The 52527-nt window shown below is 72.4% G+C and carries 38 protein-coding genes and 1 pseudogene; 16 read left to right on the forward strand and 23 right to left on the reverse strand.

Annotated features, from left to right (window positions below; translation table 11 throughout):
- Positions 1-39 precede the first annotated feature (39 nt).
- Both ACZ6RC_RS29140 and ACZ6RC_RS29145 read right to left on the reverse strand, forming a co-directional pair.
- Positions 40-423 carry a hypothetical protein gene (locus tag ACZ6RC_RS29140; RefSeq protein WP_469588752.1) on the reverse strand — a complete coding sequence of 128 codons (384 nt, stop codon included), beginning with the start codon at positions 421-423 and terminating at the stop codon, positions 40-42.
- A 303-nt stretch (positions 424-726) separates the two neighbouring features.
- Positions 727-989 (reverse strand): annotated as a pseudogene (locus ACZ6RC_RS29145) (transposase); the annotation flags it as partial.
- Between the two features lie 439 nt (positions 990-1428).
- Between ACZ6RC_RS29145 and ACZ6RC_RS29150 the strand changes: the two are divergent.
- Positions 1429-3186, forward strand: coding sequence for a serine/threonine-protein kinase (locus ACZ6RC_RS29150; RefSeq protein ID WP_469588755.1), 1758 nt, complete (start codon positions 1429-1431; stop codon positions 3184-3186).
- A gap of 53 nt (positions 3187-3239) precedes the next feature.
- Here the strand turns inward: ACZ6RC_RS29150 and ACZ6RC_RS29155 are convergent, their stop codons facing one another.
- Entirely contained in the window at positions 3240-4388 is a 1149-nt protein-coding gene (locus ACZ6RC_RS29155; protein ID WP_469588758.1) for a PI-PLC domain-containing protein, read from the reverse strand.
- A 290-nt stretch (positions 4389-4678) separates the two neighbouring features.
- Between ACZ6RC_RS29155 and ACZ6RC_RS29160 the strand changes: the two genes are divergently transcribed.
- Positions 4679-5317, forward strand: coding sequence for an HAD family acid phosphatase (locus ACZ6RC_RS29160; protein WP_469588762.1), 639 nt, complete (start codon positions 4679-4681; stop codon positions 5315-5317).
- A gap of 69 nt (positions 5318-5386) precedes the next feature.
- Here the strand turns inward: ACZ6RC_RS29160 and ACZ6RC_RS29165 are convergent, their stop codons facing one another.
- Positions 5387-5749 (reverse strand): HGxxPAAW family protein, encoded by a 363-nt coding sequence (locus ACZ6RC_RS29165; RefSeq protein WP_469588765.1) that lies wholly within the window; start codon positions 5747-5749, stop codon positions 5387-5389.
- A gap of 95 nt (positions 5750-5844) precedes the next feature.
- Here ACZ6RC_RS29165 and ACZ6RC_RS29170 point away from each other — a divergent pair, with 95 nt between their 5' ends.
- The 3 genes from ACZ6RC_RS29170 to ACZ6RC_RS29180 all read left to right on the forward strand — a co-directional run bounded on the left by ACZ6RC_RS29170 (position 5845) and on the right by ACZ6RC_RS29180 (position 9654).
- Entirely contained in the window at positions 5845-6318 is a 474-nt protein-coding gene (locus tag ACZ6RC_RS29170; RefSeq protein WP_469588768.1) for a MarR family transcriptional regulator, read from the forward strand.
- A gap of 129 nt (positions 6319-6447) precedes the next feature.
- The gene (locus ACZ6RC_RS29175; protein ID WP_469588771.1) at positions 6448-7242 is read left to right on the forward strand and encodes an SDR family NAD(P)-dependent oxidoreductase; all 795 of its coding nucleotides are present in this window, start codon (positions 6448-6450) and stop codon (positions 7240-7242) included.
- 222 nt (positions 7243-7464) lie between these two features.
- On the forward strand, positions 7465-9654 hold the full coding sequence (locus ACZ6RC_RS29180; protein ID WP_469588774.1) for a CASTOR/POLLUX-related putative ion channel: 2190 nt from the start codon (positions 7465-7467) through the stop codon (positions 9652-9654).
- A gap of 110 nt (positions 9655-9764) precedes the next feature.
- On the opposite strand, the gene ACZ6RC_RS29185 is transcribed toward ACZ6RC_RS29180, so the two are convergent.
- Entirely contained in the window at positions 9765-11141 is a 1377-nt protein-coding gene (locus ACZ6RC_RS29185) for an SH3 domain-containing protein (protein WP_469588777.1), read from the reverse strand.
- 223 nt (positions 11142-11364) lie between these two features.
- Here ACZ6RC_RS29185 and ACZ6RC_RS29190 point away from each other — a divergent pair, with 223 nt between their 5' ends.
- Positions 11365-12153: a peptidoglycan DD-metalloendopeptidase family protein gene (locus ACZ6RC_RS29190; RefSeq protein WP_469588780.1), complete on the forward strand. Its 789-nt coding sequence runs from the start codon at positions 11365-11367 to the stop codon at positions 12151-12153.
- A gap of 145 nt (positions 12154-12298) precedes the next feature.
- Here ACZ6RC_RS29190 and ACZ6RC_RS29195 read toward each other — a convergent pair whose 3' ends face one another.
- The 3 genes from ACZ6RC_RS29195 to ACZ6RC_RS29205 form a co-directional block, all read right to left on the reverse strand.
- Positions 12299-13786, reverse strand: a complete 1488-nt coding sequence (locus tag ACZ6RC_RS29195) for a serine/threonine-protein kinase (RefSeq protein ID WP_469588784.1) — start codon at positions 13784-13786, stop codon at positions 12299-12301.
- Entirely contained in the window at positions 13783-14580 is a 798-nt protein-coding gene (locus tag ACZ6RC_RS29200) for a serine/threonine protein kinase (protein WP_453616484.1), read from the reverse strand. Before ACZ6RC_RS29200 ends, ACZ6RC_RS29195 begins: the two co-directional genes overlap by 4 nt.
- 197 nt (positions 14581-14777) lie before the next feature.
- Complete coding sequence (locus ACZ6RC_RS29205; RefSeq protein WP_453616486.1) at positions 14778-16031, reverse strand: serine hydrolase; 1254 nt, start codon at positions 16029-16031, stop codon at positions 14778-14780.
- A 422-nt stretch (positions 16032-16453) separates the two neighbouring features.
- On the opposite strand from ACZ6RC_RS29205, the gene ACZ6RC_RS29210 reads away from it, so the two are divergent.
- Positions 16454-16912, forward strand: coding sequence for an RICIN domain-containing protein (locus ACZ6RC_RS29210; protein WP_391136588.1), 459 nt, complete (start codon positions 16454-16456; stop codon positions 16910-16912).
- 67 nt (positions 16913-16979) lie between these two features.
- Here ACZ6RC_RS29210 and ACZ6RC_RS29215 read toward each other — a convergent pair whose 3' ends face one another.
- Positions 16980-17573: a GNAT family N-acetyltransferase gene (locus ACZ6RC_RS29215; RefSeq protein WP_469588789.1), complete on the reverse strand. Its 594-nt coding sequence runs from the start codon at positions 17571-17573 to the stop codon at positions 16980-16982.
- Between the two features lie 363 nt (positions 17574-17936).
- Here ACZ6RC_RS29215 and ACZ6RC_RS29220 point away from each other — a divergent pair, with 363 nt between their 5' ends.
- The 3 genes from ACZ6RC_RS29220 to ACZ6RC_RS29230 all read left to right on the forward strand — a co-directional run bounded on the left by ACZ6RC_RS29220 (position 17937) and on the right by ACZ6RC_RS29230 (position 21630).
- Entirely contained in the window at positions 17937-19364 is a 1428-nt protein-coding gene (locus tag ACZ6RC_RS29220) for a family 2B encapsulin nanocompartment shell protein (RefSeq protein WP_391136594.1), read from the forward strand.
- Positions 19365-19450: 86 nt separating this feature from the next.
- Positions 19451-20731, forward strand: coding sequence for a family 2 encapsulin nanocompartment cargo protein terpene cyclase (locus tag ACZ6RC_RS29225; protein ID WP_469588795.1), 1281 nt, complete (start codon positions 19451-19453; stop codon positions 20729-20731).
- Positions 20732-20745: 14 nt separating this feature from the next.
- Positions 20746-21630: a geranyl diphosphate 2-C-methyltransferase gene (locus ACZ6RC_RS29230; protein WP_391136601.1), complete on the forward strand. Its 885-nt coding sequence runs from the start codon at positions 20746-20748 to the stop codon at positions 21628-21630.
- A 45-nt stretch (positions 21631-21675) separates the two neighbouring features.
- Here the strand turns inward: ACZ6RC_RS29230 and ACZ6RC_RS29235 are convergent, their stop codons facing one another.
- The 7 genes from ACZ6RC_RS29235 to ACZ6RC_RS29265 form a co-directional block, all read right to left on the reverse strand.
- Entirely contained in the window at positions 21676-23280 is a 1605-nt protein-coding gene (locus ACZ6RC_RS29235; protein WP_469588798.1) for a glycoside hydrolase family 13 protein, read from the reverse strand.
- Positions 23281-23452: 172 nt separating this feature from the next.
- The gene (locus tag ACZ6RC_RS29240) at positions 23453-24328 is read right to left on the reverse strand and encodes a carbohydrate ABC transporter permease (protein ID WP_469588801.1); all 876 of its coding nucleotides are present in this window, start codon (positions 24326-24328) and stop codon (positions 23453-23455) included.
- A gap of 15 nt (positions 24329-24343) precedes the next feature.
- Entirely contained in the window at positions 24344-25303 is a 960-nt protein-coding gene (locus ACZ6RC_RS29245; protein WP_453616499.1) for a carbohydrate ABC transporter permease, read from the reverse strand.
- 138 nt (positions 25304-25441) lie between these two features.
- Positions 25442-26860: an ABC transporter substrate-binding protein gene (locus ACZ6RC_RS29250; RefSeq protein WP_469588806.1), complete on the reverse strand. Its 1419-nt coding sequence runs from the start codon at positions 26858-26860 to the stop codon at positions 25442-25444.
- A gap of 383 nt (positions 26861-27243) precedes the next feature.
- Entirely contained in the window at positions 27244-31530 is a 4287-nt protein-coding gene (locus ACZ6RC_RS29255) for a discoidin domain-containing protein (protein WP_469588809.1), read from the reverse strand.
- A gap of 106 nt (positions 31531-31636) precedes the next feature.
- Positions 31637-35047, reverse strand: coding sequence for a CARDB domain-containing protein (locus tag ACZ6RC_RS29260; protein WP_469588812.1), 3411 nt, complete (start codon positions 35045-35047; stop codon positions 31637-31639).
- Positions 35048-35538: 491 nt separating this feature from the next.
- Positions 35539-36549, reverse strand: coding sequence for a LacI family DNA-binding transcriptional regulator (locus tag ACZ6RC_RS29265; protein ID WP_391136621.1), 1011 nt, complete (start codon positions 36547-36549; stop codon positions 35539-35541).
- A 152-nt stretch (positions 36550-36701) separates the two neighbouring features.
- Here ACZ6RC_RS29265 and ACZ6RC_RS29270 point away from each other — a divergent pair, with 152 nt between their 5' ends.
- Positions 36702-37118, forward strand: a complete 417-nt coding sequence (locus tag ACZ6RC_RS29270; protein WP_469588815.1) for a hypothetical protein — start codon at positions 36702-36704, stop codon at positions 37116-37118.
- A gap of 151 nt (positions 37119-37269) precedes the next feature.
- Positions 37270-37896: an RNA 2',3'-cyclic phosphodiesterase gene (gene thpR, locus ACZ6RC_RS29275; protein ID WP_469588818.1), complete on the forward strand. Its 627-nt coding sequence runs from the start codon at positions 37270-37272 to the stop codon at positions 37894-37896.
- A 267-nt stretch (positions 37897-38163) separates the two neighbouring features.
- Here thpR and ACZ6RC_RS29280 read toward each other — a convergent pair whose 3' ends face one another.
- Both ACZ6RC_RS29280 and ACZ6RC_RS29285 read right to left on the reverse strand, forming a co-directional pair.
- Positions 38164-39126, reverse strand: coding sequence for a hypothetical protein (locus ACZ6RC_RS29280; RefSeq protein ID WP_469588820.1), 963 nt, complete (start codon positions 39124-39126; stop codon positions 38164-38166).
- The gene (locus ACZ6RC_RS29285) at positions 39126-39752 is read right to left on the reverse strand and encodes a hypothetical protein (RefSeq protein ID WP_391136636.1); all 627 of its coding nucleotides are present in this window, start codon (positions 39750-39752) and stop codon (positions 39126-39128) included. The genes ACZ6RC_RS29280 and ACZ6RC_RS29285 overlap by 1 nt, the downstream gene beginning before the upstream one ends.
- 275 nt (positions 39753-40027) lie before the next feature.
- Between ACZ6RC_RS29285 and ACZ6RC_RS29290 the strand changes: the two genes are divergently transcribed.
- Positions 40028-41563 carry a hypothetical protein gene (locus ACZ6RC_RS29290; RefSeq protein WP_469588825.1) on the forward strand — a complete coding sequence of 512 codons (1536 nt, stop codon included), beginning with the start codon at positions 40028-40030 and terminating at the stop codon, positions 41561-41563.
- 44 nt (positions 41564-41607) lie between these two features.
- On the opposite strand, the gene ACZ6RC_RS29295 is transcribed toward ACZ6RC_RS29290, so the two are convergent.
- The 5 genes from ACZ6RC_RS29295 to ACZ6RC_RS29315 all read right to left on the reverse strand — a co-directional run bounded on the left by ACZ6RC_RS29295 (position 41608) and on the right by ACZ6RC_RS29315 (position 48441).
- Entirely contained in the window at positions 41608-42540 is a 933-nt protein-coding gene (locus tag ACZ6RC_RS29295) for a carbohydrate ABC transporter permease (protein ID WP_469588828.1), read from the reverse strand.
- Complete coding sequence (locus ACZ6RC_RS29300; RefSeq protein WP_469588831.1) at positions 42537-43871, reverse strand: carbohydrate ABC transporter permease; 1335 nt, start codon at positions 43869-43871, stop codon at positions 42537-42539. Before ACZ6RC_RS29300 ends, ACZ6RC_RS29295 begins: the two co-directional genes overlap by 4 nt.
- Positions 43872-43876: 5 nt before the next feature.
- Positions 43877-45202: an ABC transporter substrate-binding protein gene (locus tag ACZ6RC_RS29305; protein WP_469588835.1), complete on the reverse strand. Its 1326-nt coding sequence runs from the start codon at positions 45200-45202 to the stop codon at positions 43877-43879.
- A 2-nt stretch (positions 45203-45204) separates the two neighbouring features.
- Positions 45205-46890 carry a glycoside hydrolase family 13 protein gene (locus ACZ6RC_RS29310; RefSeq protein WP_469588838.1) on the reverse strand — a complete coding sequence of 562 codons (1686 nt, stop codon included), beginning with the start codon at positions 46888-46890 and terminating at the stop codon, positions 45205-45207.
- A gap of 276 nt (positions 46891-47166) precedes the next feature.
- Entirely contained in the window at positions 47167-48441 is a 1275-nt protein-coding gene (locus tag ACZ6RC_RS29315; RefSeq protein WP_391136654.1) for an ABC transporter substrate-binding protein, read from the reverse strand.
- A gap of 131 nt (positions 48442-48572) precedes the next feature.
- On the opposite strand from ACZ6RC_RS29315, the gene ACZ6RC_RS29320 reads away from it, so the two are divergent.
- The 3 genes from ACZ6RC_RS29320 (at position 48573) to ACZ6RC_RS29330 (ending at position 52350) form a co-directional block, all read left to right on the forward strand.
- A complete protein-coding gene (locus ACZ6RC_RS29320; protein WP_391136657.1) occupies positions 48573-49088 on the forward strand; it encodes a PadR family transcriptional regulator in 516 nt (171 codons plus the stop codon).
- Between the two features lie 65 nt (positions 49089-49153).
- A complete protein-coding gene (locus tag ACZ6RC_RS29325; protein ID WP_391138501.1) occupies positions 49154-49897 on the forward strand; it encodes an ABC transporter ATP-binding protein in 744 nt (247 codons plus the stop codon).
- Between the two features lie 2 nt (positions 49898-49899).
- The gene (locus tag ACZ6RC_RS29330) at positions 49900-52350 is read left to right on the forward strand and encodes an ABC transporter permease (RefSeq protein ID WP_469588843.1); all 2451 of its coding nucleotides are present in this window, start codon (positions 49900-49902) and stop codon (positions 52348-52350) included.
- The last annotated feature ends 177 nt before the right edge of the window (positions 52351-52527 follow it).

A 52527-nucleotide genomic window follows, 5' to 3' on the forward strand; every position in this document is an offset into this window, starting at 1 on the left:
GCAGCGGCGCGGGCGACGGGCGACGGGCGACGGGCGACGTCACCACAAGTGAAGGAAGCTCCGGACATCGTCATAGCCGTCGAGGGCCCGACCATCCACATCCGACGGATCCGCCTCGGCCCGCGCCGCCAGCGACTCCGCCAGGGCACAGGCCTCATCGCTGAGATGCCCAAAGCGTCGAGCGGCATGGCCCAGGCACAGCCCAGCCAGCCCGAGCAGCGGACTACCCGACACAGCCCGCGTCCCGACCTGCACGCACCAGTGCTCAACGAACCCCGCGTCGTCGTCGTTCAACGCGGTGCCGACCAGGACTCCCGCCGCCTCGCCCTCTGCTGAGCGGTCACGCAGAGCCCGCTCCAACGTCTCGACCACTACCCCGTGAGGCAGCGCGGGAGGGTTCTCGAAGCTCAGATGAGAATGCATCCCGCGAGACTACGCGGACCGTATCCAACGGCTCCATGCCGCGGGCCCGTCCGGCAGGACGGGGCGAACGTTGCTTGATGCGGCACTAGGTCATGTCTGGCAAATGCTTATTCGGTGGGTTCGCGAAGCCAGAGGACAAGGGAGGCCAGGACGACGGTAGACGGTCTTGTCTAAGGCAGGTGTTCTGCCGTCCAGGGCTCCGCGGCGTCGGCGGTTGGCCGCCTGGTCGGGGCGTTCGGAGATCGTGGCGGTGATGCCCCGGCTCCGCAGCATGTGGCGGTTCGCCCGGCTCGGACAGTCCTTGTCGTCACTGACCCGCACATGCTCCAGCAGCGTCGCCCCGGTCCTGTCCGCTCCCAGCGGGCAAACCGCTCGTAGACCGTCTGCCACGGCCCGTACCGCTCCGGCAGATCACCGCACGGCGCCCCGGTCCGCCGCCGCCACAGCGCACCGTTGGTGCCCCTGGGCGATGGTCACGCCACGGACGACCACGCCCGTCCATCCGCTGCAGCAGAGGCTCGATCCGTTCCCCCCGCCTCGGCCGTCAACTCGCCTCGGCCCGCCACGGGGTCAATGATCCGACGCCTCGCGATCCGACCTGCGAGCGGTGGTTTCCACGAACCGGCTTAGCCGATAGGCGCTCTGCTCCACTGGACGTCGGCACAGCGTGTCAATCCGGATGAGCGATTCGTCGATCCCCTCCTCCCGAAGGCGCCGCAGGTGCGCACGCAACTCTGCCTGGTCCTTCGTCTCAAGAACTACTTCCCACTGTCCGGCGTCCGGCGCAGTACGAGTAGCCGGCCGCTGCCTCCCCGCCTCTTGCCGCCTCTTCCTCTTCCCCTGTCCTGGCATCGACCCAGAATCGCTGGCCGACGCCGCCACAGCAAGAACATTGCGCCGAGCACCACGTCTACGTTCGGTGATCATTTGTCGGACACGACCTCGGGGGCGTTTCGTCCCGCCCGGGACTTCGGGTGTCACCGGTACCGCCTACGATGACCGCCCATGAGTACGAGTGAGGACGGAAGACCACTGGTCGACGGGCGGTTCCAGTTGATCTCCCGGCTGGGCAGCGGCGGCATGGGGACCGTCTGGCGAGCGCGCGACGTCGCCCTGCACCGCGATGTCGCCCTGAAGGAAGTCCGTCCGCCCGATCCGGCGGTCGAGGAGGCCAACCCGGGACTCGCCGCGCAGATGCGCGAGCGTGCCGTCCGTGAGGCCCGTGCGCTGGCGCGTCTCTCCAATCCGCACGTGGTGACGATCCACCACATCGTCGAGCCGTCCGACGGCGCGCATCCGTGGATCGTGATGGAGCTCGTCGAGGGCCGGTCGGTGTACGAGCGGCTGGCCGAGGGGCCGATGCCCGTCCCCGAGGTCGTCACGCTCGGCCGGCAGGTCCTCTCCGCCCTGCGCTCCGCGCACTCCGCCGGGATCCAGCACCGCGACGTGAAACCGGCCAACGTCCTCCTCCGTACCGACGGCAGCGCCGTCCTCACGGACTTCGGCATCGCGGTCCTCAGCGAGTCGACGTCGCGGCTCACCTCCACCGGCGACCTGATCGGCTCGCCCGAGTTCATCGCTCCCGAGCGGGTGCGGGGCGAGGAGGGGAACCCGGCCTCCGACCTGTGGTCGCTGGGCATGCTGCTGTACGTCGCGGCCGAGGGCCATCACCCGCTGCGCCGCTCCACCAGTCTGGCGACGGTGGTCGCCGTTTTGGACGACCCGATCCCCCCGCCGGTGCGGTCCGGCGCCCTGGGGCCCGTACTCGATCGTCTGCTGGTCCGCGATCCCGCCCAGCGCCCGGACGCCGCGGAGTTGGACCGGCTCCTGGCAGAGGCCGAGTCCGGGACCGGTAGCGGAGGACGGCAGTCCGCGAGTGTGCCCCCGGCCGAGACTCCCCCGGGGCCTCCGGGCACGCCCGCCCCCGCCGGCCCCTTCGGCGCCCCGTACGCCCACCCCGCCTACGCCGCCTCCGCGCCCCAGTCCTGGGGCACACCGACCGCCCCCTCCTCCGTCGCCGCGCCCGCCGACGGCTTCGGCCACCCCCTGCCTTTCCCCACCCCCTCGCCCTCCACCCCACCGGCGCGGTCCGGCCGACGCGGCGCCGTGATCGCCGTCTCCCTCGCGCTGGCGACCGCCGCCGTGATCATCGGCGCCGTGAAGCTGATCCCGGACGGCGGCGCCGGCTCCGGCGCGAAGGGCGGCGCGACGCCCAGCCGGTCGAGCACGGAGACGAGCCGGGCGGCGACTGCCGGGAGCGGGTCCGGAGGCGGCAGCGGCGCCGACGCGGACTCCGACACCGCGGCGCCCCGGGGCAGCCTCCTCACCCCGGCCAACACGCGTGCCGTCATCGAGGCGTTCCGCGAGGCCGGCGGCAGCACCACGATGAAGGAGCTGACGATCTACGAGGAGTACGCCCTCGCGGGCATCATGACCAAGCCCGGAGCGAAGACGTACGACGCGTACGAGTACCGCAACGGCGTCGCCCGCAAGACCGGCCCCGGCGGCACGATCGGCGCGACGGACGAGCAGCCCTTCGACGTCTCCACCCTGCCGTGGGACACGCTTCCGACGCTGATCAAGCGGGGAGAGCGCGATCTGAAGGTCGAGAACCCGACCATGCGCTACGTCATCGCCGACCGTTGGACCTTCAACGACGACCGCCCGACGCTGCGCTTCTACCTCATCAACGAGTACAACGCGGTCGGTTACCTGGCCGCCGACACCGCCGGCAAGGTCGTGTCGAGCCACCCGGCCTCCTGATCACCGGAGCGTTCCGGCCCCGGGTCGCCCGGGGCCGGGACGCGCCGGGTCGCTCAGGGCCTGTCGTTCAGTTCGGCGACGATCGACGCCGGGGTGTGGCCACTGGTGTCCGACACCTTGTGGAAGTCCAGGGAGACGAAGTTCGGGTCACGGCCTCCGGCCGCCGGACGGCACTGTTGCGCGATGCGGTCCCGCAGCTTGGAGCCGTTGTCCAGGGCCGCGTTGATCAGGGTCGGGACGTTGCGCTGGTGGCTCATCGTGAACAGGCGCCGGAAGCCGGGCTCCTGGCGGTTCAGCGGCACGTCGGGCCAGCGGGTGACGCAGGAGACGTCGTTGCCCAGGTCGCCGAGGCTCCAGAAATTGCTCACGGTCCATGAGCGGTCGTACATCACGCCGAGGTGCTCGCGGTCGCCCTCGCTGGAGAAGATCAGCAGGCGCTTTCCGCTCGCGACGAGATCGGTCATCTTGGGCCAGCCCTGCTGCCTGACGTTCCACTCGTCCGGCTTGAAGAGCAGCGGTGACAGGCCCCGCACCTTTTCGAGGGAACGGCCGAGCCGGTCGGCGCTGACGTAGTCCTCGAGGAAGAGGGAGACGACTTCCTGGGGGTGGGCGTTCAGGAAGTCGACGACGGTCTGCACCGTGCCGTGGAAGGACTGGCGGGGCAGGGCGTACGTGACGCCGGCGAAGGTCTTGCACTCGCCGTGGCAGAGGTAGACGTCGCTGGGGTAGCAGTCGCTGCCGAAGCTGATGACGCACAGCCAGGTGCTGCGCTCGTACCAGTGCGTGTCCAGGCTCAGCCCGCGCACGCCGTTGTCCAGCTGGTGGCGCACCGACTCGGACTGGGCCACCGACGTCCAGCGGGAGTCCTCGTAGTTGGCGAAGGCGTTGTGCGTGGCCAGGAAGGACACCTCGTCGAGGCGCTGGTCGCCCCAGCGTGCCCGGGCCCCCTCCACCGTGCCCGCCGGGACGGCGGCGCCGGTGACGGTTCCGGCGTTGGCGCCCGCCGGGACGGCGGCGCCGGTGACGGTTCCGGCGTTCCCGGTGCCGGGACCGGGCGGGGCCGCGGAGGCCACACCACCCACCGTACCGAGGAGCGCCACCAGCAGGAGGACCACGAGGGAGCGCCGGCCGGAGCGGCGCAGACGGGCGGCGCGGGCGTTCCCCGGGCCGGGGCGAGGCGCGCGGGAACGACGGCCGCTCACGCTTGATCGAAGCGTGCTCATGTCAATCATGTCGCGGAGAGTAGCGCGTCGATCGGCGACTCGTCCCCCTCCGCGCACTTTCCACCGGAACCGGCAGTCGCCCAGGAGGATTTCGGGTACGCCCCGTCAACACGGCAGCCCTTGACCTTCCCTCGCCCCCGCGCCACGCCGGGCCGACGGTCTCCGCTCAGAAAGTGGCTACCGACTGGTAGCCCTTTCGTCGCCTACCGTCCAGTATTAGCCGCGAGCATGTCAACCACCCACACCGGTCGACTACTTGGGAGACCCCCATGCCCGCCACCCCCCTCCGCAGACGCGTCACCGCCGGCGCCACCGCGTCCGTCGCCGTGACCGCCCTCCTCGTCCTCGGCCCGGCGCCCACCGCCTCCGCCGCCGAGACGCACACGACCGTTTCGTCGGCCGCCCTCGGCGGCGTGGACTACGACACCTGGCGCCGTGACGTGGCGGCCGTCGTCGCCGAGGCCCGGCCGTACATCCAGGCGCGCTCCGAGGACGCCGACGAGGAGAAGCAGGCGATCGTCCTCGACATCGACAACTCCTCGCTGGAGACGGACTTCCACCCCTTCTGGGAGCTGCCCACCCCGGCCATCCCGGACGTCCGCACCCTGGTCCGCGACGCCCACGACCGTGGGGTGGCGGTCTTCTTCGTCACCGCTCGTCCGGGGATCATCTACTCCCTCACGGACTGGAACCTGAAGCAGGCCGGTTACCCGGTGAACGGGCTGTACGTGCGCTCCCTGCCCGACCTCTTCGGGCAGGTCAGCACGTACAAGACGGCGAAGCGCGCGGAGATCGAGGCCAAGGGCTACACGATCATCGCCAACATCGGGAACAACACGTCCGACCTCGTCGGCGGCCACGCCGAGCGCACCTTCAAGCTGCCGGACTACGGCGGCAAGCTCTCCTGACGCCCACGGCTCAGGGTGCGGGGCGCCGAGGCCATCGGCGCCCCGCACCGGGCGGCGGAGCCGCACGGCTCAGGCCGCTTCGGTGACCGGCACCCCCTGCGGCTCGGTCGCGCGCCCGGGACGGCGGAGTCCGCGTCCCGCCATACGACAGCCCACACAGTCCGCGTGGCCCTGCGCGGCCGTCCGGTCCTTCACGCGCCACGCCTGTCCGGCGGGCGGACGCGGGCCGCTCGCCTTGCCCCAGCCGCTCAGGTGGAGCGCCCAGGTGACGAGGGCGGCGAGGGCGACCACGCCGAGCCCGAGCCAGACGCCCGGCACCCACGCGGCCGTCATCGCGACGCCGGAGACGGTGAACCCGACGACGGCGAGGCAGGTCCCCGTCCATCCGGCGACGGTATGACCGAGGTCGTGGTCGCCGTGCATGCCGCTCATAGATCTCCTCAAGCCGACTCTGTCTGTATCTTCACCACGGAAGCAGGATCTTTTATCTCACGAGCTAAGTAACTTAGATGCTAAGGAGAATCTCCGTGAAGGGCAAGCCGCGCCCCGAGGCGACACCGCAGGAGGCGCTGGACGCCATGGACCGGATGGTCTCGCTCGCTCTCGTCTCCCAGCACGACATCGCGCAGCGGCTGGGCCTCAACGTGACCGACCTGACCTGTCTCGGGCACATCATCGGCGCCGGGGACCAACACCTGAACGCGGGCGATCTGGCCGAGCGGGCCAACATCACGACCGGCGCCGTCACGGGCGTGCTCAACCGCCTCGAACGCGCGGGGTACGTGCACCGGCAGCCCCACCCGGACGACCGCCGCCGCGTCCGCGTCGTACTCGACGCCTCGGCGGCCGAGCGGGTCTTCCGCGTGTACGGCCCGCACTACGAGCGGCTGGGCGCCCTCTTCGCCGACTACACCCCCGCCGAGACCGCGGTCCTGACCGACTGGTTCGTCCGCGCACGGGCCGCGATGCAGCTCTCCCTCGACGAGATCAGAGGGCAGTGACCGAGGGCCGACCGTGTCGAATCCAGGGCCGTCCGAAGGGCCGGAGAGGCGCCTTCCGTTGTGCCGGGGACGGAGCGGGTAAGGGCAAGTGATCACACCCGCGGGAGAAGAAGAGGGGCCGTTCCGCTCATGCGCATCGATCTGACAGGACGTACCGCGCTGGTCACCGGATCCACCCAGGGCATCGGCGCCGCCATCGCCACCGGCCTCGCCCGGGCCGGGGCCCGGGTCGGGGTCAACGGGCGGACGCGGGAGCGCGTGGAAGAGGCGGTGGAGGCCATCCATCGCACCGCCCAGGGGCCCAAGCCGGTCGCGGTGGTCGCCGACGTGACGACCGAGGACGGCGCGCGCCTGGCCGCCGAGGCCCTGCCGCAGGTGGACATCCTGGTGAACAGCCTCGGCATCTTCGGACCGGCCGACCCCCTCGACATCAGCGACGACGAGTGGCGCCGCTACTTCGAGGTCAACGTCCTGGCCGCGGTGCGGCTGATCCGCCGCTACCTCCCCGGCATGAGCGAGCGCGGATGGGGCCGGATCCAGAACATCGCCAGCGACTCGGCGGTGGTCATCCCGGCCGAGATGATCCACTACGGGATGTCGAAGACCGCGCTCCTGGCCGTCACGCGCGGCTTCGCCAAGCAGGCGGCCGGCACGGGCGTCACCGTCAACTCGGTCATCGCGGGCCCGACGCACACCGGCGGGGTCGAGGACTTCGTGTACGAACTGGTCGACCGGAATCTGCCGTGGGACGAGGCGCAGCGCGCCTTCATGCGCGAGCACCGGCCGCAGTCGTTGCTCCAGCGGCTGATCGAGCCCGAGGAGATCGCCCACATGGTCGTCTACCTCGCCTCCGACCAGGCGTCCGCCACGACCGGCGGCGCGCTGCGGGTGGACGGCGGGTACGTGGACTCGATCCTGCCCTGAGCGGGACACGGCCGTCCGGACGGGGATGTGTGCCACCTGCGGGTGAAGCCCGCGCCGAAGATCGGCGCGGGCGCGGTGCGTGCGGCGACACTGGACCGCAGCACCCGATGAGCGCATCGTCAGGGAAGGCGGACGTCATGCCGAACGGCACTGTTCTCCTGCCGCAGGTCTGACACGCGTGCGGAGGAGGCGTGTTCGTCCAGCAGTCGTTCAGGGGGGCTCATGGCAGCACCGCGCGCGTCCCGTACCCGGTCGCGTCTCCGGTACGGGTTCGACAATCTCATGGCCTACGGCACTCCCGCGCTCATCGGCTGGCTCTCGCTGGTGTGCCTGGCGATCGTCGTCCCGACGAGTGTGGTCCTCGTCTGGGCGGACCGCGCCGCGCCGCCCACCTTCTCCGGCCGCCTGGCGGCCGTGTGGCAGAACGTCGGCCGCACGCTGCGGCTGGGCGGCGAAGTCGGGCCTCCTCTCTACGTCCTGACGTCCGTACTGCTGGCGCTCGTGACCCTGCTGTTCGTGTCGGCGCTGGTCGGTCTGATCACCACGGGCCTCAGCGAGCGCCTCCTCGCCCTGCGGCTGGGCCGGTCGGTGGTGCTGGAGGAGCGGCACACGGTGCTGCTCGGCTGGTCCGACCAGGTGTTCCCGGTGGTCACGGAGCTGGTGGCGGCCAACGCCAACCGACGTCGGGCGGCGGTCGCCGTCCTCGCCGACAAGGACAAGGCCGAGATGGACGCCGAGATCGCCGGCCATGTCCCGGACAGCGGGACCACGCGTGTCATCTGTCGCAGCGGCCCCACCACCGACCCGACGGTCGTCGCGCTGGTGAGCCCGGACACGGCGAGGGCGGTCCTGGTGCTGCCGCCCGGCGGACGGAACGGCGACGCCCACGTCGTCAAGACGCTCCTCGCCCTCGACGCGATCGGCCCGGGCTCCGCGGACCGCGTCGTCGTCGCGGCGGTACGCGATCCCCGGCACCACCCGGCCGCCACCCTCGCGGCAGGCCGGCACGGGCACGTCCTCAGCATCGACGACATCGTCGCCCGGCTGCTCGTCCAGACCTCCCGCCAGCCCGGGCTCTCCCTCGTCTACCAGGAGCTGCTCGACTTCGCGGGCGCCGAGTTCTACGTCGTACCGGCGGGCGCGCTCGCAGGTCGCCCCTTCGGCGAGGCGCTCGCCGCCTTCGCCACCTCCTCGGTGGTGGGCCTCGTCCACGCCGACCGGGGCATCGGCCTCAACCCGCATCCGGACACCCGGATCGGCGAGGGTGACCGCCTCATCGTCATCACCGAGGACGACGACACCGCTCGGCTCCCCGACGGCGCCGTCCCGTCCCAGGCCGTGCCGGCCTCCCGCACCACCCCGGGCGCCGCCGTCATCCCCGAGGCCCGAGCCGGGGCGGAAGGCGACATGCGGGCCGGAAGTGACGTGGGGGCCGGAGGCGACATGCGGGCCGGAAGTGACGTGGGGGCCGGAGGCGACGTGCAGGCGGGGGGCGCAGCCGAGGACGGTGCCCTGAGGTCGGTCGGCGTCGCCGCGCCCACCAGGGCCCCCGCCCCGACCGCGCCCGTCGCCCACCAGGCCCCTGCGGCTCCCGTCCCACAGGTCGCACCCGCCGCATCCTTCGACGAGGCCGCCGTCGTCACGGTACGGGCCCGTGCCCGGGCGGCCGAGCGGTTGCTGCTCCTCGGCTGGAACCGCCGGGCCCCGCTGATCATCGAGCAGCTCGACCAGTACGTACGTCCCGGATCCACCCTCGACGTCGTGGCCCTCGGCGACGAGGCCACGCTCCGGGGGGTGGGCGCCGCCGGCGGACAGCTCACGCGTCTGCTGGTGCGTCACCACGGCGGCGACATCACCGAGCAGGCGACGCTGGCCGGGCTGGACGTCCCGTCGTACGACAGCGTCATGGTCATCGGGGACGAGAGCGGGCCCGCGACGGAGGAGGCGGAGACGGACGACCGGACGCTGGTGACGCTGCTGCACCTGCGGGCGATCGAGGAGTCCGCCCGGCGGGAGCTGCCCGTCATCACGGAGATGACCGACGACCGCAATCGCGTGCTCGCACCGGTGCGGGAAGGTGCCGACTTCATCGTCAGCGGGCGGCTGATCAGCCTGCTGATGACGCAGATCGCGGAGAACCGGCATCTGGCGGCCCTCTTCGACGAGTTGTTCAGCGCGGACGGCAGCGAGATCCACCTCAAGCCCGCCACGGACTACGTCCTGCCGGACCGGGAGGTCACCTTCGCCACCGTCGTCGAATCCGCGCGCCGTCGACACGAATGCGCCATCGGATACCGCCTGCGCGCCGAGGCCTCGACCGGGCCGGCCTACGGCGTCCGGGTCAACCCGGACAAGAGGGAGAGGGTGCGGTTCGGGCCGGACGACTGCGTGATCGTCGTCGCGGAAAGCTGACCGCCGCTCCCGCACACCCCCGCCCCTCCCGAGAACCGCGCGGGAGGGGCGGAGGCGCGAAGAGGCGGCGGGGCTTTTCTCAGGGCGTGCGAATGGGCGCTTGCCGGGGGTCAGGTGCAGGGGGTGCGTACGCCGCCGGTCTCGTCGCCCTTCAGGTAGATACCGCTGACGTAGCCGACCCCGCCGGCGTTCAGGGGCAGTCGTACCCACTTGTCGTTGGTGACGCCCTCGGCGGTGACCTTCTGCCCGACGATCCAGCAGTGTGCCGGGTAGGACTGGTTCGGGTACACCTTGCTGACGGCGTTGCAGGTGGTGGAGGCACAGGACCGGACGTTCGCCTCGGCCCACGCCGTCACCGTCGTGTCGCCCCCACCGCCACCGTCCGGCATGAACGTCACGTCCACCCAGTCGTTGTCCGACATGCCGAGGCCGTCCCAGAAGGTGCCGTCGGCGACATCGATGCCCGCGGGGTTGGCGACCCGGCGGCCGAACTCGTCGAGCCCGCCGTTGTAGCCGTTGAGGTAGGCCGCCTGGGACTCGGGGGTGCCCTGCGGCAGGTCGCGCCACATCTCCCGCTGCGACGACGGGTTCCAGTAGTCGTCCTTGGTGTTCCACGGGCCGACGTCCCACACGGGCGCGGTCTCGCAGCGGCCCTTGTAGCACAGCCGCACCTGGTATTCGTTCCCGCCGTTGCTCGCCAGCATGCGGCGCGAGGGCAGGGCCACGAAGTGGTCGCGCGGCTTGATCACGTGGCCGTTGGCGGTGGTGTGGCCGACCAGGCCCTCGCGGGTGGCGAACAGCCGGAAGGTGGGGCCGGAGGCGGCCGCCGCCTTGCCGTTCTCCGGGGCCTGCTGCGGCGCGGGCTGCTCGGCGGCGGCGCGGACGGTGACGGCGGACACGGTCGGCGCCAGACCGCCCGGGACGCCGAGGAGCGTGAGCCGGACCTGGAGCAGGGTGACCGCCCGGGGCAGCCGTACCGCACCGGCGCGGTCCGTGGCTCTCCACTGCGACCACGCGTCGGGGCGGTCGCCGCCGCGCACCTCCGTCAGCACCTGGGTGCCGACGGGGACGTGCGCCGAGGTCTGCACGGTGAACGCCGTCAGCGGGCCGCCGAGGTCGGTGCCGGGGGAGGTGTAGACGGCGTGGGAGTGGGCGGGGGCCGACGCGGTGCGGCGCGTTCCGTCCTCGACGGTGATCCCGCCCTGACGGCGGGCGATGTTGCTCCCGTCGGCCTTCGGCCCCGCCAGGTCGATGCGCCAGCTGCCGTGCGCCTTCCCGGCGCCCGCGCGGCCCGGCGCTCCGTCGGAGACGCCGACCGGCTGCCCGTCGGCCGTCTTTCCGTCGGCCAAGGGCCGGACGGCGCCCTGGGTACCCTCTGCGGCGACCGCGGCGGGAGCCGTCAGGCCCACCAGGAAGAGCAGCAGACAGAGGATTCGTGTCCACCGGGGCGTCGTACGCCTCCGGGAACGCGCGGATGTGACATGCACGGGATTCCCCCTTGATGACTACGGAACGAGAGCCGGCGAAGCGGCCGTTCCAGGGTTTACCGCAGGCTCCCGGCGGAGTCATTCCGCAAACTTACGGATGCCCTCCCGGCCCCCGGCGCGTCTAGGGTCCGTGGCGTCCGGCCGGGCGCCCCGCAACAGGCGGGGGCCGCCGCACCGGATCCCGCGGCTCGTCACGAGCCGGTACTCCAGGGAGGAACCTCACGTGCGACTTGGTCTGCGCGGCATGAATCCGCGGGCGGCCCTGCTGGCCGCGGCGGCCCTGCTGCTGCCCCTGGCGGTGGCCGCACCCGGCCACGCGGCGACGAAGAGCCCCGCCGGCGCCACCGCCTACGCCGGCTCCTGCCCGGCCGCGGGCGTGGTCACCCAGGGCTACAGCGGCAGCCACGACGGTGTCGACATCGCGAGCTCACTCGGCACCCCGATCCACGCCGTCGGCCCCGGCGAGGTCATCAACTCCGGCCCCGCACAGGGCTACGGCCAGTGGATCCGCATCCTGCACCCGGACGGCACCGTCACCGAGTACGGCCACATGTACCAGCGTGACGTGTCCGTCGGCCAGCAGGTGTCCGCGGGGCAGCGCATCGCGCTCATGGGCTCGGAGGGCGACTCCACCGGCGTCCACCTGCACCTGCGGGTGCGCGTCGGGACCTCCACCTCGGTCCGCGGCATCGACCCGGTCCCCTACCTGCGCGACCGCGGGGTGGGCCTGCCGTGCACGCCCGGTGGCGGCGGCGGCGGTTCCTCGGTGACGGCGTGGGCCGAGGCGAACGTCCGGTCCTGTGCCTCCACCACCTGCAACGCCGTCAGCAAGGTGTACCCGAACCAGTCCTACCCGGCACACTGCTGGATCGTCGGGCAGAAGGTCACCGCCGAGGGCGTCACCAACGACAAGTGGGTACGACTGCCCCTGAACGCCGGCGGGGTCGGCTACGTCAGCGGTATCTACCTGAAGGGCGACGAGACCGGCGGCGTACGCACCCCCTGCGCGTGACACGACACCCGCACCGCCGGGCATCGGGCGCCGCCGGGTCACGGTGACCGTGACCCGGCGGTGCCCGCACGCGTACGCCAGCGCCCGGATCCGGCCGGTCCCGCACGGCCCGGTGGGGCGAGGCGGGGCCGGTTTCCGGCCGCCGTCAGGCCGCCGGGCAGGCCGGGACCGTCGGGCGGCTCTCGGTCCGTACCTCGGGAAGCCAGGCCGTCGCCGGCGTGGCCGCCGGCTTCTGCTCCGCCGTCGGCAGCCGGACCCGGTACCACCGGGACGACTTCGTGCCGACCTCGTCGGTGACGGGGATGCCGTGCGCCAGAGCGCACTCGACGGTGAGCACGTCCCCGTGCCACACCCGGGTCCGTACGACGTTGTCCATGACGTACGGCGCCGTGGGGTCGATGGCCAGGCCCAGGCTGCACAGCGGGTCCCGGTCCGTGCGCTCCCGGCACGCTTCGTCCACGTTGAACACCGTCAGCCGGGCGGGCGGAGCCGCCCGCCGCGGGTCGCCCTCGGCGCCGCCCCACTGCCACCAGGCGATGCCGGCCGCGCCGCCCAGGGCGACCACGGCGCTGACGGCCAGCGCCGCGCCCCGCTTGCCGCCCCGCTGTGCGGCGGCGGGCGGGCCGCCTCCGCGCCCGGCGGCCCGGATGCGTTCCAGCAGACTCGCCGCGGTGTGCGCCGACCGCTCGGCGTGGCCCGGGAGCAGACAGTCGGACGCCATGGCCCGCCAGAACTCGGGCACCGCCACATGGAGCCGCAGCGGCGCCCTGCCCTCGGCGTACTCCTGGACGGCTGCCCCCCGGGAGTTCGGGGTGGCTCCCGGGAAGGGCGAGGTCCCACCGGTGAACACCTGGTGGATCATCACGCCGAACGCCCACACGTCGGCGCTGGGCCGTACCTGCACGCCCCGTTCACCCAAGGGCGCCCGCCAGCGCTCGGGCGGCAGATAGTCCGGGGAACCCAGCGGCGGGATGTAGCCGTGGGTCCCGCGCGTCCCCTCCAGTTCGACGGTGAGGCCGAAGTCGGAGAGCCGCACCGCACCGTCGGCCATGACCAGGACGTTGTCCGGTTTCAGGTCCCCGTGCACCCAGCCCAGTTCGTGCAGATGGGCCAGCCCCTCGCAGATCTCGGACAGCACGCGCTCCGCCTCGGCCAGCGGCTTGCCGTCCGCCGCGTCCAGGAGGTCCTGGAGGCTGCTCTCGGCCCGCTCCATGACGAGCACCACGGCGCCGTCGAGCCCGGGCAGGTCGGGTTCGTCGAGCACAGCGGAGTCCAGCAGCCGCATCAGGCGGGGGTGCTGCGCGCGGCGGCCGAACTCGATCTCGCGCCGGGCGGTCTCCGCCAGCCGCGCGGCCTGGCGGGGGGCCAGCCCCGAGGTGGGCAGGAACTTCAGCGCGACGAGCCGCCCCGCCTCGGGAACCGCCTCGGGAACCTCGTCGGGCTCCTCCACCTCTCCTGCCTCCCGGTCCCCTCCCGTGGCCTCCCCCGGCCCGGTGTCACGGCCTTCGTAGACGTGTCCCCAGCCGCCGTCGGCGATCGGCCGGAGCACCTCCCAGCGGCCCACGCGATAGCCGCGCGGTACCCGCCCGACCGTCTCGCCGGTCCCGTCGTACTCCTCCACCGCCGTGCTCACCCTCCGCTTCCGGTCCGCACCGGCTCCTGGAGCGGGACGCTCGGGGCCCGGGGCGGCAGCAGCCTCAGATGTTCCTCGCGGACCAGGCCGAAGCGGAGGGCGACGCCGACCACGGCCTCGCGCTTGCCGGTGCGCCGCACACCGCGTCCGGGGAGGGCGTCCTGCGGGCCGTGCACCCGCAGCTTCTCCTCGGCCAGGTACTGGATGTGGGCGCTGACCGCCCTCGGCGTCAGCCGCGTCAGCGCCGGGTGGTTCCTGATCCGCTCGACGACCTGCGGGGTGGTGGGGACGTGGACGGCCGACTCGTCGCGCAGCCGCGGTTCGCAGAGGGCGACCAGGACGAGGAAGTACGTGGCGGTCTCGTCCAGGGAGTAGGCGGTGAGGGTTCCGGTGCCCCATCTGCCGCCGGGATCGGCCGCGTCGAGGTAGACGTGGTCGGGGGCGAACACCTGGAAGCTGACCGTGGAGCCCCGGGTGGGCAGCACGACGCGCGCGAACTCGAAGGGGATCGGTGCGCCCGACCGGCGCGGCGGCACCCTGAGGTACTCCCCCGCCCCTTCGGGGTTCTCCACCAGATAGCTCTGTGTGGTGGAGAAGTTGGTGAGTTGCCAGTGGTCGTCGGTCACCCGGATCTCGCCGGCGAGCCGGGAGACGGCCGGGTCCGGCAGGCGTAGTTCGACCGGGTGGGAGGCCGTGCCGCGGCCGAAGCGCGCGGCCTCACCGGGCCCCAGTCTCAAGGTGGTGGTGGGCTCCGTGCGTTCTTCGGACGGCAGGTGGATCAGTATGCCGCTCATCGACGTTCTTCCTTCCCCGTTTCGGCCCGTCATCGGCCGGCGGGCATCGTAACGCGGTGGGGAAGGGGTGCGCGGGGCGTTCTCGGTCTTGCTCGACAACGTTGGCATGAATGTCCGGGAGCACCGCGGAGGGCCCCGTGCGAGGTCGTTCCCGACGGGGCCCCGCGCTGCTCATCCGGCGTGCCCGGCCTGCGCTTTCAGGAGGAGCACACCTGGACACCGGGGAGTTGGCTGCCGGGCGAGGTGATGTAGATGTTGGTGATGTAGCCGCCGTACTGCGGAAGGTACGCCCACCAGGTGTTGGTGTACGGCGGGATGGTGACCTGCTGTCCCGTCTTCTGGCAGCCGACCAGGACTTCCACGCCGGCCGGCAGGGTCGTCAGCGGGGTGCCGGCGGTGGTGGGCTGCGGGCGCACGTTCACGCCCGTGCCCCAGGTGCCGAACCAGGCCCCGGCCGGGCGGACGGCGCCGGGCACGTCGAGGGAGCGGGTGAGCCGGTTCACCGTGGTGTACGCGGTGCCGTAGGGGGTGCCGTCGGGGTGCAGGGTGAACACGGCCACGATGGTGCGGTCACCTGCGCCCACGGTGCCCGTGGTGTGCAGCGCCTCGCGGGTCAGGTCCACGGCGGCCCCGGCGCGCGGCGCGGGCTGTGCGGCGGCCCGCGGGGCGGGGGGCGTGGTCGTGGTGGTGGCCCCGGTCAGTCCGGCAACGGTGCCCGGGGGCTTGGGGGTGCAGCCGCCGGAGGCTCCGAATCCGGACCAGCCCTGCTTGACCGCCCACGGCCGTACGAAGGAGCCCGCGATGCCGAAGTGCTGGTCGAAGCCGTCGGTGCCGCAGCGCGTCGACTGCCGCAGGTTGCCCATCATGTAGTCGCGCACGGGCGCCGGGGCGGTCTCCAGGATGTACCGGTAGATCCGTACGGTGTCGGCGGCCGAGGTCGCGACGTAACCCCAGTAGTCCTCCATCCCGGACGGCGGGTTGGTGGTGGCGGTGAGGCCGAGCTGCGTCACCGTCCGCTGGATGATGGCCGTTCTTCCGCCGAGGCTCCAGTAGGAGCCGGCCGCTCCGTCGTCGCTGCTGCGCAGCATTGCGTCGAGTCGGGTCCGGTCGGGGCCGGACAGGTCGCGCGGATCGCGGGTGCGCAGGAAGTCCAGGGCGATCAGGAGTTTGACCACCGAGGCCGAGCGGAACTGCCCGTTCTCGTTGTGCCGCTCGCTGAAGGTGCCGGTCGTCCGGTCGAAGACCGCGACGCCCGCGGTCACGTCGGCGGGGACGTCCACGCTCGCCGAGCGGGTCGGCGCGGACGGGGTCGCGGCCGGCGCGGCGAGGGCCTGGGGTGCCCCGGTCAGGCCGAGGGCCGTGGCGGCCAGGGCGAGGACGGCGGCGCCGGCGACACCGAGTCGCCGCAGCCGTGCCGGAGGTCCGGAGCGGTGGGTGGTCGGACTGTTCACGGTCGGGTTCCCCCTCGGGGTCGGTCCGCCTCGGCAGCGGCCGCGGCGGTCTCGCTGCGGATGTCGGCGGCCGGGCGGTGCCGGCACCTGTGGGGGCCCGCTGGCGGGGCCGGGTGCGGGCCGGGGCCCGGGCGGCCGACGTCAGGACGCTACGGACCTCCCGGGCGGTGCGGTATCCGGAAGTTGACGGGGCGACCGTGCGGGTGGGCGCGTGTTACGGGCGTCCCGCGGTGGCGCGAGGTGGCTGCCGGCGGATCGCCGCCGGAGTTCGACGGAGGGGACGTGGCGGAGGAAAACCGCCCACCGTGGCACGGTTCCGTCGCTGTGTCTATATGCAGTGTTACCGGTGTTCGCCGGCTTCACCGCTCAGCAGACTCTGTCCCGTTGCCAACGGCATGGACCACCAACGAGGGAGAAGTCACGTGTCTGTTCTCAAGCGCGCCGCAGGAATCGGAGCGTCCGTCGCCGTCCTCGCCCTGCTGCCCGGGACGTCGACCGCTTCGGCGGCGACCACCGCCGACCCCGTCAACACCTTCATGAACCAGGAGACCGGTCGCTGTATCGACCACACCAACGAGGGCGGTCTGCGCGCCTTCCAGTGCAACGGCACCGCCGCCCAGAAGTGGTCCGTGAAGACGTGGGGTGACGGCACCCGGCGGCTCCAGAACGTGCTGACCGGCAAGTGCATCGACGACAGCAACGTGGGCTTCCGCGTCCTGGACTGCAACGACGGTGTGTTCCAGAGCTGGTTCGTCCGCAAGTGGAACGACGGCACCATCGAGTTCAAGAACCAGGGCAGCACGCGCTGCATGGACGACACGGTCGCCGGTGGTTTCCGTACCTGGACCTGCAACGCCTCCCGGGCCCAGAGCTGGCTCTGATACCTCCCCGCAACAGCACGCATGCGCCCGCCGGTCCGACCGGCGGGCGCATGCGTGCTGTCCCCCGTCACAGCCGGACGGCACGACCACCGTCCCGGCCGCGGCCGCGCGGCTCGTCGGCCCGCGGCCCGTCGGCCGGGACCTCGAAGACGAGCGCGAGCCCGTCGCGCTCGTTCCCCCGCTCGCCGACCCGCGTGAACCCGAAGCCCGCGAGGGTGGCCAGGGAGGCGGTGTTGTCGGAACGGACGGTGGCCCGCACGGTCCTGACACCGGGTTCGGCCGCGGCCCTGTCGAGCAGCGCCGCCAGCATGGCGCGGGCGTACCCCTGGCGGCGATACCGCGGCACGACGGTGTAGCCGACCTCGACCACACCCTCCTCGTCCGGTGGTCCATGGAACCCCGCGTCGCCGACGACGGTGCCGTCCGGCTCGGACAGCGCGGCCCGGGTGAGCCAGGGCGCGACGGACGGGTCCTCGGCCAACTGGTCGGCGCGGTAGCGGAAGATGTCGCGGGCCCGGTCGCCGACGAAGTGTTCGTCCAGGGCGACACCGGCCTCGGCGCTGCCGCCGGCGAGATCACCGTCGGCCAGCGCCCGCAGGGCTCTGGCGCCGAGCGGGACGAAGCGGACGCGTCGGGGTGTGGAGCGGAGTTCGTCGTTCATCGCGGAGATGCTCGCCCGGTGGCCGGGCGCTGTCCACCGCTTTACGCCCTCGTCGGCCGGGGTGTGCGGGGCTGAGCCGCCGGCCGGGTTCCGCACCCGCCCTCCGTGCCGTCCCGAGCCGGCCCCGTCCGCATACGGCCGATCGCATGGCCGGATGTCGTCGGTCGCGCGGTTAAACACCCGACCGAGCAAGATCACTGCATGTGAGGAATGCTCACGGCCTGCTGGGCCAGGCGTGGGCACAGGCCGTTACTGTTCCCAGGGTTCTGGACGGATTCCCGGATGTTCATCCGATTTCTCGTCTTTCACCGATTGGCGTGCGTCTGCGCCGATCGCTCCCCCCTGTGAAGGAGTGCTCGCCCGATGACCGTGGAAACCACGACGGACACGCACACGGAGGCACAACGGGACGCGCCGCCACGGCAGTCCAGCCTCAGTACGGCGGCCGCGCGCAAGCTCGCCACCACGACCAAGTCGGCTCCGCAGATGCAGGAGATCACCTCCCGGTGGCTGCTGCGGATGCTTCCCTGGGTGGAGACCAAGGGCGGCGCCTACCGGGTGAACCGGCGGCTGAGCTACACCGTCGGCGACGGACGCATCGAGTTCGTCCAGGACGGCGGCGACGTCCGGGTGATTCCGCGGGAGCTCGGCGAACTCGCCCTGCTGCGCGGCTTCGACGACGACGAGGTGCTCACCGGGCTCGCCGGGCGGTGCGCGCAGCGGGACTTCCGGGCCGGCGAGGTGCTGGTCGAGCGCGGGACGCCGTCCGAGCAGATCCATCTGATCGCCCACGGGCGGATCAACCAGACCTCCGTCGGAAAGTACGGCGACGAGGTCACCGTCGCGGTGCTCGCGGACGGCGAGCAGTTCGGCGAGAACGCCCTCCTGGACGCCGATGCCAGGTGGGACTACACCGCCACCGCCGAGACCGCCGGCACCCTCCTCACCCTGTCCCGGGCCGACTTCGCCGCCGTCGTGGCCGCGGCGCCGGCGCTTCAGGAGCACCTCCGGCACTTCACCTCGCTGCCCGCCCAGCGGCAGAACCGGCACGGCGAGGCCGAGATCGCCATGTCGGCCGGCCACACCGGCGAGGTCGAGCTGCCCGGCGCCTTCGTGGACTACGAACTCCGCCCCCGCGAGTACGAACTCTCGGTCGCGCAGACCATCCTGCGCGTCCACAGCAGGGTCACCGACCTCTACAACGGGCCGATGGACCAGACCGAGGAGCAGCTCAGGCTCACCATCGAGGCGCTGCGCGAGCGCCAGGAGCACGAGCTGATCAACAACCGGGAGTTCGGTCTCCTGCACAACGCCGACTTCAAGCAGCGGATCCAGCCGCACTCCGGCCCTCCCACCCCGGACGACCTCGACGAACTGCTCTGCCGTCGTCGTGGCACCAAGCTGCTGCTCGCCCACCCCAGGACCATCGCGGCGATCGGCCGCGAGCTGAACGCCCGCGGGCTCTACCCCGACCATGTCGACCTCGGCGGTCAGTCGGTTCCGGCCTGGCGCGGTGTCCCGATCCTGCCGTGCAACAAGATCCCCATCAGCAAGGAGAACACCAGCTCCATCCTCGCGATGCGCACCGGCGAGGACAACCAGGGCGTCATCGGTCTGCACCAGACCGGCCTGCCGGACGAGTACGAACCCGGTCTGTCGGTGCGCTTCATGGGCATCAACGAGCAGGCGATCATCTCGTACCTGGTCACCACCTACTACTCCGCCGCCGTCCTCGTTCCCAACGCCCTCGGCGTCCTGGAGAACGTGCAGATCGCCCGCCGGCGCGACTGACCCTCCCGCTCCCCCTCCCCCGACCGGCCCGTGCCGGCGAGCGCCCGGGATCCGGGCCGTTCACCCACCTCATCGAGGAGTTCCGGATGCCCGATCCTGGGCCTTCCCCTCTGCAGTCGAGCGTGCCCGCCGCCGCGGCCCGCTTCGGGGCCCACACCTTCGGCCTCGCCCACGCGCTCGGCGCCGCCGACGCACCGGCCGTCGGGACCGAATCCGTGCCGGCGGCCCCGCCCGCGAGCGACGCGCTGCCGCTGCCCGGGCGGGAAGAAGCCGCCCGGGGGCGTGTCCCGCTCAGGCCGAGCGGACTGGGCACGGCCGGCCTGCGCCTCGCCCCGCGCGAGGCCCCGTCGGTGCCCCCCGCGGAACCGGCACCCGCGGAGGCCGTGGAAGGAACCCCGATCCCCGGGCTCTACCACCACCCGGTGCCGGAACCCGACCCCGCACGGGTGGAGGAGGTCAGCCGGCGGATCAGGGACTGGGCGGTCGACGAGGTCCAGGCGGTGCCGCCGGAGTGGGAGGACCAGTTCGACGGGTTCTCCGTCGGCCGCTACATGGTCGCCTGCCACCCCGACGCCCCGACGGTCGACCACCTGATGATCGCCACCCGGCTGATGGTCGCCGAGAACGCCGTCGACGACTGCTACTGCGAGGACCACGGCGGGTCGCCCATCGGTCTCGGCAGCCGGCTCCTGCTGGCGCACACGGCGCTCGACCCGCTGCACACCACCGAGGAGTACGCGCCGGAGTGGACCGAGTCGCTCCAGGCGGACGCGCCCCGGCGGGCGTACCGCTCGGCGATGGAGTACTTCGTCCGGCAGGCGACAGCCTCCCAGGCGGACCGTTTCCGGCACGACATGGCCCGGCTGCACATGGGGTACCTCGCCGAGGCCGCCTGGGCCGAGACGGATCACGTCCCCGAGGTGTGGGAGTACCTGGCGATGCGCCAGTTCAACAACTTCCGCCCCTGCCCCACCATCACCGACACCGTGGGCGGTTACGAGCTGCCGGCCGACCTGCACGCCCAGCCCGCCCTGCAGCGCGTCATCGCCCTCGCCGGCAACGCGACGACGATCGTCAACGACCTGTACTCGTACACCAAAGAGCTCGCCAGTCCCGGCACGCACCTCAATCTGCCCGTCGTGATCGCCGCCCGGGAGAACCGCTCCGACCGGGACGCCTATCTGAAGGCGGTCGAGGTCCACAACGACCTCATGCACGGCTTCGAGACTGAGGCCGCCGCCCTCGCCGCCGCGTGCCCGGTCCCGAGCCTGCAGCGCTTCCTGCGCGGCGTGGCCGCGTGGGTCGACGGCAACCACCACTGGCACCAGACCAACACCTATCGCTACAGCCTGCCCGACTTCTGGTAGAGAAGGACTTACCCGTGACCAGCACCCAGTTCAACACCTCCACCGGCACCTCCGCGTTCATCCCGGCGCCGGCGTCCCCCTACCAGGGGGACATCGCCCGGTACTGGAACCAGGAGGCCAGGCCCGTCAACCTGCGTCTCGGGGACGTGGACGGGCTCTACCACCACCACTACGGCATCGGCGACGTCGACCACGCGGCCCTCGGGAGCAGCGACGACGCCGAGTACGAGAAGCGGCTGATCGCCGAGCTGCACCGCCTGGAGTCGGCGCAGACCGACATCCTCCTGGACCACCTCGGCGCCGTCGGGGACGGCGACACGCTCGTGGACGCCGGCTGCGGCCGGGGCGGTTCGATGGTCATGGCCCACCAGCGGTTCGGGTGCACGGTCGAGGGCGTCACCCTCTCGACGACACAGGCCGAGTTCGCCAACCGGCGGGCCCGTGAACTCGGCATCGAGGACCACGTACAGGCCCGCGTGTGCAACATGCTCGACACGCCGTTCGAGACCGGCCTGGCCGCCGCCTCGTGGAACAACGAGTCGAGCATGTACGTCGATCTGCACGACCTGTTCGCCGAGCACTCCCGCGTCCTCAAGGTCGGCGGGCGGTACGTCACCATCACCGGCTGCTGGAACCCCCGCTACGGCCAGCCGTCGAAGTGGGTCTCCCAGATCAACGCGCACTTCGAGTGCAACATCCACTCCCGCCGGGAGTACCTCCGCGCCATGGCCGACAACCGTCTGGTGCCGCAGGCCGTCATCGACCTGACGCCCGAGACCCTCCCCTACTGGGAGCTGCGGGCCACGTCGTCGCTGGTCACCGGCATCGAGGAGGCGTTCATCAACTCGTACAGGGACGGTTCCTTCCAGTACGTCCTCATCGCGGCCGATCGCGTCTGACCGACCGCGTGAGACCGACCGCCGCCTGGTCGCGGAGCCTGCCCGTCAGGTCCGCAGCCAGGCGGCGGTGTCCGTGGGGAGCGTGCCGTCCGGGTCCAGCGGGCCGCTGGTCAGCAGGACCTCCGTGTGCGGCGGGAGCCCGACCGGCCCGGGCGCGAGGTTGACCACGCACAGCAGTCGGTCGGTGCGGGCGAAGGCCAGGACGCCGTCGGCGGCGGGGAGCCAGCGCAGCGGTCCGTCGCCGAAGCCGGGGGTCTCGCGGCGCAGCCGAAGGGCCGAGCGGTAAAGGGTGAGCATGGAGTCTGCGTCGAGGCTCTGGCGGTCCGCCGCGTACTCCCGCCAGTCCTCGGGCTGCGGCAGCCAGGGTTCCGATCGCGATCCGAAGCCGGCGTACGGGGCGTCGGCGGCCCAGGGCAGCGGGACGCGGCAGCCGTCGCGGCCGGGGTCGGTGCCTCCGGAGCGGAAGTGCATGGGGTCCTGGATGCGGTCGAGGGGGATGTCCGCCTCGGGCAGGCCCAGCTCCTCGCCCTGGTAGAGGTAGACCGACCCGGGGAGGGCCAGGGTCAGCAGGGCGGCGGCGCGGGCGCGCCGGGTCCCGAGCCCGAGGTCGGTGGGGGTCCCGAAGGCCTTCGTGGCGAAGTCGAACGCGGTGTCGTGGCGGCCGTAGCGGGTCACCGTCCTCGTCACGTCGTGGTTGCACAGCACCCAGGTCGCCGGCGCCCCGACGGGGGCGTGCTCCGCCAGGGTGTCGTCGATGGCGCGGCGCAGCCGGTCGGGGTCCCAGGGGCAGGCGAGGAAGGAGAAGTTGAAGGCGGTGTGCAGTTCGTCGGGGCGGAGGTAGCGGGCGAAGCGTTCGGAGTCCGGGAGCCACACCTCGCCGACGAAGACGGCTCCGTACTCGTCGGCGATCGCGCGCCAGGAGCGGTAGATGTCGTGGAGTTCGTCGCGGTCGATGTACGGGTGGGGGTCGACGCCCTCCTCGAAGTCGGCGAGCGCCGGGTCCTTGGCGAGCAGGGCCGCGGAGTCGATGCGTACGCCCGCGATCCCGCGCTCGAACCAGAAGCGCAGGACGTCCTCGTGTTCCTGGCGGACGGCGGGGTGCGCCCAGTTGAGGTCGGGCTGTTCGGGGGCGAAGAGGTGGAGGTACCACTCGCCGTCCGGGACGCGGGTCCAGGTGCGGCCGGCGAACTGGGAGGGCCAGTCGTTGGGCGGGAGTTCGCCGTTCTCGCCCTGGCCGGGGCGGAAGTGGAAGAGGGCCCGCTCGGGGCTGCCCGGCCCGGCCTCCAGGGCGGCCCGGAACCAGGCGTGCCGGTCGGAGACGTGGTTGGGGACGATGTCGATGAGGGTGCGGATGCCGAGTTCACGGGCTTCGGCGATCAGCTTCTCCGCTTCGCCGAGGGTGCCGAAGGCGGGGTCGATGGTGCGGTAGTCGGCGACGTCGTAGCCGCCGTCGACGAGGGGCGAGAGGTACCAGGGGGTGAACCAGAGCGCGTCGACGCCGAGTTCGGCGAGGTAGGGCAGTCGGGTCCGGACGCCCGCGAGGTCCCCGGTGCCGTCGCCGTCGCCGTCGGCGAAGCTGCGTGGGTACACCTGGTAGATGGCGGCGTCGCGCCACCAGTCGTCGGTGCGGGGCGAGTGAGGGGCTGCCACGTGAGGTCCTTTCGGGCAGGGTGGGGCTTCGCCGCCGGACCGGTGGGCGGGGCGTCGTCGGTCGGTCCGGCGGCGAAGGCTTGTGGAGGGTGCGCGGGGGCCGGTGCGGGTGGCCCCGGGTCGGAGCGCGTCGGAGGGGGCCCGGGCGAAGGGGCCGGGCGGTGGTCCGCGGTCAGCCCTTGAGTCCGCCGGCGGTGAGTCCGCTCATGATGTTGCGCTGGAAGACCAGGAAGATGAGCAGCGTCGGCAGGGAGGCGATCGTGAGCGCGGCGATCAGCACGTTCACGGGGACGCCGTTGGAGAGGGAGTAGATGCCGACGTTGAGGGTCTGTTTGGCGGGGTCGGGCAGGGTGAGCATGGGCCAGAGGAAGTCCTTCCAGACGCCGACGACGGAGAAGATGGACACCACGCCCAGGATGGGCCGCGAGATGGGCAGCACGATGGACCAGAGCACCCGCATCGGGGTGGCGCCGTCCATCGAGGCGGCGTCGAGGAGCTCCTTCGGGATCGAGTCGAAGAAGCGTTTGAGCAGGAAGATGTTGAAGGCGTTGGTGACCGAGGGCAGCCAGATCGCCCAGGGGCTGTTGAGCAGGTTGCGTTCCACGAGGGGCACGTCGAGCACGGTGAGGTACTGCGGGACGACCAGGACCGTCGCCGGGATCATCAGCGTCGCCAGCATCATGCCGAGGATGGCCTTGCCGAGGACCGGACGGAGCTTGGAGAGGGAGTAGGCCGCCGCCACGTCCAGGACGAGCTGGAAGGCGAGGGCGCCGAAGGCGTAGTACAGCGTGTTGAAGAGCAGGCTCGCGAGGTCCATGACCTCCCAGGCGCGGGTGTAGTTCTCCGGTGCGAAGGAGCCGGGCACCAGCGTCGGCGGGGTCTGGACGACCTCCTGGGGGTCCTTGAATCCACTGGACACCATCCAGTAGAGCGGGCCGAGGAAGAGCAGGGTGAATCCGCCGACGACCAGGGTGAACGTCGCCCAGTACAGGGCCTTGCCGCGGGGTCGGGCGAGCTGGGCCGGTGAGATGAGGGTGCGTGTGGACATGGTGGTCTCCCCTGCCTACTCGTCCTCGGCGCGGCTGAGCTTCACGTACGCCGCCGAGAATCCGGCGAGGAGTACGAGCAGGAGCAGGCCGAGCGCGGCGGCGGCGCCGTAGTCGTTGAAGTTGAAGGCGTACTGGTAGATGAGGTAGACGACCGTGGTCGTGGAGCCCTCAGGGCCGGCGCCGCCGGTGAGCAGGAACGGTTCGACGAAGACCTGCATCGTCGCGATGACCTGCATGAGGAGCATCAGCGAGAGGATGAGCCGCGTCTGCGGGATGGTGACGTGCCAGATCTTGCGCAGCAGGCCGGCGCCGTCGAGTTCGGCCGCTTCGTAGAGTTCCCCGGGGATGCCCTGCAGCGCGGCGAGGTAGATGAGGGCGGCGCCTCCCATGTTCATCCAGGTCGAGGCGATGACGACGGCGAGCATGGAGATGTCGGGGTCCTGGAGCCACTGCTGTTCGGGCAGGTGCAGGAAGCGGAACAGCTCGTTGAGCAGGCCGTAGCCGGGGTCGTAGAGGTACTTGAAGAGGAGCACCGCGGCGACGGGGGGCAGCATCACCGGCAGGTAGACGAGCAGCCGGAGGTAGCCCTGGCCGTGGTGGAACTCGTTGATGACGAGGGCGACGACGAAGGGGACGGCGAAGCCGAAGACCAGGGCCAGGACGGTGAAGAGGAGGGTGTTGCGCCAGGCCTGCCAGAAGGCGGGGTCGTTGACGACGGTGGCGAGGTTGTCGAGGCCGGCCCAGGTGGTCTGTCCGCCTTCGGTCTTCTGGAAGGCGAGCACGAACTCCCTGACCATCGGGTACCAGGAGAACAGTGCGAAGCAGAGGACCGCGCCGATGAGGAAGCCGTGGGCGGTGAGGTTGCGCCGCAGGCTCTTGGCGAAGCGGCCGCCGGCCGGCCGCGGGCCGGGTGCGCGAGGCGGTGCGGGGCGGGGGGCGTCCGCCTTGCTCGGGGTCAGACTGGGGGCCGACATCGTCGCTCCTTGGTGCTGGTCTGCCGGTTGCGGTCCCGCGGGCGCTGCCACGGGCAGTCGGGGTGGGCGCCGGTCCGGGGGCGGGCGCGGTGCTCGCGGCGGGGGCGGGTGCTCGGTCACCGCCCCCGCGCGGTCCCGTTACGGGCGGGCCAGGACCTGGTTGACCTGGGCTTCGGCGGTGGCGAGGAGCTTGTCGACATCGGCGTCCTTGTTGGTGAGGATGCCGGACATCACGTTGTCGAGGACCTTGTAGACCTCCTGGGCCTTCGGCGGCTCCGCCTTTCCGGCCACGGGGTTGTCCATGTAGGCCTTGAAGTTGGCGACCGGCATGGTGGCGTGGGTGACGCGGGCGGCGTCGTCGGTGGCCTTGGATCCGTTCAGCCAGAAGTTGGGCTGCGGGACGCCGACGGGCAGGCCGTCCTTCTTGCTGCGGGCCCAGTCGAACTGGCCCTTGCCCACGGAGAGGTTCTTGAAATTGAGCCAGGCGATCGCGGCCTTGATCTTGTCGCCGGAGATCCCCTTCTTGATCATGTAGTCGTTGCCGCCGGCGAGGGTGGCCCGCTCGCCGGGTATCGGGCCCATGCCGAAGTTCTCGTACTTCGCGCCGAGCTGCTGGACCATGTACGCGATGTCGTCGGGTGCGGCGAGGAACATGCCGAGCTTGTCGGTGGCGATCTGCTTCTGCAGGTCGCCCCACTTGAGCAGCTGGGTCCTGCCCATGCTGTCGTCCTCCCAGCGCATGGCGTGGAGGTTCCTGGCGACCTGCTTGCCGAGGTCGGTGTTGAAGGCGGCCTTCTTGCCGCTCGCGTCGACGACCTCGCCGCCGACGCTGTACATCTGGGCGGTGAAGTGCCAGCCGCCGGTGTTGCCGGCGCTGTACTCGCCGAAGCCGGCGATGCCCTGGCCCAGGCCGGCGATCTTCTTGGCGGCCGTGCGGACCTCGTCCCAGGTGCGCGGCGGGGCGTCCGGGTCGAGGCCCGCCTGCTGGAAGAGCTTGCGGTTGATGAGGAGGCCCATCCGGTAGTTGCTGGTGGGCAGGCCGTAGAGCTTGCCGTCCTGCTTCAGCGAGGCGAGGACGTCGGGGTCGATGTCCTTCAGCAGCGGCACCGTCTTGTCGTTGACGTAGGCGGTGATGTCGGCGGCGCCGTCGTTGTCGAGGACCTGGGGCAGGTCGGTGAAGTAGGTGTAGAAGACGTCCGGCTGCGACTTGGCCTTGAGCATCGCGGTGAAGCGCGGCGGCTCCAGGCACTGGCCGGGGGTGGAGCGGCCTTCGATGGTGATGTTCGGGTAGGTCTTGTTGAAGGTGGCGACGTCCTCCTTCCACTGTCTGAGCTCGGCGGCCTTCGCCGTGGGCGGCATGCAGTCGATGGTGAGGGTCACCTTGGTCTTCGGGTCGAGCGGGGCGGCGGGGTCGGACGACCCGGCGCCTTCGGAACCACCGTCGCCGTCGGTGTCGCTGCTGCTCGTGCCGCAGGCGGCGAGCGCGGTGAGCGTGAGGGCGGAGACGAGGGTGACCGCGCTGGCGCGGCGGGTGCGGCGGAACCGAGCACTTCTCATGGGTGGTCCCCTTCGGGCCAAGGACGTGGAGTTCACCCCACCGCCGGTGCGTTGTGGGGCGCGGCACACTCAACCACCGCCGACAAGTGAACGCAAGATCTCGCGCCGATTTCGTAATTGTTTGACAGACAAGCGCAGGGAATCGGGATCACGCGGCGGTCGCCGCCCCCCGTCCGGACATGGAGACGGCACGCCCAGAGCTGCGAACGGGCGTGTGCGGGCGTGCGGGAGGGCGCGGGGCCGCTCGGGGCAGGCCGGGGACGTCGAGGGCCCGCGGGGGGCAAGCGGGGGCTCGGGGACCGCAAGGGACCGGCGCACGGCACGCAAACGACTTGCGTGCCGTGCGCCGGCCGGGCCTCGCGGGGCTCACCCCGCGCGAGCGGTCAGGGGTTGATGTGGATCTTGAAGGTGGAGGTGGTGTTGCGGACGTCCACGGCGTTGCCGCTCAGCTGCAGGCCGTTGAAGGTCACCTCCCCCACGGCCGGCCCCTGCCCGGACTCGGGCATCTCGTTGGCCCACAGACCGAAGCCCGACTTGGCGTCGTACGCGTCCCCGCTCTTGCGCGCGCCCGTGATGGAGACGTCGGTGAAGACGGTGTCCTTGATGGGGAACTGCGGCTGTCCGCCGACGTAGTTCGTCTGGAACATCACTCCGCTGTACGTCGGGTCGACGATGTCGACGTGGTTGACCCTGATCCCCTGGAAGACCTTGGAGGCGGAGAACACCCAGATGCCGGGGAAGGTCTGCGAACCCCAGAAGTGTCCACCGGCCCGGACGATCGAGATGTTCTCGAAGACCGTGGGATCGGTGCCGAAGCCGTTCATCGGGTAGCCGAAGTCCAGCGAGGAGATGGTGATGCCGGAGTAGACCAGCGTGTCCGCGATGTGGATGTTGCGGAACGTGTTGTGGTAGCCGCCGTAGACGGCGACACCCGCGGCGCGCCAGGTGAGCGTCGACGTCAGGTTCTCGTAGACGTTGTTCTTCATGTCCGCGCCGCCCGCGTCGATGGCGGAGAAGAGCGCGAAGCTGTCGTCGCCGGTGGCCCGGGCGTCGTTGTTGGTCACCAGGTTGTCCGTCGACCCGTTGGTCATGTTGATGCCGTCGGCGAACATGTTGCGGATCCGCGAGTTCTTGATGGTGATCCGGTCGGTGTTGGCGCCCCAGTACAGGCACACCATGTGTTCGTTCCAGATGTCGTCGATCACGATGTCGGTGACGTTGGCGAAGTCGAACACCTTGCCCGGGCCGTCGATCCGCGAGGTGTAGTTGCCGAAGTACGCAAAGCCCTTGAAGAGCGAGCCCTTCGCCGCCGCCTCGGCCCGGAAGCCGATGTCGGTGTTGTCCTGCGTGGCGGGGGCGTGGAACGTCGTGTACCAGGGGCCGGCGCCGACGACCTTCACGGCCTTGCCGTACACCTGGAACTTGCTCGACGTCTCGTAGTCGCCCGGGGGCAGATAGACGCCGACGAGGGTGCCCGTGGTGTCCATCCGCACCTTGTCGAGCGCGTTCTGGACGTCCTGGTGGCCGAAGCCGGCCGGGACGGTGTACGTCGCCGGGTCGGGGTTGGCGACCGGGGCGACCTGCTCCAGGTTGACGAAGTCGATCGCGTACGGCCGGCTGTTCGCGGCGTCCTTCTGCAACCGGATCCTGCTGCCGGCCCGTACGGTCTCGCCGAGCAGCATGTGCGCCTCGTCGTAGATGTGCCGCGGGGCGCCCGCTCCCGGGGAGTTGCCGGGCGCGGTCTCGGCGCCGTACAGCCAGGCGTACTTCGAGGTCACCGGGAGCGCCTTCTTGAACACCCCGTCGACGTAGACGTTGATCGTGGAGTCGATGCCGCCACCGCCCGGGGCGTCGGGCAGCGAGACCCGGGCGACCAGGGTGTTGGTGTCGGCGCGGGTGGTGAACTCGACGTACTCGCCCGTCGCGTCCAGGTGCACGGCCTTGCGGCCCGAGGCCTCGCCGGCGATGTCACCGACGGTCCGGTTCGGGCCGACGACCTGCGCTCCTCCCCCGGCGGTCCCGTCCTCGGCCTCGTACATGTCGTACGGCATGTTCGCGCCGCGGCCGACGAAGAGCGGCTGGGTGGAGGTGTTGTTGGCGCGCTTGACCGGCAGTTCGTTGGCGTCGTCGGCGAGGACGACCTTCACGGTGTACGAGCCGTTGGCGGCGGTCCAGGTGCCGAGGCTCACCTCCGCCGTGGCTCCGGCCGCGAGGGCTCCGTTGTGCGCACCGGTCAGCGTCTTGACCGTGTCGCCCCGGGAGTCGACCAGGGTGAGCGTGACGCCGTGGCCGCCGGATGCGGCCGCGACGGTGCCCTGGTTCTTCACGGCCACCTTGAAGGTGACGGCGTCCCCGGCCGCGGGGCTGGACGGCGAGGTCGTCACGGAGGACGTGACCAGGTCGGAGCTGGAGACCGGCCGGACGACGAGGGCGGTGGGGCTGGTGTAGGTGTTGTTGGACTCGTTCTGCTCGATGATCGCGTTCGCCTCGTCGACGACCGCGCTCAGCTGGTAGGACCCGGCGGCCCGAACGCCGAGGGAGGCGCTGACCGTGGTCTGCGCACCGGCGGCGAGGGCGCCGACCTGGGCGGTGGCGACCTTCGTGCCGCCCAGGCGCAGCGCGACGGCGCCGGCCGGTGCGGCGGCGGGGCCGCTGTTGCGGACGGTCGCGCTCACCGTGATCGGGTCCGATTCGACCGGGGACGCGGGCGAGGCGGTGAGACCGGTGACCTCGAGGTCCGGGTTGGGTGCCGGGACGCCGATGACCTGGAGTTCGGCGAGCTGGCCGGCCGAGGAGCCGGAGTTGGCGGTGAACCGCAGCTGGACGTCGGCGATCCGGGCGGAGAGTGGGATCGTGACGGTGTTGCCGCCGGACGGGTCGAAGGTGTAGCTCTTCGCCGCGACGAGTCCGCCGAATCCGGAGGCGCTCTGCTCGCGGCCCAGCACCTCGATCGTCTGGCTGCGGGTGGCCCAGGCCGCGTCGGGGTTGAGCTTGAGGACGAGCCGGCCGACATCGGCGTTGGAGCCGAGCTTCACGGTGAGGGTCTGCGGGTAGCTGCCGCCCGCGCCTTCCCAGTACGTCGCGACGTTGTTGTCGTTGGCGTTGGCCGCGGCATAGGTGTGCACCGTGGAGGAGGCGGCGATCTCCTTGCCGACCGCGAGGTTGGAGCCCGGGCCGCCGGTGCCGTCGCGGGTCACGGCGTTGCTGTTCGCCGACTGGTTGCCGGCCGCGTCCTTGGCGCGCACGTGGTAGGTGACGGTGGCGGAGGCCGGCTGGGTGTCGGTGTACGTGGTGACGTTGCCGGCCACGCTGCCCCGGAGGGTGTTGTCGGCGTAGACGTCGTAGCCGCTGACGCCGACGTTGTCCGAGGAGGCGGTCCAGGCCAGCCTGATCTGCCCGGCGGCCGGTTCGGTGAGCGCCAGGTTCGCGGGCGCCGTCGGGGCCTGGGTGTCCCCGGTGTCACCGGTGCGGGTCACGCTGTTGCTGTCGGCGGACTGGTTGCCCGCCGCGTCCTTGGCGCGCACGCGGTAGGTGACGGTCTGGTTCGCCGGCCGGGTGTCGGTGAAGGTGGTGACGCCCGCGCCGACGCTGGTCAGCAGGGCGCCGTTGGCGTAGACGTCGTAGCCGGTCACGCCGACATTGTCGGTGGCGGCGTTCCAGGTGAGCCGGATCCGGTCGGTGGCGGGCTGGGTGAGGGCGAGATTCGCGGGCGCCGACGGGGCCTGCGTGTCGCCGGTCTGCGGGCCGTAGACCTCCAGCTCGGAGAGTTGTCCGGCGGCCTGGACGCTGTTCGCGGTGACCAGGACGCGCACGTACCGGGTGGTGGTCGCGTCGAAGGCGAGCGTCGCGGCGTGCCCGCCGGCGGCGTCGAAGGTGTACGCCCGGGAGGCGGTCAGGTCGGTGAAGGCGGTGCCGTCGGTGCTGCCCTGGATCTTCAGGGTCTGGCTGCGGGGCTCCCAGGCGGAGGGCAGACGCAGGACGACCCGGTCGACGCGGACGGCGGAGCCGAGGTCGGCCTGGAGCCACTGCGGGAGGGCGTTGTTGGCGCTCTCCCAGTACGTGGCCCGGTTGCCGTCGTTGGCGTTGCCCGCCGCGTACACCTGGGTGTGGCTGCTCGCGGTCAGGGGGCGGCCGCTCGCGAGGTTGCCGGAGGAGGCGTCGGCGGCGTGCACCTCCAGCTCGGAGAGCTGGGCCGCCTGCCAGCCGGTGTTGGCGGTGATGTGGACGCGGACGAACCGCGCCTGGGTGGCGGGGAAGCCCACGGTGACCGTGTTGGCCGCGCCCGGGCTGAAGGTGTAGGTGGCGGAGTTCTTCAGGGTGGCGAAGCTCGTGCCGTCGGCGCTGCCCTGGACGGAGAGCGTCTGCTGACGGCTCTCCCAGCCGGCGGGCAGCTTCAGGACCACCTCGTCCACGCGGGTCGTGGTCCCCAGGTCGGCCTGCACCCACTGGGGCAGACCGGTGCCGGCGCTCTGCCAGTACGAGGCCTGGTTGCCGTCGGTGATGTTTCCGGCGCCGTACTTGGCCACGGCGCTGGCGGCCGCCGCCGGGTCGCCGAGGGCGATGTTGGGTCCGCCCGCGGCCTCGGCTGTCACCAGCGGACCGCCCAGTGCCAGGAGGCTGGTCGCGACCACGGCGCTCAGGAAGCGTGGTCTCCAGTCGGAGATGCTCATCTGTCCTCTCAGTCCTCGTTCTCGGCCTCGCGCCCGACCGGCGGCGAGGCACGGCTCAGGGGCGGCGGCCCCGTCGGGACGGGGCCGCCGCACGGGGTGGGGCGGGTCAGTTCCTGGTGACGACGAACTGCGAGCCGGGCTCGATGAGGACGTCGCCCTCGGCCGAGTCGGTGATGGTCACGTTCGTCAGCGTGGCGCTGCCTCGCGCCCCGCTCATCGCGAGGACGCCGGAGCCGTTGTTCGACTTGTCGATCCGGACGTTGCTGATCTTCACGTTCGGCATCTCGCCGCCACCCGTCTTGAACTGGATGCCGTCGTACGTCGAGTCGAGGATGTCGGTGTCCCGGATGGTGACGCCCGGGATGGGCTGCCCTTGCGCGAAGAGCGTGATGGCGCCGAACTCCTGGTCCTCGTTCCAGAACGCGCCGCCGGTGCGATGGAGGGCGTTGTTGGCGATCAGGGTCTGGCCGGAGAAGGGCAGCGGGTCGTGGTCCGTGGCCAGCATGATGCCCGGGTAGTTCATGGTGTCCGAGATGACGTTGTTCTCGATCGTGTTCCCGAAGCCGCCGTAGACGGCGATGCCGTTGGCGCGCCAGGGCAGCTGGATGGTGTTGTTGCGGAAGTGGTTGTTGGATCCGATGTCCACCGAGGTGTCCTTGACGTACTTGCTGGCCCAGACGGCCAGCGCGTCGTCGCCGGTGTTGCGGAAGGAGGAGTTGTAGACGGTCGAGTTGCGGGTGCCGTTGGCGAAGTTGATGCCGTCGGCGTACGTGTTGCGGATCCGCATCCCGCTGAACTCCAGGCCGTCGCCGGGGCCCCAGAGCTCGGGGATGTTGGCGTAGTCGCGGCCGGCCCAGACGCCGACGTTGGCGTGCTCGATCCACACGTTGCTGATCTTGGTGCCCTTGCCGAAGCGTCCGTTGAGGCCGACGCCCCCCTCTGCGTTGCCGTCACCGCCGCGGATCTGACCCGAGCCGAAGATGGCGATGTCGGAGATCTGCGTGTTGTGGTCGATGTCGAAGCCGAAGTTGCCCTCGTGGGGGTGGTTGATGCCGCCGGCCTGGTGCGGCGGGGTCAGGGTGGAGAGCTGGGAGTGCCACATGCCCGCGCCCCGGATGGTCACGTCACGGATGCCGACCTGGTTGAACTGGCCCCGGTTGAGCGGGTCGTCGGTCAGGATCTTCTGCTCCTGGCGCCACTGCCCGGCGGGGATCCACACGCAGGGGATCTGACCGTTCTGGTCGGCGGTCACGGCGCGCTGGAGGGCGTCCGTGTCGTCGATGCCGTCGTTGGGGACGGCACCGTACTCGGTGATGGAGACGCAGTCGGCCGGCTTGGCGGCCGGGGGCGCGACCTGCTCCAGGTCGATCAGGTCGATGACGTAGAAGGCCGCCTGGTCGCCCGCGTCGCGCTGGAGCCGGAACTTCGTGCCCACCGGGTAGGTCTGCGTCAGCAGCGCGTGCGACTCGTCGAAGAGCCGCCGTGCGTCGCCGCCGGGCCGGTTGGTGAGGCCCTCGGGGTCGTCGGTGGTGCCGTAGAGCCAGCTGTGCTTGGACGAAAGGGTCAGTTTGCGGACGAAGGTGCCGTTCGCGTAGAGGCTGATCGTGGCTTCCGCCCCGCCGCCGGCGGCGGAGTCGGGGACGGAGTTGCGCACCACGATCGAGTTGGACGGGTTCGTCGAGGTGAACTCGACGTACTGTCCCTGGGAGTTGAGGCGCACCGACTTGCGGCCGGAGGACTCGGTGGCGAAGTTCGTGTGGCCGAAGGTCCGCTTCTGGTCGGCGGTGAGCAGGGTGCCCTCGTAGCGGGCGTCCTCCGCCTCGTACTCGGTGTACGGCACGGCGGCGCCGCGTCCGACCACGAGGGAGCGGGTGAAGACGTTGTTGGTCTCGTCGGTCTCGGTGACGGTCCCGGTGGCGTCGGCCGTCGCGGTGAGGGTGGCCCCGCCGCTCGTGGCCGTCCAGGTGCCGGAGATCGCGACGGTGGCCGTCTGGCCGGCGGCGATGGCGCCGGTGGTGCCGTTCAGCGTGGTGGTTCCGGCGGTCAGCCGGGTCACCGTGCCGGCCGGGGCGCCGGTGGTGCCGCGGTTGTCGACCGCGACGGTGAAGGTGACGGCGGAGCCGACGGCGGGGCTGGACGGGTTGGTGGTGATGCCCGTGACCCGCAGGTCGGGACCGGGGCTCTGGCCGACGACGAGTTTGGCCGCCGCCGTCCGGCTGTTGTTGCTGTCGTCCTGCTCGGCGACGGTGTCGGTCGGGTCGGCCACCGCCGAGACGGTGTACGAGCCCATGGGCCGCTTGCCCACCGTGACCGGGACGGTCGCCGAAGCTCCGGCGGCGAGTGCGGGAACCGCGGCCGAGCCGGCGACGGCGCCCTCCAGGCTGACCTGGACCGTGGTCGCGGCGGCGGCCGCGGTGCCGGCGTTGCGGACGGTCGCGTTGACGGTCACGGCGTCCGTCTCGGACGGGGAGGAGGGGGTCCACGTCAGATCGGTGACGGTGAGGTCGGGGTTGGGCGCGGCCGCGCCGACGACCTGGAACTCCGCGACCTGGGCGCCGGGGGCGCCGGTGTTGGAGAAGAACGTGAGCCGGACGTCGGCGTACCGGCCGGTGACCGGGATGGTGACGGTGTTCTGCCCGGACGACGGGCTGAAGGCGTAGTCGGCGCGCGCCTTGAGGGAGGTGAAGCCGGAGGCCGACTGCTCCCGTCCGAGGACCTGGAGCGACTGGGTGCGCGGGCCCCAGGCCTGGTCGGGGTTGAGTTTGACGACGACGGCCGCGACATCGGCGTTGGCGCCGAGCTTCACGGTGAGGCTGGAGGGGAATCCGGCCGATTCCCAGTAGCTGGCGACGCTGTCGTCGTTGGCGTTCGCGGCGATGTACGTCTGTGTCGTGGAGGTGGCCTCGATGGGCTTGTTGCGGGCGAGGTTCGATCCGTTGACCGGGGGCTCGACCGGGCCTCCGTCGTCCGCTCCGTACACCTCCAGTTCGGACAGTTGCGCCGCGTTCCAGCCCGTGTTGGCGCCGACCTGGACACGGACGTACCGGACGGTGGTGGCGGTGAAGCCGACGCCGACGGTGTTGGCGGCGGCCGGGTCGAAGGCGCGGGCCCCCGACGCGGAGAGGGTGCTGAAGCTGCTGCCGTCGGTGCTGCCCTGGATGCTGAGGGTCTGACGGCGCGCCTCCCACCCGGTGGGCAGCTTGAGGGCGACGCGGTCGGCGCGGACGCTGCCGCCGAGGTCGACCTGGACCCATTGGGGGAACGAGCCCTGCGGGCCTTCCCAGTACGACTGCTGGCTTCCGTCGGTGACGTTGCCGGCCGGGTAGGCGCCGTGCGCGCCGCCGGCCGTGGCGGACTTGCCGAGCGCCAGATTGGGGCCCGCCGCCTGCGCGGAGACGGGCGCGGCGGGGGCGGACGGGGGCGCCGCATGGGCGGCGACGGGCAGCAGCCCGACCGCGACCAAGCCGGCTGTCACCGCGCCGGCGAGCAGCCGCCGGCCCTGGTGTGTGCCTCTCATGAATGGCCTCTTGTTCCGTGATCCGCGCGGGCGGCCGTGGCTCGCGGCCCGGCCTCCGTCGGCGTGCCGGTCGACGGAGGGCAGGGCGACGAGGCACACGTACCGGTGCGCCGAGTGGACGATGACAGGGAACTCTCGCCAGGTACCTGACAGGGTGAGGGCGAGGAAATGACAGCGGTTATCCAGAACTTTTGAGTTATTCGGTCAATGTTTTGCGCTGTCAGGGTGACAGGTTTCTACCAGGTGACCACTTTGTCAACGGGCGTGACCAAGGGGGGAGTTACGTGGCGCACACAGGAGCCGGCCCGGAAGCGCGCCGGTAGGCGCGTCGGGGCAGGTCACGGGGCAGGCGCGGCGGCGCGGGGGTGAGGAGCGGCCCGGCGGGCAGGCGGAACGCCGCGCGCCCGCCCGGCGTACGAACCGCGTCCGCGGAGGGCGGGGCGGGTACGAGGGGCGGGCGCGCGGGTCGGTTCGGAGGCGGGGCGGGCGGGTTACGCGAGGGGCGGCTGGGCCGTCGAGCCGCGGACGACGAGCTCCGGTTCGAACAGAAGCTCGCCCGAGTGGGTCTGGGATCCCTGGATCTGGGCGCAGAGCAGCTCCACCGCGGCCCGGCCCATCGCCTCGATGGGCTGGCGGACGGTGGAGAGGGGCGGCTCGGTGCAGTTCATGAAGGCGGAGTCGTCGAAACCGACGACCGAGACGTCGGAGGGAACGCCGAGGCCGCGGCGGCGCGCGGCCCTGATCGCGCCGAGGGCGAGCGGGTCGCTCGCGCACACGATGCCGGTCACACCGCGCTCCCACAGCCGCGCGGCGGCCGCCTGTCCGCCCTCCAGGGAGAACATCGACCGCTCGACGAACTCCTCGGACAGCTTCCGGCCGGCGGCCTTCGACGCGGCGCGGGCGGCTTCCAGCTTGCGGCGGGACGGGACGTGGTCGGCGGGGCCGAGGACCAGGCCGATCCGCTCGTGGCCGAGCGAGGCGAGGTGGCGCCACGCCTGTTCGACGGCGACGGCGTCGTCGCAGGAGACGCAGGGGAAGTCGAGGCCCTCGATGGGGGCGTTGATCAGGACGACGGGGATCTTGCGCTCGGCGAGCTGGCGGTAGTGGTCGTGCGGGGCGTCGGCCTGGGCGAAGAGTCCACCGGCGAAGACGACGCCGGAGACCTGCTGCTGGAGCAGCAGCTCCACGTAGTCGGCCTCCGAGACGCCGCCCTTGGTCTGCGTGCACAGCACGGGTGTCAGCCCCTGCTGGGCCAGCGCGCCGCCGATCACCTCCGCGAACGCGGGAAAGATCGGGTTCTGCAGCTCGGGCAGGACCAGCCCGACCAGACGCGCGCGCTCGCCGCGCAGCTGGGTGGGCCGCTCGTACCCCAGCACGTCCAGGGCGGTCAGCACGGACTGCCGGGTCGCGTCGGAGACACCCGGCTTGCCATTGAGCACCCGGCTGACCGTGGCCTCGCTGACCCCCACCTTCTTGGCCACCTGAGCAAGTCGTCGCGTCATACACGCAAGCGTAGCGCAAGCCCCGCAAGAATTTTGCGGCCGTGTGGGCATCGGCATGATCCGATCACCGCCACATGAGTATGCGTACTCATGTGCGGAAGGATCGGCGGCGGCAGACTTCCGGATCTATGACGGATCGTCAAGGAGTGCGCATGACTCGGTGGAAGAAGGCTGCGGCGACGACGGCTCTGATGGTCGTCGGGCTGACGGGCACGGCGGCGGGGCCGGCGGTGGCGTCGGCCGACGTCCTGCTGCCTCACCCCGGCCCTGAGGGTCTGGTGTGGGTGCCGGAGAGGACCGGAGACGGCGGCGTCGTCTCGGCCGGCGCGTGGGACAGTCTGCCGACGGTCCTCACGGTGGCGTGCGAGGGCGGGGGCGACGTACGCGTGACCATGGAGTCCCAGGGCACGGAGGTCGCCGCGTTCTCCGTCGACTGCCCCGCCGGCACGGCGGGAACGGGCTCGGTGACCATGGACGCGGGCGTGGTCCGGTCGGGATCCTTCGCGATCGGCGTGGACGCGTCGACGGAGGACGTCCGGTGGGCCCTGACGGTGACCCAGCCGGAGTAGGTCCGCCCGCGGACACCCCGGCCGTCACCTCGCGCGGCCGGGGACCGGGGTCGTCACACGCCTCCGTCATGCCCGGGCACGGGGAGGCCGGGCCGAGGGGCGCGGGGGCTCGGCTTCCCGGGGAGGGGAGGCCGTGGTGTACGAAGGCTCTGTGAACGAACAGATCGAGGCCTCCACCGTCCGCGTGTTCATAGCGCTCGCCCCGCCCGACGAGGCGAAGGACGAACTGGCGCGGGCGCTGCGGCCCGCCTACGACGCGTACCCGGGCATGCGGTGGAACCGCATCGAGGACTGGCACATCACCCTGGCGTTCCTCGGCGAGCTGCCGGTGAGCGCCGTCCCGCACCTGCGGGCGCCGCTGGCGCGCCTCGCGGCGGGGCGTCCGCCGCTGCGGCTGGCCCTGCGGGGCTCCGGGTGCTTCGACGAGCGCGTGCTGTGGAGCGGTGTCGACGGAGACCTCGAAGGGCTCCACCTGCTGGCCACCGAGGTCCGTGCCGCAGTCAGGGAGTGCGGGATCCCGTTCGAGGAACGGCCGCTGCGGCCCCATCTGACGCTCGCCCGGGCCCGTCGCGACGACTCGACGAGCGTGGTGGAGGCCGCTTCCGGACTCGCCGCCTTCGAGGGCCGTCCCTGGCCCGCCGAGCGGTTGCATCTGGTCGGCAGCAACTACGGCCGGGGGCCGGGGCCGATCCGCTACCGCGACATCGACGCCTGGCCCTTCGGCGCTCCGGCCCGCGAGACCGAGGGCGGCGGGAAGCCGTGCCGCACCACGACCTGACCCGACCGGTCCGGTCCGGGTACGGAGATACGGCCGGGGGGGCCCCGGGGGGCCCCCCGCGCCCCCCCCCCCCCCGCCGCCGGGGGGGCGCCCGCCCGTGGCGGGCCCGCGCCCGCGCCCCGCCCCCGACCGCCCCCCCGGGAGGGCGGCACCCCGCCCCCCCCCCCGCCCCCCCCCCCCGGCGCCGGGCGGGGGCGGCACCCCGGGCCGGGGCCCCGGGGCTCCCCCCGGGCCCCCCCGGCCGTACCGGCGGCGGTGAGGCCGCCGTCATGTGGCGAGCAGTCGCTCGGTCACCTCGCGGTACGTACGCAGGGTGAGCCGGAGCCGTTCGGTGTCCACGCCTCCCTCGCCCGAGGCGCCCTTGCCCTGCCAGCCCTCCCGGAGCGCGGCGCGGCGGTCCTGGAGGGAGGCGATGAGCTGCTTCTCCACCTCGTCCAGGACCTCCGCCGCCTCGGCGACGGCGTCGTGCGGCGAGTCGACGAACCCGGCGAGCGCGTGGTGCATGCGCCGGCCGAGCCGGTCCCGGTCGGTGCCGTCGAGCAGCGGCTCGGGCGCCGCACCGCCCTGTCCCTGACCGTGGGCCCGATCCGAGCCCTGCGCGAGACCGCCGTCAGCGGCCGGGCCGGTACCGTAACCGGGGTCCGCTGCCGGGCTGGTACCGAAACCGGACTCCGTCCCCGGGGCGGTGCCCGGACCGTGACCGGCGCCGGGACCCTGGCCCGGGTCGGTGCCCGCCCCGGCACCCGGGGCACGATCCGTGTCGCGATCGGAGCCCGAGGCGGTGCCCGGGACGAAACCGAGGCCGGAACCCGGGCCCGTGCCCACTCCGGAGGCGCGGCCGGCGCCCCTGCCCGGCTCCTTGCGCGTCGACACAGCGGAGGCGTGGTGCGCGCCGTTCCCCGGATGGGCACCGCGCCCGTCACCACCCCGCTCGCCGGGCCCGGGAGCCGGGCCGGCGTGCGCGAGCGGGTCCGTCGTGGTCCGTCCGCGCGGCGCGGCGGGGGCCACGGCGGGGGTCGGCTGAGGACTCCCGTCGTTCCGGCCCGTGGCGCCGGGTTCGTCGGACGGTGCGGCGGACAGAGGGGACTGGGCGAGCGGTGTCGCCGGGGCTCCGGCGGCGCCCGGGACCGGCGGTGTGGGCGGCGGCGGAGGCGGCGGGGCCGCTGCTTCGTGCCGGGGGTCGGCTCCGGTCCGGTCGTCCGTCCACTGGTCCCGGTTCTCGCGTGCCATCAGGCACCACTTCCCTTCGGCTTGAGCAGGTGACCGCGGCTGTGCGCGGTCGTCCGGTGCGGGCGGGCCGACACGCCGGCCGAGGGTCCGGCCGTCGTCAGGTCGTCGAAGAGGGCACGCGCGTGGAGCAGGGCCTTGCGCAGTTCGTCGGTGGACGCGGACTCGGTGTGCGCGGCCCGGCGGGCCGTGCGCAGCCCCTCCACGTGACGCGGGTGGTGCACCGACAGGGCGTCGAGCTGGTCGTCGTGGCGGTCACCGGCCGGGAAGCCCCGGGTCGCGGCGATCCGCGAGAGGAGCTGGACGGCGTCGGTGACGGCCTGCCGAGGGGCGTCGACGAAGCGTTCCTGGAGGGTGGTCCACTGAGCGGTGTACTGCTCGCGGGCGGCGGGTTCCAGGGGCAACGGCCGGATGTGGCCGTGGCGTTCGACCCGGTCGAGCAGGTCGTGATGGGCGGCCTCGGTGTCGCCGCCGTGGCGTTCGAGGGTGCGGTCGTACTCGGGGCCGAAGCGCCGCTTGAGGGAGCGCTTGCCGCTCCCCGGCCCCGTGCGGGCCCGGAGGGCGAGACCGGCCACCAGCAGCACCGCGGCGACCGCCGCGATGATGAGGACAATGGTCAGGGTCGACATGGTTGCCTTCCTGGATCGTGACTCCTGGCTGGCTGTTCGTCACTGCTTGCAGAGCGCTCTGCCGGTTCGGCTTGCCGCATATCGAGGGGTCAAACCCGAAGCGGCCCGGCCCTCTCCGGGAAGGGGCCGGGCGTGCGGGATCCACGATCCTGGCCGGATACCCTCACCAGGCGCGCGGCGTCGGGAGCCGCCGGAACTCGGCGTTCACCGAGGCGATCCGGCTGCCCCCGGGCGGGAGCCGGCGCGACCGAACGGGCGGAACGAGAGGGACAGCGGTGGACGGCGAGGCGAAGGCGATGGCACGGGCGGAGAAGGCCCTGGCCGCTCTGCGGGCGAACGGTGCGGTGCGGTCCGCCGACCCCTTCACCTCCGACGCACTCGACGCGTGGCCGATCCCCGTCCCCGCGGCGGTCCGCCGGGTACTGCTGGAGACCGGGGGCATCGCCACCGGGCCCGCCGCGGACGGGTCCGCGGGCGGCGACACGTACCGCTTCGGGCCGGAAGCCCGCCTCGCCCCGCGGGCGTTCCGAAGCGGCTACTGGACCCTCGGCGAGCGTCGCGCCGACCACCTCGGGGTGCTCGTGGGGGTCGACGGGGCGGACCGCGACGACTGGGGGCCTGTGCTGGCGGCGTCGTTCGGCGAGGACGGTGACGTGTGGGTGCTGGCCCCGACCTTCACGGACTGGCTGGCCGGGCTCGTCGACCCGACTCCCCCTCCCGCCGCCGCGACGAGCGGGTGCCACGACGGCGGCGGCACGGCGTGCGTGACCGCGGTGCCCAGCGTGGCGGTGGCCGAGGGCCCCGACGCCGAACTCGCCGCGCTCGTCGGCCGCGGGGACCAGCTGACGGACGTGGTGGACCTGGCCGCGGTGCCCGACTACCCGTGCCGGGTGCGCTGGGAGCCGTACTACTCCCTGGAGTTCGAGACCGCGGACACCGGCGGCAGCGAGGTCGAGGCGGCCTTCTCCGGAGGCGGCCGGCTGCTGCTGATCCGCAGCGTGGTCAGCGGCGACTTCCTGGGCCGGTCCGTCCGCCGGCACACCGTGCCGTCCGACGCGCCGGCCCGCGCGATCGCCGAACTGCGTGCGCTGGCCGAGGAGTTTCCGGAGCGGGTGGAGCTGGAGCCCGGCTGCCCGGACGCCGAGAGGGGCGCCTGGCCCGTCACCGTGCCGGCGGAGCTTCGGGAGGTGTTCCGGGAGATCGGCGCGGTCCGCGTCAGCGGTCTGCCGGACCTGATCCTGCTGCCCGGCGCCAAGGAGCACGAGGTCACGCCGGAGACGCACGCCATGCTGGGCGGCGACGGGACGTACTGGCCGCTCGCCCGGGTCGACTACGGCCCCTACGCGGCGCTGGCACAGATCCGGATCGACCCGGACACGGGAGCGTGGGGGTGTGCGGTGTCGGTGATGTCCACGCCGGGGACGCTGCGCGAGTTCCCCGATCTCACCCTGATCGCCGAGTCCCTGCCCGACCTGCTGCTGACCTACGCGCGGCTCGCCAGGGAAGCCGCGGCGCGTGAGCGCGCGGGCGGGACGTGGCGGCCGGAGGCCCCTTGGATGTTCCCCAACACCGGGGAGGCGTGGCCCCGCCCGGTGCCGGTCGAGGAGTGGGCCGGGTCGGCCGATCCGCTGCTGGCGGCCGCGTCGGCGCTTCCGCCGGGCACGCACGCCGTGGACCTGCGCGGGGTGCCGGTGCCGGCGGACGTCTCCTTCCACCGGGCGGAGAGCTGGCCCTACCGGCACCCGCTGAAACGGCTCACGTTCCCGGGCGCGGGCACGCTGGTGGTGGCCGAACTCGAAGAGCGCCCGTGAGGAACGGCGCCACCGAGGACGGGTTAAGGCCGTGTCCGTCCCCGTCACTTGACGGAGCCCGCCATCACCCCCTGGACGAAGTGCCGCTGGAAGGCGAAGAAGACCACGACCGGGACGATCAGGGAGAGGAACGCGCCGGGTGCCAGGACATCGATGTTGCTGCCGAACTGCCGTACCTGTGACTGGAGTTCCACGGTCAGCGGCTGGGAGGAGCTGTCCGCGAACAGCAGCGCCACCAGCATGTCGTTCCAGACCCAGAGGAACTGGAAGATCGCCAGGCTCGCGAGGGCGGGCCGTCCGACCGGCAGGACGAGCCGGGTGAAGATGCGCCACTCGCTGCCCCCGTCCATCCGGGCGGCCTCCAGCATCTCGCGCGGGATGTCGGCGAAGTAGTTGCGCAGCAGGAAGATCGCGAACGGCAGTCCGTAGGCGACGTGGAAGAGCACCACGCCGGGGATCGTGCCGAACAGGCCCAGCTGACCGAAGAGTTTGGCGACGGGCAGCAGGCCCACCTGGACGGGCACCACCAGGAGCGCGACGACCAGCAGGAAGATCCAGTCGCGGCCGGGGAACTCCAGCCAGGCGAAGGCGTATCCGGCGAGTGCGGCGAGGACGACGACGAGCACGGTCGTCGGCACGGAGATGAGCACCGTGTTCCAGAAGGCGCGGGTGAGGCCCGCGTTGGCCAGGACGGCCGTGTAGTTGTCGAAGGACAGCTGACCGGGTGCGGCCAGCGCGGTCCACCAGCCGCTCGACGCGCTGTCGTCGGGCGAGCGCAGCGAGGAGAGCAGCAGTCCGGCGACGGGGGTGACCCAGATCAGGCCGACGACCGCGAGGAACGCCTGGACCAGCCCGTTGCCGAGCCAGCGGCGGAGCCGGCCGCCCGGGGCCCGGCGCGGCGCCGTCCGCGGAGGTGCGCCGGGGCCGGACGGCGGGGCGGGGCGCTTCGACGGGGCCGGGGTGACGGTCGCGCTCATGACTGGCTCCTGCGGAAGCGGCGGACGTTGAAGACCATGGCGGGGATCACCAGCAGCAGGAGCAGGACGCCGAGGGCGCTGCCGAGTCCCTGGTTGTTGCCGCCGCCGAAGGAGACGAGCCACATCTGGGTGGCGAGGACGGTGGCGTCCTCCTGCACCGGACCGGGGGCGATGATGTAGATGAGGTCGAAGACCTTCATCACGTTGATCACCAGGGTGACGAAGACGACCGTGAGGACGGGTGCCAGCAGGGGGACGGTGATCTTGCGGAACACCTGCCATTCGCTCGCCCCGTCCATCCGGGCGGCCTCCAGGGCGTCCCGTGGGAGGGAGGAGAGACCGGCGCCGATGAGGACCATGGCGAAACCGGTCCAGATCCACAGGTACGCGCCGATGATCGCCGGGGTGACGAGGGCGGGACCGAGCCAGGAGACGCCTTCGTAGGGCGGCGCGAAGTTCGCCGCGGTCAGCCGCACGGTGTACGTGTCCCCCGCGTCGAGGCCGGTGAGGCGGTACGAACCGTCCGGCGCCGTCGTCGCCGTGGCGGCCGTCCTCCCGTCCCGTACGGCCTCCACCGTCAGGCCCGGCAGGCCGCGTTCGGCCGGGTCGACGACGCCGGGCCGGCCCCCGCCGCCGGGGGTGAAGTCGAGGAAGACGGCGCCGCGGACCTCGTCCGCGGCGGCCTTCGCGGGCGCCGCGGGCCGTGCGTCGGCCGGTACGTCCTTGGGGGGCACGCCCACCAGTCCGAGGTCGAGGGTGCCGCCAGGGGAGACGGCGGCGGTCGTGCGGTACGACCCGTCCGGGGCCTTGGCGACGCCCTGCCCTTCGCGCACCCGGGCGCTGGGGTAGGAGGCGGTGTCGGTGAAGGCGTCGTGCACGCCCACCACGGCCGCGTTGAGGACGCCCTTGTCGGGGTCCTCCTCGTAGGCGAGCCGGAAGATGATGCCCGCGGCGAGGAAGGAGACGGCCATCGGCATGAAGAGCAGCAGCTTGAAGGCGGTGGCCCAGCGGACCTTCTCCACCAGCACGGCGAGGATCAGCCCGAGGCCGGTGAGCAGGGTGGGGGCGACGACGACCCAGAGGGCGCTGTTGCGGATCGCGGTCAGCGTGGCCGGGTCGCGGAGCATCTCGGTGTAGTTCTCGCCGCCGACGAACCGGCTGCCGGAGGCGTCGAAGAAGCTGCGGCCGACGGAGAAGAGGACGGGGTAGACGACCAGCGCGCCGAGGAGCAGCAGCGCCGGCAGGACGAAGGCGACGGCGACGGTCCGCCGGCGGCGCTGGGCGCGCCGCCGGGGACTCGCGGCCCCCACGGGTGGGGTGAGGGTGGTCATGTCCGTCAGCCCTTGTAGGCCTTGGCCGCGGCGGCTTCGAGCGCGGCCGCGGTCGCCGCCGGGTCGGAGGGGTCGCGCAGGAAGTCCTGGAGCAGCTTCCACTCCCCCACGCCCTTGGTGCCGCCGAAGGAGGCCGGGGCCTGGTCCGACATGTCGAAGCGCACCGAGTCCCCGGCGTCGATCAGCGACTTGGCGGTCTCGCGGAGGGTGTCGTCGCCGTAGGAGGAGAGGTCCAGCTTCTTGTTGGGAGAGAGGAATCCGCCGGCCTCGGCCCAGACGGCGGCGGCCTCGGGGGTGGCGAGGTACTCCAGGAAGGCGGTCGCCGCCTTCTGGTTCTTGCCGTCGGCCAGGACGACGGCGGCGTCACCGCCGCTGACGACGGGGGCCTTGCCGCCCGTGACGGCGGGGAAGGGGAAGAACGTGGCGTCCTGGCCGATCTTCCGGCCGAACTGGTCCTTGGCGATGCCGGCGACGAAGTCGCCCTCGTACACCATGCCCGCCTCGGGGTCGGGGCCGAAGACCTTCTCGACGGAGCCGGGGAAGTCGGTGCCGAGCGCGCCCTTCTGGCCGCCGGCCAGCAGCTTCGGGTCGGAGAACAGCGCGCCGAGGGTGGTGAGGGCCTTGACGACGGACGGGTCGGTCCAGCTGATCTCGTGCCGGGCGAGCCGGTCGTACTTCTCGGGGCCCGCCTGGGAGAGGTAGACGTTCTCGAACCAGTCGGTGAGGGTCCAGCCGTCCTCGCCGGCGACCGCGAAGGCGGGCAGGCCGGAGTCGGAGACCGCCTGGGCGCTCCGGAGCATCTCCTCGTACGTCTTGGGCGGCTTGACGCCCGCCTGTTCGAACGCCTCGGGGCTGTACCAGACGGTCGACTTGTGGGCCGCCTTGAAGTACAGGCCGTAGAGCTTGCCGTCGACGGAGCCGTACTCCTCCCAGACGGGGGCGTAGTTGGTGTCGACGGCCTTCGCGGTGGGCGCGGAGAGCGGCTTGAGCCAGTTCTTCTCGGCGAACTGCCGGAGGACGCCGACCTGCGGGACCATCACGACGTCGGGGGCGTTGCCGCCCTCGATCTTGCTGCCGACGACGGTGGAGACGTTGTCGCCGGTCGAGGTGAAGCGGGTCGCGGCGCCGGTCTTCTCGGTGAAGGCGTCGAGCACCTTCTGGAAGTTCTTCTGCTCGGCGCCGGACCAGACGCCGGCCACGTTCAGGGTCTGGCCGGCGAGTTCCTTGCCGCCGCCGCCCGCGCTGACCGGGCCGCCGCCGCAGGCGGTCGCCCCCAGCGCCAGGGTGAGGGCGGAGCAGCACGCCATCGCCGTGCGTCGTCGTATGGTCATGGTCATACCTCCGAGGTGGTGTGGTCGCCGATCCACCAGGCGGCGGTGGATCCGGGCAGGACGCCGTCCGGGCAGGGGCCGCTGGACAGCAGGGGGGCGCCGGAGACGGGTGCGGGCACCGGCGCTCCGGTGAAGTTGACGGCGCAGACGAAGCCTTCGCCGCGCACGAAGGCGAGGACGCCGGGGGGCGCCTCCAGCCAGCGCAGCGTGCCTTCGCCCAACTGCGGCAGGCCGCCGCGCAGTTGCAGACCGTCGCGGTAGAGGTGCCAGAAGGAGCGGGTGTCGGCGAGGGCTCGGTCGGTGGCGTGTGCGGCGAACCAGCCGGGCTGCGGCAGCCACGGTTTGGCGCTCTCGGCACCGGTGCTGAAGCCGAACGGCGAGGCGTGCCCGGACCAGGGCAGCGGGACGCGGCAGCCGTCGCGGATCCGCGCCCGGCTGCCGGTGCGCCGGAAGATGGGGTCGGTGAGGACCTCGTCCGGGAGGTCGACGACCTCCGGGAGGCCGAGCTCCTCGCCCTGGTAGATGTAGGCGGCGCCGGGGAGCGCCAGCATGAGCAGCGCGGCGGCGCGCGCCCGGGCGGCGCCCAGGCCGCTGCCCTCGGTGCCGGACTCGCCGTAGCGGGTGACGGTACGGACCTGGTCGTGGTTGTTGAGGACCCAGGTGACGGTGGACCCCGTGCCGGCGATGTCGCGCATGGCCTCATCGATCACGGCGCGGAAGGCCTCGGCGTCCCAGGGGGCGCCGAGGAGGTCGAAGAAGAAGGCCTGGTGCAGTTCGTCGGGGCGTACGTACGCGGCCTGCTCCCTGGCGTTCGGGACGGAGACCTCGCCGACGAGGAGCCGCTCGCGTCCGTCGCGGGCGGTGTACTCCTCGCAGACCGACCGCCAGTGCCGCCAGACGTCGTGCACCTCGGGCTGGTTCCAGGCGAGCGGGTTGACCGAGTCGCGGGTCCGGGCGTCGGCCTCCGGGTCGGAGGAGTCCGGGAGACCGGGGTGCTTGAAGAGGCCGGCGGCGACGTCGATGCGGAAGCCGTCCACGCCCCGGTCCAGCCAGAAGCGCAGGACGTGCTCGAAGTGGGCGCCCACCTCGGGGTTGCGCCAGTTCAGGTCGGGCTGCTCGGGGGTGAACATGTGGAGGTACCACGGGCCGGGGGTGCCGTCCGCCTCGGTGATCCGGCTCCAGGCGGGGCCGCCGAACATGGCGTGCCAGTTGTTGGGCGGCTCGTCGCCGCCCGGGCCCCGGCCCTCGGCGAAGTGGAACCGGGCGCGGGCCGCGCTGCCGGGGCCGGCGGCGAGCGCCTCGCGGAACCAGGCGTGCTCGCTCGAGCAGTGGTTGGGGACGATGTCCAGCAGGACCTTGATGCCGAGCCGGTGCGCGTCGGCGACGAGGCGGCCGAACTCCTCCAGGTCGCCGTAGACGGGGTCGACGTCGCAGTAGTCAGCGACGTCGTAGCCGTGGTCGGCCTGCGGCGACGGGTAGAAGGGGCTCAGCCAGATGCCGTCGACGCCGAGCTTCTTCAGGTACGGGAATCCGGCGCGGACCCCGGCGAGGTCGCCGATGCCGTCACCGGTGCTGTCCAGGAAGCTGCGGACGTAGACCTGGTAGATCACCGCGTCGCGCCACCAGGGGTGGACGGGGTGGTGTGCGAGGCGCTGCGCGAGGCCGTCGCCGGCGGGAGCTGTGAGCATCACCCGTTGACCTGTTTCTTCGTGAAGGGGTGCACGCCATCCAGAGCGAATAGCGGTTATGCATGCATGTTAGGTAGGAGTGACAAGAGGGTGTCAACGACTGTGCGGAAACCGGCGGCATTTGCGTCTTATGTACGGGTTTGAACCACGCGTCTGAAGGCAGAGGTGTGCCAGGGAGATACCTAACAGGTAACTAGAGCGTCACGAGCCTGACCACGGGGCCCGTGGGCGGCCCGGACCTCGGCCGCGGCCGCGCGGAGGCGGCAGGCGGGGCGGTCAGCGGCGGTGGGCGATGGCCGCGAGTTCCCCGGCGAGCCGCCGTACGGCCGCCTCGGGCGTCTGGTGCTGGGCCATGGCGTCGTGCACGACGGCCTGGACGGCCAGCGTGACCTGTTCGTACCGCGGGCTCTTGGGGCGTGGCTCCGCGGCGAGCACGCTGGCGCGGAGCGCCGGCAGGTAGGGGAAGCGCCGCACCAGCTCCGGGTCCCGGTACAGCGCGGCGCGCACCGGCGGGAGCGCGCCCTCGGTCAGCACCCGGCGCTGCACGGGCTCGCTCGTGAGGTACGCGATGAGGTCGCGCGCCGACTCGGGGTGCCGCGCCTGGCTGCTCACCGCCAGGTTCGACCCGCCCAGCACGCTGGTGCCCGGTCCGTCCGGGCCGGGCAGCGGCACGGCGCCGAACCTCCCCGCCACCGCGGAGTCCGGCCCCGAGGCGCCGGCGTAGGCGTAGGGCCAGTTGCGCAGGAAGAGCAGCCGGCCGTCCTGGAACGCCCGCCGGGACTCCTCCTCCGTGTACGTCAGCGCCTCGCGGGGGATCCAGCCGTCACGGACGCCCCGGGCGAGGAATCCGATGCCTTCGCGGGCGGCCGCCGACTCCACCGTGACCCGCTCGCCCTCGTCGCCGAGGATGGTGCCGCCCGCGGAGTAGACGGCCTCGGCGGCGTTGACGGTGAGGCCTTCGTAGGGGAGGAACTGCCCGGCGTATCCGCCGAGGCCGTGCCGGGGCGCGAGCGTGCGCGCCTGGCGCTCCAGCTCGGCCCAGGTCCGCGGCGGCCGTTCGCCCTCGCGGGCGAGCACGTCCTTGCGGTAGAAGAGCATCCCGGCGTTGGTGACGTACGGGACGGCGTACAGCTTGCCGTCGTACGTCGCCGTGTCCACGACCGGTCGCAGGAAGCCGTCGAGCGGGAGCCGCGCCCGGTCCACCGGCGCGATCCAGCCGGCGGCGGCGAACTCCGTGGTCCAGGCCACGTCGATGTTGAGGACGTCGAAGCGGCCCGCGCCCGATCGGAGATCGGTGATCATCTGGGCCCGGGTCTCGTCCGCCGCGTCGGGCAGCTCGACCAGGGTGACCCGTTCGTCCGGGTGTGCCCGGTTCCATCCGTCGAGCACACGGCCGAGATAGCCGGTGAGGTCACCGGCCGTGGCCAGGGTCATCGGGCCCCGCCCGCCCCCGCGCTCCCCGGCCGCCGGGCCGGCGCCGGAGGTGACGTAACCGGTCAGGACGATCATGACGACCAGGAGACCCCTACCCGCGGCACGCATCCACCGCATAGGTTCCTCCCTGTACACCGGCGCAGGACCTCGGCGTCCCGCGTCTCGGGCATGTATACCCGTTAGGCATGGGCGATACTAGAGCCCACATCACATCGGGAGCCGGGAGCCGGCGGAGGAGGAGAGCACGCGTGCGCCTTCCGCTCCTCGCTCTCCTGGCGCGCGGACCCGCCCACGGCTACGAGCTCAAGCAGGACCTTGAGCAACTGCTGGGCGCCGCGTACCCTCCCACCAACGTCGGCCAGATCTATGTGACGCTGGGCCGGCTGGAGAAGTCCGGCCTCATCGAGGGCGAGGAGATCGCCCAGGAGAGCCGGCCCAACAAGAAGATCTACCGCCTCACCGATGCCGGGCAGGAAGCACTCCGCGCCTGGTTCGAGGAGACGGCCGACGAACCGAGGGTCCGGGACGAGTTCTTCATGAAGCTCGCCCTCGCCCCGAGGACCGGCCTCGCCGACCAGATCGCCCTCATCAACAAACAGCGACGCGAGTATCTGAACACCATGCGCAACCTGTCCAAGCTGGCCGCGACCGAAGACCGGGACAACCGCATAGCCCACCTGCTGATCGAAGGCGCCATGCTGCATCTGCAGGCCGACCTCGACTGGCTGGAGCGCTGCCAGGAGGAACTGGAGGACCTGCGGTGACGGACCCCTCCGCGCCGTCCGCCCCGTCGGCGGGAGCCGCAGGGCCCGAGGCCCCCGGCTCCGCCGTGCCGCTGCTGCGCGCGGAGGGGCTGACCAAGACCCACCACGGCGAGGGCGCCCCCGCCCATGCCGTGCGCGGCGTCGACCTCACCGTGCGGCAGGGCGAGTTCGTCGCCGTCACCGGCCCCTCGGGCGCCGGGAAGTCCACCCTGCTGCACCTCCTCGGCGGTCTCCAGCGGCCCGACAGCGGCTCCCTGTGGCTCGACGGGGAGCGCACCGACGGCTACAGCGAGGCCCGGTGGGCCGTCGAACGGCGACGCCGCATCGGCATCGTCTTCCAGTTCTTCAACCTCGTCTCCAACCTCACCGTCGCCGACAACGTCGAGCTGCCCGCCCTGCTGGCCGGTGCCTCCGCCCGGCAGGCCCGCGCCGAGCGCGAGACGCTCCTCGCCGATCTCGGCCTGGACGGCAAGGCCCGCAGCATGCCCGGCGAACTGTCCGGCGGGGAGCAGCAGCGCGTCGCGCTCGCCCGCGCCCTCGTCAACCATCCGCGGCTGCTCCTGGCCGACGAGCCGGCCGGCAGCCTCGACAGCAAGGGCACCCGCGAGGTGATGCGGCTGCTGACCCGCTTCCACCAGCGCGGCCAGAGCATCGTCCTCGTCACGCACGACGCGCGACTCGCCAGCGCCGCGGACCGGGTGATCAGCTTCTTCGACGGCCGCATAGCCGACGACGCCGAGCTGGGCTCGACGCCGCCGCGCGGCACCGGCCTGTCCGGCGTACTCGCGCTGAACGAACTGAAGGACTGACCGTGCGGGCCATGCTGCGCTGGGCGCACGCCGATCTGCGGACGCACCGGGGCGAGGCGCTGTTCCTCGTCGCGGCCACCGCCGGCATCGTCGCCTCGCTGCTGCTCGCGACCGCCCTCTTCGGGTACGCCACCAACCCCTGGCAGCGGGTCTTCACCCAGTCCCACGGCGCGCACGTCTGGATCCACACCGGCCCCGCCGCCGACACCGGCCGGCTCGCCGCACTCGACGGGGTCGCCGCCGTCTCCGGCCCGTACCGTACGGCCACCACCACGCTCGCCTCGCGCGGCGCCCGCGCGGGCGCCGAACTCCGGGCGACCCCCGCCGACCCGCCCGGGAACGGCCGTCCCGGGGACGAGCGGCGCCCGGACGGAACGCCCGCCGGTGACGAGCCGTCGACGGGCCGCCCGCTGGTGACGTCCGGCCGCTGGCTCGACCCGGCCACCCCCGACGGCGTGGTCCTGGAAGCCGGTCTCGCCCGCGCCCTGTGGGCCGAACCGGGCGACCGCCTCACCCTCCCCGGGCGTACGGTCACCGTCCTCGGCGTCGCCGACACCGCCGAACGCCGCTACCGCGCCGGGGAGCGGCCCGGCACGGTGTGGGCGCTCCCCGGGGCCGTACCGCGGGACCGGACCGGCGGCCAGGTCGTCGGACTCCGGCTGGACGCCCCGGAGGACACCGACTACGCGGTCCAGCGCGTCGTCACCACGCTCGGCGCGGGCGCCGTCACCGACGTCTCCACCTGGCAGCAGGCCCGCGCCGAGGCACAGGGCGACACCCGGCTCCTCGGCCAGGTCCTCGGGCTCTTCGGCGTGGGCGCGCTCGTCGCCGCGGCGCTGGCGGTGTTCGGAGCGATCAGCACCCGGGTCCGCGGGCACCTCCGGGACATCTCCGTCCTCAAGGCCGTCGGCTTCACCCCCGGCCAGGTCGTCCGGATCTTCCTCGCCCAGCACCTGGCGTTCGCCGTCCTCGGCGCCGCCCTCGCCGTGCTGCTCGTCCGGAGCGCGGGCGGCCGGCTGCCGGGGCGGCTCGGCGACGCGGTCGAGGTCTGGCAAGGACTCCCGGGCCACCTTCCGGCGCTGCTGCTCGTACCCGTCGCGGCCGTGCTGTTCATCGGCGCGGCCACCTCCCTGGCCGCCTGGCGAGCGGGCCGCGTCCCTCCCGTACCGGTGCTGCCCTCCGCCGCGCCGGGCCGGAGACCATCGCGCCCGGCCGCCGGGCTCGGAGGTGTCCTGTCGATCAGGCCGGATCAGGGAGCGGTGCCGGACGCCGCGACCCCGGCAGGATCGGCACGACACCCCCGAGGGCTCTCCCGCGCGGCCAGGAAGGCGCTCGGGCTGGGCGTTCCGCCCGCGCTCGTCCTCGGCTGGCACCACGCCTTCGGGCGCGGGCGGCGCGCCCCGGCCACCATCGTCCGGCTCGCCCTGCCGCTGCTGCTGATCACCGTCGCGCTCGGTGCGTGGACGACCATCGAACGCTTCGACAGCCGGCCCGAGCAGCTCGGCCTGGCCGCCGCGCTCACCGCCCGCCCGGACGCGACCCTCACCGACCGCCAGGCGACCGCCCTCCTGGAGAGCGACCCGGACGTCGTCACCGCCCATCCCGGCCTGGAGGTCGCGGCCCTGGTCCCCGGGCAGACGGGCACCATCGCGCTGCGCGGCCTCGGCACCCGGGCGGAGCCCTACCCGTACTCGCTGGCCGAGGGCCGCCCGGCCCGCGGCCCCGACGAGGCCGTCGCCGGCCAGGGGCTGCTCGACCTCCTCGACGCGCGGGTCGGCGACTGGGTGCGGCTGACCGTCGGCGGCCATCCGCAGGTCCTGCACCTCGTCGGCCGGAGCATCGAACCCGAGAACGGCGGCCGGGTGATCTCGACCTCACTCGACACCCTGCGCGAGAACGACCCGTCGCTGCGTCCCACGACGTACCAGCTCCAACTGCGCCCGGGAGCGGATCCGCGCGCGGTCCGCGATCACCTGGCCGAGGCCTCACGGGGGCGGCTCGACCTCCGCGAGGTCACCAGCCCCGCCGACCACCTCGCCGCGCTGCGCGGTGTCGCCGTCGGTCTGATCGCCGTGCTGGCGCTGATCGGGCTCACGGAGCTGTCCACAACGATCGGCGGCAGCGTGCGGGACGGCGGGCGCGACCTGCTGGCGTTGAAGGCCATCGGCCTGTCCCCGCGCCAGATCACCACGGTCACCGTCACGGCCGTCGGCTGCACCGCCCTGGCCGCCGCCCTCGCCGGTACGGCCCTCGGGGTCCCCTTCGCCCACTGGCTGATCGACCACGAGGCGTCGGCCCTCGGCGTCGGGGCCGGCATCGCGCACGCCCCGCCGTTCCTCCAGCTCCTGGCCCTCGCCCTCGCGGCTGTCGCGGGCGCGGTCGCCCTCGCCGTGCTGCCCGCCGCCCGTGCCACCCGCCACCGCCTGGCCGACACCCTCAGCGCCGTCGCCTGACCGTCGCCCGGGCGGCCCGCGGATCTCGGGGCGGACGGAAGCGAGGCGGGGGCCCCCCTACCAGGGGGGGGGGGCCCCCGGGGGGTACGGCCCGCCAAACGGGGGGCGGGCGCCCCCCCCCGGGCCCCCGGGGGGGGCGGCCGGGGCCGCCCCACGGGTCGCCGACGCGGAGCCACT

This window comes from Streptomyces sp. NPDC048353 (assembly GCF_055587165.1).

Bases quoted from the DNA above. Each gene is read 5' to 3' on its own strand.
- ACZ6RC_RS29265 (WP_391136621.1), bottom strand. From the start codon at position 36,549: ATGACGCGACGACTTGCTCAGGTGGCCAAGAAGGTGGGGGTCAGCGAG.
- ACZ6RC_RS29250 (WP_469588806.1), bottom strand. From the start codon at position 26,860: ATGAGAAGTGCTCGGTTCCGCCGCACCCGCCGCGCCAGCGCGGTCACC.
- ACZ6RC_RS29285 (WP_391136636.1), bottom strand. From the start codon at position 39,752: ATGTCGACCCTGACCATTGTCCTCATCATCGCGGCGGTCGCCGCGGTG.
- ACZ6RC_RS29200 (WP_453616484.1), bottom strand. From the start codon at position 14,580: ATGAGCGGCATACTGATCCACCTGCCGTCCGAAGAACGCACGGAGCCC.
- ACZ6RC_RS29255 (WP_469588809.1), bottom strand. From the start codon at position 31,530: ATGAGCATCTCCGACTGGAGACCACGCTTCCTGAGCGCCGTGGTCGCG.
- ACZ6RC_RS29240 (WP_469588801.1), bottom strand. From the start codon at position 24,328: ATGTCCACACGCACCCTCATCTCACCGGCCCAGCTCGCCCGACCCCGC.
- ACZ6RC_RS29215 (WP_469588789.1), bottom strand. From the start codon at position 17,573: ATGAACGACGAACTCCGCTCCACACCCCGACGCGTCCGCTTCGTCCCG.
- ACZ6RC_RS29280 (WP_469588820.1), bottom strand. From the start codon at position 39,126: ATGGCACGCGAGAACCGGGACCAGTGGACGGACGACCGGACCGGAGCC.
- ACZ6RC_RS29295 (WP_469588828.1), bottom strand. From the start codon at position 42,540: ATGAGCGCGACCGTCACCCCGGCCCCGTCGAAGCGCCCCGCCCCGCCG.
- ACZ6RC_RS29150 (WP_469588755.1), top strand. From the start codon at position 1,429: ATGAGTACGAGTGAGGACGGAAGACCACTGGTCGACGGGCGGTTCCAG.
- ACZ6RC_RS29140 (WP_469588752.1), bottom strand. From the start codon at position 423: ATGCATTCTCATCTGAGCTTCGAGAACCCTCCCGCGCTGCCTCACGGG.
- ACZ6RC_RS29160 (WP_469588762.1), top strand. From the start codon at position 4,679: ATGCCCGCCACCCCCCTCCGCAGACGCGTCACCGCCGGCGCCACCGCG.
- ACZ6RC_RS29165 (WP_469588765.1), bottom strand. From the start codon at position 5,749: ATGAGCGGCATGCACGGCGACCACGACCTCGGTCATACCGTCGCCGGA.
- ACZ6RC_RS29270 (WP_469588815.1), top strand. From the start codon at position 36,702: ATGACTCGGTGGAAGAAGGCTGCGGCGACGACGGCTCTGATGGTCGTC.
- ACZ6RC_RS29310 (WP_469588838.1), bottom strand. From the start codon at position 46,890: ATGCTCACAGCTCCCGCCGGCGACGGCCTCGCGCAGCGCCTCGCACAC.
- ACZ6RC_RS29260 (WP_469588812.1), bottom strand. From the start codon at position 35,047: ATGAGAGGCACACACCAGGGCCGGCGGCTGCTCGCCGGCGCGGTGACA.
- ACZ6RC_RS29305 (WP_469588835.1), bottom strand. From the start codon at position 45,202: ATGACCATACGACGACGCACGGCGATGGCGTGCTGCTCCGCCCTCACC.
- ACZ6RC_RS29300 (WP_469588831.1), bottom strand. From the start codon at position 43,871: ATGACCACCCTCACCCCACCCGTGGGGGCCGCGAGTCCCCGGCGGCGC.
- ACZ6RC_RS29180 (WP_469588774.1), top strand. From the start codon at position 7,465: ATGGCAGCACCGCGCGCGTCCCGTACCCGGTCGCGTCTCCGGTACGGG.
- ACZ6RC_RS29245 (WP_453616499.1), bottom strand. From the start codon at position 25,303: ATGTCGGCCCCCAGTCTGACCCCGAGCAAGGCGGACGCCCCCCGCCCC.
- ACZ6RC_RS29175 (WP_469588771.1), top strand. From the start codon at position 6,448: ATGCGCATCGATCTGACAGGACGTACCGCGCTGGTCACCGGATCCACC.
- ACZ6RC_RS29220 (WP_391136594.1), top strand. From the start codon at position 17,937: ATGACCGTGGAAACCACGACGGACACGCACACGGAGGCACAACGGGAC.
- ACZ6RC_RS29315 (WP_391136654.1), bottom strand. From the start codon at position 48,441: ATGCGGTGGATGCGTGCCGCGGGTAGGGGTCTCCTGGTCGTCATGATC.
- ACZ6RC_RS29225 (WP_469588795.1), top strand. From the start codon at position 19,451: ATGCCCGATCCTGGGCCTTCCCCTCTGCAGTCGAGCGTGCCCGCCGCC.